Source organism: Pseudomonas sp. 30_B (assembly GCF_017491605.1).
In the GTDB taxonomy this organism is placed as follows: domain Bacteria; phylum Pseudomonadota; class Gammaproteobacteria; order Pseudomonadales; family Pseudomonadaceae; genus Pseudomonas.
In genome coordinates this window covers 1-57,671 of record NZ_JAFGYY010000027.1, presented here as the reverse complement: position 1 = coordinate 57,671, position 57,671 = coordinate 1, and the positions used below count along the sequence as shown (strand labels likewise).

Genomic DNA, 57,671 nt, shown 5'->3' with positions numbered 1-57,671 from the left:
GCTGCCCGAGCCGCTGCCCGAAGGCTCAGCGCTGGCGCCGTTGCTGGAATGGCTGGAGGACAACTATGCCGAGCCGTTCGACCTTGGCGCGCTGGCACAGCGGGTGCACTGCTCGACACGCACCTTGCTAAGGCGCTTCCGCGAACAGTTGGGGATGACGCCGAACGACTACGTGCAGCGCCTGCGCATCGCCTCGGCGCAGGAGGCGCTGGGTGACCCGGGGCGTTCGCTGGAGCGCATCGCCAGCGATATCGGCTACGCCGACCGCGCCAGCTTCGCAAGGCTGTTCAAGCAGTTGTGCGGGGAGACGCCGGGAGCTTTCCGGCAGAGGCTATTGGGCAGATAACCGCAACTGAAACGGTGCAGGCATCTTTCTGTAGGAGCTAGCTTGCCCGCGAGCAAGCTAGCCCCTACGAAAAGCGCTCTAGTGGAACCACTCCATCGCCGTGCGCCATACGCAGACGCCGACGAAGTAGGCCGAGGCGACGAACCACAAGCCCAGCAGCCAGGGCTGGTCGTGCGGTTGCTGGAGGATCAGCAGCGCGCTGCTGAGCATCCAGATGAAGGTCACAGCGATGTTCAGCGGCATGAACTGACGTACGCGGAACGGGTGCAGGAACTTCATCTTGGTCAGGGTCAGAGCGGCCAGCACCAGCACCGTGACGAAGCTCACCCAGGGATGCAGGGCGAGTACATAGAAGTACACCGCTACCACGTTCCAGGCGGCCGGGAAGCCGACGAAGTAGTTGTCCTTGCTCTTCATGTTGACGTTGCAGAAGCAGAACAGCGAGGACACCAGGATCACGCCCACCGCCAGCAGCTCGGTGTGCACCGGAAGCGGCACGTAGCGGTAGATGAAGATCGCCGGGATGAACACGTAGGTGAGGTAGTCGATCACCAGGTCCAGGGTGGAGCCATCGAAATGCGGCAGCACCGCCTTGACGTCGAACTTGCGCGCCAGCGTGCCGTCCAGGCCATCCACCAGCAGCGCGGCGCCCAGCCACAGCAGGCAAGCCTGGGGCCGGTTGTCGACCAGCGCCAACAGCGCCAGCAGCGCAAGGATGACACCGCTGGAGGTCACCGCATGGGCGCTCCAGGCTTTGGCTTTGCTCAGGTTCACTGGCGATAGGATCAGGTTCACGTCGGCTCTCTTCCTTCGAACGGCGATGCAGGCGAGCTAGTAGAAACGTTAGCCCATCCCTGACAAACCACTGCACATGGGAACACCGATCCGCCGGCCGAGTTCAGCCCGTTGCGCATCAATCCCGCCCTGGTTGCAGTGGAAAGTTCCAGCATACGCTGGCGCGGCACGAGGGTGCCATCGGGAGAGACGAGCGTGACGGGAAATGAGCCCTTGTAAGAGCGAGCTTGCTCGCGAACGGATTTCCCGGCAGCTCGGGTGCCGGCCTGTTCGCGAGCAAGCTCGCTCCTTTCAGTGCAGGATCTGACTGAGGAACAGCTTGGTGCGGTCCGACTTCGGGTTGTCGAAGAACTGGTCCGGCGGCGCCTGTTCGACGATCTCGCCCTTGTCCATGAAGATCACCCGGTTCGCTACGGTGCGGGCAAAACCCATCTCGTGGGTCACGCAGAGCATGGTCATTCCGCTCTGCGCCAGGCCGATCATGGTATCCAGAACTTCCTTCACCATCTCCGGGTCAAGCGCCGAGGTGGGTTCGTCGAAGAGCATGATCTTCGGCTTCATGCACAGCGCCCGGGCAATCGCCACGCGCTGCTGCTGGCCGCCGGAGAGCTGGCCCGGGTACTTGTTTGCCTGCTCCGGGATGCGCACGCGCTCCAGGTAATGCATGGCGACTTCCTCGGCCTGGCGCTTGGGCATCTTGCGCACCCACATGGGCGCCAGGATGCAGTTCTGCAGTACGGTCAAGTGCGGGAACAGGTTGAAGTGCTGGAACACCATGCCGACCTCGCTGCGGATCGCCTCGATCTGCTTGAGGTCGTTGGTCAGCTCAGTGCCGTCGACGACGATGCTGCCTTGCTGGTGCTCCTCCAGGCGGTTGATGCAGCGGATGGTAGTGGACTTGCCCGAGCCGGACGGCCCGCAGAGCACGATGCGCTCGCCCTGCTTCACCTCCAGGTTGATGTCCTTGAGCACATGGAACTGGCCGTACCACTTGTTCACGCCCTTCATGGTGATCATCGTGTGATCGCCGATGGCCGGCTGTGCGGTCTTGTTAGTGGCTTCAGACATGACGATTCACTCCTAACGCTTGTGGCCGGTGTCCAGCTTGCGCTCCAGGTGCTGGGAGTAGCGGGACATGCTGAAACAGAAGATCCAGTAGACCGCCGCGGCGAACACATAGCCTTCGATGGCCATGCCCAGCCAGGCCGGGTCCGCGGTGGCGCGCTTGATGCTGTTGAGGAAGTCGAACAGGCCGATGATGATCACCAGGCTGGTGTCCTTGAACAGCGCGATGAAAGTGTTGACGATGCCGGGGATCACCAGTTTCAGCGCCTGCGGCAGGATCACCAGGCCCATGCTCCGCCAGTAGCCCAGGCCCATGGCGGCGGCGGCCTCGTACTGTCCCTTGGGGATCGCCTGCATGCCGCCACGCACCACTTCAGCGATGTAGGCGGCCTCGAACAGCACCACCATCACCATGGCCCGCAGCAACTTGTCGAGGTTCATGCCCTCGGGCAGGAACAGCGGCAGCATCACCGAGGACATGAACAGCACGGTGATCAGCGGCACGCCGCGCCAGAACTCGATGGTGGTGACGCAGATGACCTTGATCGCCGGCATCTTCGAGCGCCGCCCCAGCGCCAGCAGAGTGCCCAGCGGCATCGCCCCGCAGATGCCGACCGCGGCGATCACCACGGTGAGCATCAGCCCGCCCCAGGAGCTGGTGGACACGGTTTCCAGGCCGAGGAAGCCACCGTGCAGCAGCCAGAAGGCCACCAGCGGCAAGGCCACGAGGAAGCAGGCGCCGTATTTCAGCTTGTAGTGGAAGCGTTTGAGGAACAGCGGCGCCGCCCCGAAGATCACGAAGAGCACGGTGAGGTCCACGCGCCAGCGCAGCTCCTCGGGGTAGAAGCCATACATGAACTGGCCGAAGCGCGAGGCGATGAACACCCAGCAGGCACCCTCGCGGGAGCAGTCGGCGCGGGTTTCGCCGACCCAGTTGGCCTTGATGAATGCCCACTCCAGCACTGGCGGGACGATCAGGTACACCAGGTACAGGCCCAGCAGCGTCAGCAGGGTGTTGAACCAGCCGGAGAACAGGTTGCCGCGCAGCCAGCCAACGACGCCCACGCTCATCGCCGGCGGCGGCAGGTCGGGTTTGAAGGTATGAGTTGCCATCTAAGCCTCTGCTCTCTATCCAGATCAGCGTTCGATCAGCGCGATGCGCTTGTTGTACCAGTTCATCAACAGCGAAATGCTGATGCTGATGGCCAGGTACACGCTCATGGTGATGGTCATGGTCTCGATGGCCTGGCCGGTCTGGTTGAGCACCGTGCCGGCGAACAGCGAGACCATGTCCGGATAGCCGATGGCGGCTGCCAGCGAGGAGTTCTTCGCCAGGTTCAGGTACTGGCTGGTCAGCGGCGGAATGATCACCCGCAGCGCCTGCGGGATGATCACCAGGCGCAGGGTCTGTCCCGGGCGCAGGCCGAGGGAACCGGCGGCCTCGGTCTGGCCGTGGCTGACCGCCTGGATGCCCGCGCGCACCGTCTCGCCGATGAAGGCGGCGGTGTACACCGACAGCGCCAGGATGATCGACACCAGTTCCGGGATCACCACCCAGCCGCCGCGGAAGTTGAAACCCTGCAGCACCGGCACATCCCAGTGGAACGGTGCGCCGGCGAACAGCGAGACCAGCGCCGGCAGCAGGATCAGCAACGACAGGCCGCTGAGGAACACCGGGAAGGTCTTGCCGGTGGCATGGCGGCGGGCCTTGGCCCACTTCCAGATCACCGCCCAGCCGACCAGGGCCAGGATGAACGCGACGATGAACGGCCCCAGGCCGTCGGCAGCAATCGGCGCGGGCACCTGCAGGCCGCGGTTGTTGATGAAGAACAAGCCGCCGAAACTGATGCTCTGCCGTGGATTTGGCAGCGGCCCCAGCACGGCGAAGTACCAGAAGAAGATCTGCAGCAGCGGCGGGATGTTGCGGAAGGTCTCGATGTACAGCGTCGCCAGCTTGCGGATCAGCCAGTTGCGCGACAGTCGCGCCACGCCGAGGATGAAGCCGATGACGGTGGCGAAGAAGATGCCCACCACCGTGACCAGCAGCGTGTTCAGCAGGCCGACCAGGAAAACCCGGCCATAGGTGTCGCTTTCGCTGTAGTCGATCAGGTGCTGGGAGATGCCGAATCCGGCACTGTTCTGCAGGAACCCGAAGCCGGACTGGATGCCCCGGTGCGCCAGGTTGGTCTGGGTGTTATCGAAGAGAAACCAGCCGACCGCCAGGACACAGATGACGGCGATGATCTGGAATGCCCAGCCGCGCACGACGGGATCGTTGAGCGATACCCCCCTCGGGCGCTGGGCCTTGATGGAATTCTGCATGTAAGCCCTCTCGGAATCCTCCGGAGGCGGACACGGGACTACGCCCGCGTCGCCAGCGGAGGCTTCACGTCATCAGAAACAGGGCCGGCACCCGCCATCAGGGCGCCGGGCACACGCGGGAAGGGTCAGCGCACCGGCGGTGCGTACTGCAGACCACCCTTGTTCCACTGGGCGTTGAGGCCACGCTTGATCTTCAGGTCGCTGCTGTCGCCGACGTTGCGGTCGAAGATCTCGCCGTAGTTACCCACTTGCTTGACGATCTGCACCACCCAGTCCTTGGACAGTTTCAGATCCTTGCCGTAGTCGCCTTCGGCGCCGAGCAGGCGGGCGACGTCCGGGTTCTTGGTGCTCTTCGCCATCTCCTCGACGTTCTTCGAGTTCACGCCCAGTTCTTCGGCATTGAGCATGGCGAAGAGCGTCCAGCGCGCGATATGGAACCACTCCTCGTCACCCTGGCGTACCGCCGGGGCCAGCGGCTCCTTGGAGATGACTTCCGGCAGCACCACGTAGTCGTCGGGCTTGGCCAGCTTGATGCGCTGGGCGTAGAGCTGCGACTGGTCGGAGGTCAGCACGTCGCAACGGCCCGATTCCAGCGACTTGGCGCTCTCGTCGGAGGTGTCGTAGGTGATGGGGGTGTACTTGAGGTTGTTGGAACGGAAGTAGTCGGACAGGTTCAGCTCGGTGGTGGTGCCAGCCTGAATGCACACGGTGGCGCCATCGAGCTCCTTGGCGCTGGAGACGCCAAGCTTCTTGTTCACCAGGAAGCCCTGGCCGTCGTAGTAGGTCACGCCGACGAAGCTCAGGCCCATGGCACTATCGCGCGAACTGGTCCAGGTGGAGTTGCGCGAGAGGATGTCGATCTCGCCGGACTGCAGCGCGGTGAAGCGCTCCTTGGCAGTCAGCGGGCTGAACTTGACCTTGCTGGCGTCGCCGAACACGGCGGCGGCCACGGCACGGCAGACATCGACATCGATGCCCTTGTACTGCCCTTTGGCGTCGGCGTAGGAGAAGCCCGGAAGACCGTCACTGATACCGCACTGCACGTAGCCTTTCTTCTTCACTGCATCCAGGGTGGCACCCGCGTGAGCGAGGCCGCTGATACCGAACACGGCGGCGGTAGTCAGCACAGCCAGGGTGGATTTCACCATCTTCATCGATCTTCTCCGTTGCTTTTTTAGTGTTCTGGAGTCCCGGTTTTCCACCGCCGTACCCTCGTGAGGCACAAGCAGAACCACTGACGGGATGGAAACCTAAGGGTGAGTCTAGTCGGCTCTCGGAATCCGCACCGAGGCGTTGCAGACGTCCCCCGAGCCCGCAGGTGATGCAGGCTGGAACGGGTGTAGGCAGATCATGTGCGTGAAGGCGAAGGCCCGTCGCGCCAACCGTTGACCGCGGCCGGACGTCGACGGGCCCTGAAGCGGCCCAAGGCCCTTGCCACCCCGCTTGCGGTACAGCTTTCCGGATGGGGTCGGTAAAGTGTTACCGCAAGCGGGGTGGCACAGCCTGGAGCCTGAGATAGCAAGGCCCGTACCAGCTCTGCGAAAGTTCCTACAATCCCGCAGCGTCAAGTCCTGCAAGTTATGGCAATGCGACATCTTCTTGCAGCGCGCTTTCGACCGTATTCGCACGCGATGCGCCTTCCTAGAGCGCACGCCCCACTCTGGAGCCTCCATGACCCAGCCCCTGATCCTCGAACCCTCCCGTCCGGCCGACGCTTGCGTCATTTGGTTGCACGGCCTGGGGGCCGACCGTTACGACTTCGAGCCGGTAGCACAGCTGCTGCAGCGCAGCTTCACCGGCACCCGCTTCATCCTCCCGCAGGCGCCGACCCGTCCGGTAACCGTGTTCAACGGCATGCCCGCGCCGAGCTGGTACGACATCCTCGCCATGGCGCCGGCCCGCGCCATCGACGAAGCGCAGCTGGAGGCCTCGGCCGACGGCGTGATCGCGCTGATCCAGGGACAGATCGACCAGGGTATCCCGGCCAGCCGCATCATCCTTGCCGGTTTCTCCCAGGGCGGCGCCGTGGTGCTGCACACCGGCTACCTGCGCTGGAACGGCGAACTGGGCGGCGTGATGGCCCTGTCCACCTACGGCCCGACCTTCGGGGAAGGCGCCAGCCTGTCCGCTGCCCAACGGCAGCTACCAGCGCTCTGCCTGCACGGCACGCTGGACGACGTGGTGACGCCGGATATGGGCCGCGCCGCGTACGACTTCCTGATCGCCAACGGAGCCCCGGCGCTGTGGCGCACCTACCCGATGAGTCATGAAGTGAGCAACGAGGAACTCGGCGACATCGCCGCGTGGCTGCGAGAGCGCCTCTGATCCCCGCGGGAATGGGCCGGCGAGCCCTGCCGGCCCAGCCAGGCGAGCGGCCTGAGCCGCTGGAGAGCCGATGAATCACCGGGCCGACCGCCGGTCGGCCCGGCATGACGCCAGATTGCCAGTATCCAAATCTGATTAATACTGATGGCTCAATGTGCGTATTGGACTACTAGGGAGAGTCGGTCGTGCACATCATCAGTCCCTTCCCTGCCTCCACCGTCGCGCCATGAAGCCCGCGCAATGGAAGGAGGACATCCAGCAACTGCAGCACCTACGCCTGTTCCAGAACGTGGCCGCGGCCAGCCTGCAACAGCTGCTGAAGGACTTCCGCGCCTGCGAGCTGGAAACCGGTGAAATCCTCCTCTCGCCGTTCAATCGCAACCACTTCCTTTATATGGTCCTGCACGGCCAACTGAAGGTGTACCTGGGCTCGCTCGACAACCAGCCGGTCACCACTCTCAAGCCTGGCGACTGCGCTGGCGAAATCAGCTTCATCGACAACGACCACCCCTCCGCCTACGTGGTAGCCGGTGAATCGACCACCGTGCTGCGCCTGCATCGCGAAGCGCTGATCAGCCTCTTCCAGCACTCCCCGCAAGTCATGCAGAACCTGCTCGGCGTGCTCTGCGAAAAGGTGCGCCAGGGCAACCGGATCATTCTCGACACCGAGCAGAACGCCAACATCGACACCCTCACCGGACTGTTCAACCGGCGCTGGCTGGAACACATCTACGAGCGGGAAAGCACCCGCTGCGCCTTCAACGAGCACCCGCTGTGCCTGCTCATGCTGGATGTCGACCACTTCAAGGACTACAACGACGAGCACGGCCACCTGGCCGGCGACTACGCCCTCTGCCTGGTCGCCCACACCCTGCGCAGCCAGTTGCGCCCAAAGGACAGCATGGCGCGCTACGGCGGCGAGGAGTTCGTCATCCTGCTCCCGGAGATCGGCGTGGATGAGGCCCGGCGCATCGGCAACCGGCTGCGCCAGAGCCTGGAACAGGTGAAGACCTTCTATTCGCCGATGGGCGTGCTGCCCGGCGTCACCGTATCCCTGGGCCTGGCCCAGATGGACTACCAGGAAAACCTGCCAAACCTGATCCTGCGGGCCGACAGCGCGCTCTACCAGGCCAAGCAGGAAGGCCGCAACCGCCTGGTGGGATGAGCCGCCACCGAATTCCCGCACCTGCCGTTGCCCCTTTGATACAGTCCGCGCACAAGAACAAGACAGCCGGGATGCTGAAATGCGCAAGACCTTGATCGCTTTGCTCGTACTGGTGGCCGTTGGCCTGGGAATCTTCTTCAACCTGCCGGGGTATTTCGACCGCAAGATGAACACGGTGGCCGCCCCGCCGCCCTACCCCGCCTCCGATGCCGCCACCGCCCTGCACAAGACCCTGTTCGTCGCCGACCTGCACGATGACGCCCTGCTCTGGGACCGCAACCTGCTGGAGCGCCACGACTACGGCCACAGCGACCTGCCGCGTCTGCTGCAAGGCCACGTCGGCCTGCAGGTATTCTCCACCGTCACCAAGACCCCGCGTGGCCTGAACTACGAGCGCAATGGCGCCGACAGCGACAACATCACCCCGCTGATCATCGCCCAGCGCTGGCCGCGCGCGACCTGGACCAGCCTGCTCGAACGTGCCCTCTACCAGGGCCGGATGCTCGAAGAAGCTGTCGCCGCCAGCCAGGGCAAGCTGACGCTGGTGCGCAGCCGAGCCGACTTTGCCCGCTACCTCGACGCCTGGGACAAGCAGCCGAACCAGGTCGCCGCCGTACTCGCCACCGAAGGCCTGCACCCGCTGGAGGGCCGGCTCGAGAACATCGACCGCATGTACGACGCGGGTTTCCGCATCATGGGTCTGACCCACTTCTTCGACAACGAAGTCGGCGGCTCCGCCCACGGTCTGAAGAAAGGCGGCCTGACGCCCTTCGGCCGCGAGGTGATCGCCCGCCTGGAAGAGAAGAAGATGCTGGTGGACCTGGCGCACGCCTCCCGCGCGCTGATCGACGACGTGCTGGCCATCGCCACCCGCCCGGTGCTGGTGTCGCACACCGGCGTCGAGGGTACCTGTCCGGGCATCCGCAACCTGACCGACGCCCATCTGCAACGCATCGCCGCCACCGGCGGGGTGATCGGCATCGGCTACTGGGACGGCGCGGTGTGCGATACCTCGGTCAAGGCCATCGTCAAGGCCATCCGCTACGCCGCCGACAAGGTCGGTGTGCAGCACATCGCCCTGGGCTCGGACTTCGACGGCGCCGTGCACACGCCCTTCGACACCAGCGGCCTGGCGCAGCTGACCCAGGGCCTTGCCGAAGCCGGCTTCAGCCAGCCGGACATTGCCGCCATCATGGGCGGCAACGTGCGCCGCCTGCTGCTGGAAACGCTGCCGTAAGGCCTATCGCCGTCACCGCAACACGGCATTTACCCGTCCCGTCAAGCCCGGGAAATCCTGTGGCACTTCGCCCTGCGGGCATCTTGCATTACACTGGCGGCCGTTCATTCCTTAACCAGTACGAGACCACCGTGCTCAAAGCACTCAAGAAAATCTTCAGCAAAGGCGAGGGCGAGCAGCCCGTCGCCACGCCGGCAGCCCCCGCCCCCGCTGCCTCCGAGCCCGCCCAGAGCGGCGAGAAGCGTCCGCGCAAACCGCGCAATCCGCGCCCCGAAGGCGAGGCCGCCGAGAAGCAGGCCCGCGCTCCCAAGGGCGACAAGCCCCGCGCCGAGCGATCCGAGAAAGCCGAGCGCGGCGAGAAGACCGAGCGCGCCGACAAGCCGCGCGAGCCCAAGGCCGACAAGCCGCGCCGCGAGCGCAAGCCGCGTCCGCCGGTGGTGGACAACTGGAAGCTGGAAGACTTCGTGGTCGAGCCGGCCGAAGGCAAGACCCGTTTCCACGACTTCAACCTCGACCCGCGTCTGATGCATGCCATCCATGACCTGGGCTTCCCGTACTGCACGCCGATCCAGGCGCAGGTACTGGGCTTCACCCTGCGCGGCCAGGACGCCATTGGCCGCGCCCAGACCGGCACCGGCAAGACCGCCGCGTTCCTCATCTCGATCATCACCCAGCTGCTGCAGACCCCGCCGCCGAAAGAGCGCTACATGGGCGAGCCGCGCGCGCTGATCATCGCGCCGACCCGCGAGCTGGTGGTGCAGATCGCCAACGACGCCATCGGCCTGGCCAAGTACACCGGCCTGAACGTCATGAGCTTCGTCGGCGGCATGGACTTCGACAAGCAGCTGCGCACCCTGGAATCGCGCTTCTGCGACATCCTGGTCGCCACCCCGGGCCGCCTGCTGGACTTCAACCAGCGCGGCGAAGTGCACCTGGACATGGTCGAGGTGATGGTGCTGGACGAAGCCGACCGCATGCTCGACATGGGCTTCATCCCGCAGGTCCGCCAGATCATCCGCCAGACCCCGTACAAGGGCGAGCGCCAGACCCTGCTGTTCTCCGCCACCTTCACCGACGACGTGATGAACCTGGCCAAGCAGTGGACCGTGGACCCGGCCATCGTCGAGATCGAACCGGAAAACGTCGCCAGCGACACCGTCGAGCAGCACGTCTACGCGGTTGCCGGCAGCGACAAGTACAAGCTGCTGTACAACCTGATCGCGCAGAACGACTGGACCCGCGTGATGGTCTTCGCCAACCGCAAGGACGAGGTGCGCCGCATCGAGGAACGCCTGACCAAGGATGGCATCAGCGCCGCCCAGATGTCCGGCGACGTGCCGCAGCACAAGCGCATCAAGGTTCTGGAAGGTTTCCGTGAAGGCAAGATCCGCGTGCTGGTCGCCACCGATGTCGCCGGTCGCGGCATTCACGTCGACGGCATCAGCCACGTGATCAACTTCACCCTGCCGGAAGATCCGGACGACTACGTGCACCGCATCGGCCGTACCGGCCGCGCCGGCACCACCGGCACCTCCATCAGCTTCGCCGGCGAGGACGATGCCTTCGCCCTGCCGCCGATCGAGGAACTGCTGGGCCGCAAGATCAACTGCGAGATGCCGCCGACCGAGCTGCTCAAGCCGGTACCGCGCAAGCACTGATCCGCTGCTGCACCAGCTTTCTGCTCCAAAACAAGGCGAAGCCATCCGGCTTCGCCTTTTTTGTTTCCACAGGCGTTACGTCCGGTGACGACCTCCCCTCCCTCCCCCACCAGGGAGCCGCCTGATTTTCCTGCCGGACCCGCCGGGAAGACCCGACGCCGTTCCCATGCAAACAATGGCAACACGCCATCTGCCTGCCTGAGCGCCCGTCACGCGACTTCTTCGATCAATTTTATTTACAGTCGTAAAATAATTCGCACGCTTCTTGCACGGCAGGCGGGAACCATTCCAAGAACCCTCGCCGGAATCCTCCCATGCCCCTGCGCGCCAAACTTGCCCTGAGTTTCCTGTCGATCGGCCTGATTCCCGTACTGGTGATGGCCGTCGTGGTCTATCTGCAGGCCAGCCGAGCCCTCGAAGAACAGAGCCTGAATGCCCTGGAAGCCGTCGCCAGCATCAAGCAGCGGCAACTGATGGACGCGTGGAAGGCGCGGCACGACCAGCTCAGCAGCCTCGCCAACAGCCTCGGCAGCAACTACGCGGGCCTGGACAGCGATGCCCTGGTAACCACCGCCAATTACGACCGCCCGGTGTTCGAGAACTTCATCAAGACCTTCGGCTACCGCGAGCTGCGCCTGGTGACCGGCGACGGCACCGTGGTCTTCAGCCTCGGGCGCGGCGCCGACTACCAGCAGAACATCGGCACGCCGACCTGGCGCGATACCCCGTTCGGGCGTTTCATCCGCTCGGCACTGGACAGCGGCAAGGCCAGCATCAGCGATCTGGAGCCGGCGCTGGACAACCAGCAGCCGGTGCAATGGCTGGCCGCGCCAATCAAGGACAACGACCAGCTGAAATTGCTGCTGGTGCTGGAGCTGCCGCTCTCGGCGATCAACGAAGTGATGCAGAACCGCCAGGGCCTGGGCGACGCCGGGGAGACCTATCTGGTGGGCAATGACGGCGGCCTGCGCTCGGACTCGGTGCGCTTCACCGATCATCACGTGCGCCGCGCCAAGGAAAGCCCCTCCGCCCTGCCCGGTCAGGCCATCGAGAAAGCCCTGGCCGGCGAACAGGGCCGCCTCGCCGAAGCCGGCCTGAACAACCAGCCGGCGCTGAAATCCTTCGTCCCGCTGAACCTGGACGGCCAGCACTGGGCACTGGTGGCGGAAATGGACCAGGACCAGGCCTTCGCTCCGGTGCGCAAGCTGATGTGGCAGATCCTCGTGCTCGGCCTGCTGACCCTGCTGGGTGTGGCCGTCGGGACCTGGCTGGTCAGCCGCAGCGTGATGCGACCGCTGGGCGGCGAGCCGGCGAACATGGCGGCGCTGGCCCAGCGACTGGCCGGTGGCGAACTGCGCCTGGGCGACGATGCCGACGCCAGTAGCGGACTGATGCAGGCCCTGCGCGAAATGACCGCGGCCTGGCGCCAGGTGGTCGAGCGTCTGCGCCAGGCCAGCGAGGCCGTGGGCGATGCCAGCGGCGACATCCTGGACGCCGCCGGGCGCACCAGCAGCCACCTCGACCAGCAGCAGGAAGCCCTGGAGATGGTGGTCAGCGCCGTCGACCAGATGGCCGCCACCGTGCAGGAAATCGCCAGCAGCGCCAGCCGCAGCGCCGATGGCAGCGCCGCCGCGCGTGAGGCCTTCACGGCGATGCAGGACACACTGCAGCACATGATCGGCCGCCAGGACCAGCTGCTCAGCGGGCTGCGCCAGGCCGACGGCGTGGTGCAGACCCTGGCCGGCGAAAGCCAGCAGATCGGTTCGGTGCTGGACGTCATCCGTTCCATCGCCGAGCAGACCAACCTGCTCGCCCTCAACGCCGCCATCGAAGCCGCCCGCGCCGGCGAAGCGGGCCGTGGCTTCGCCGTGGTGGCCGACGAAGTGCGCAACCTCGCCCAGCGCACCCGCAGCGCCACGGACGAAATCGTCGCCATCGTCGGCAGCCTCGGCGACTCTTCGGTCCAGGCCCAGGCAAGCATGAGCGGCGCCAGCGAGCAGGCCCATACCCTTGAGCAGGACACCCAGGCGGTGCTGCAGACCCTCGGTGCACTCGACGAGTCCCTGCAAGGCGTACACGCCATGGCCTTCCAGATCGCCGCCGCCGCCGAACAGCAAGCCGCCACGACCCAGGAAGTGAACCAGCACATGCACCGCCTGAGCGACATGACCGTGGAAAACCGCAAGACCGCCGCCCACACCCGCGATTGCGGCGAGCACCTGCGTCGCGTGGCCGGAAGCCAGGAAGAGCTGGTGGCGCAGTTCAAGCTGTAACTCGCGTGCTTCCTGTAGGAGCGGGCCATGCCCGCGATCACGCCCATGGGGCGCTCCTACAGGCCAGCTCCGCGCTTCGGCTTCCGTAGGAGCGGAGCTTCTCCGCGATCCGCGCCGGCAGGCCGGCATCCCTGTCCATGCACCGCTATCGCGGTGATCGCGGACAAGGTCCGCTCCTACGCAAGCAGTTGCCCATCTGTCCACCTGCCCTTGCTGATCAAGACAATAGAGTCCAGAATGGAAAAATTAATCCACATCTGGAGTTCTGCCATGTCCGCTGCCACGCCTCTCACCCTCAACCAGGCCGACGCCGAGCGCCTGCTCGAACAGGTCGACGTGCTCCAGGCCATGCGCGACATGTTCGTCGAGCTGGCCGGTGGCAACGCCGTTCAGCCGGCGCAGCAACTGGTGGAATTCCCCAACGGCGGCGGCGACTTCATCAACTACCTGGGCGTGCTGGCCTCGCAGAAGGTCTACGGCGTGAAGACTTCGCCCTACATCGTGCGCCAGCCCAAGTCGCTGGTCACCGCGTGGAGCCTGTTGATGTCCATGGAGACCGGCCAGCCGCTGCTGCTGTGCGACGCCGGCAGCCTGACCACCGCGCGCACCGCCGCCACCACCGCCCTGGCGGTGCAGGAGCTGGCCCGCCCGGACGCCAGGCGCCTGGTCATCGTCGGCAGCGGCCCGGTGGCCCGCGCGCACCTGCGTTACGTCGCCGGCCTGCGCGACTGGCAGAGCATCCGCATCTACTCGCCGAACCTGAGCGCCGGCGTGCTGGCCCAGTTCGGCGCCATTGACGCCCGCGCCGAACCGGCCGCCAGCATCGAAGCTGCCGTGGCCGATGCCGACGTGGTGCTGCTGTGCACCTCCTCCGGCACCCCAGTGCTCGACCCGGCCATTCTCAGCAAACCGGCGCTGATCACCTCCATCAGCACCAACGTCGCCCGCGCCCACGAAGTACCGCCGCAGTCGCTGGCACAGATGGACGTGTACTGCGATTACCGCGCCACCACCCCGGCCTCTGCCGGCGAGATGCGCCTGGCCCGCGACGAACATGGCTGGGACGGCAAAATCGTTGGCGACCTGCCGGAACTGGTCAGCGGCCAGGCGGCCAAGCCGGAGTACCAGCGCCACGCCTTCTTCCGCTCCATCGGCCTGGGCCTGGAAGACGTTGCCCTGTCCAATGCGCTCTACCATCTCCAGACCAAGAACGCCTGAGCCGGAGACGAACATGATCGAAGTCGACTTCCTCATCATCGGCGGCGGTATTGCCGGCGCCTCCACCGGCTACTTCCTCTCCCGCCACGGCAAGGTCGCCGTGCTGGAGCGCGAGTCCCACGCCGGCTACCACTCCACCGGCCGCTCGGCAGCGCTCTACACCGTCGCCTACGGCACGCCGCAGGTACGCGCCCTGACCGCCGCCAGCCGCGCCTTCTTCGACAACCCGCCCGAAGGCTTCGTCGAGCACCCGATCCTCACCCCGCGCGGCGAGATGACCGTGGACTTCGAAGGCAACCCGGAAGAGCTCCAGCGCCAGTACGAAAGCGCCCGCGCCAGCGTGCCGGAAATGCGCCTGCTGTCTGCCGACGAAGCCTGCGCCATCGTCCCGGTCCTGCGTCGCGAGAAGGTCCACGGCGCGATGATCGACCCCAGCGCCGCCGACATCGACACCGACGGTCTGCTGCAAGGCTACCTGCGCGGCATCCGTCGCAACGGCGGCAGCGTGCAGCTGGACAGCGAAGTCCTGGAAATCCGCCGTATCGACGGCAGCTGGGAAGTGCGCTGCGCACAGCAGAGCTACCGCGCGCCGGTACTGGTCAACGCGGCCGGCGGCTGGTGCGACAAGGTCGCCGAACTGGCCGGCGTCGCCCCGCTGGGCCTCACGCCCAAGCGTCGCGCGGCCTTCCTGTTCAGCCCGCCGGAGGGGGTCGACAGCCATGCCTGGCCGGTGCTGGTGAGCCTGGACGAATCCTTCTACTTCAAACCAGACGCCGGCATGCTGCTCGGCTCGCCGGCCAATGCCGACCCGGTGGAGCCCCACGATGTGCAGCCCGAAGAGCTGGACATCGCCCTGGGCATCTACCAGATCGAGGAGCACACCACCCTCAGCATTCGCCGCCCCAGCCACACCTGGGCGGGCCTGCGCTCGTTCTTCGCCGACGGCGACCTGGTGTCCGGCTACGATCCGGCCACGCCGGGGTTCTACTGGGTGGCCGGCCAGGGCGGCTACGGCATCCAGACCTCGGCGGCGATGGGCGAGGCCAGCGCCACGTTGATCCGCGGCGAGGCGCTGCCCGAGCATCTGGCCCGCCACGGCCTGACGGCCGGGATGCTGTCGCCGGCGCGCCTGCTGCCGAACTGACCGTGACAGCCCGCGGGCGCTTGCGGCACACTCGCCAGCGCCCGCCCCATCGCCTTCGAGAGCCTTGCCCATGACCGCCGCCGACCCACTGGACAACTACAAGGCCATCGCCGACGCCATCGCCACCCTGTTCTTCCCCCATGCCGAGGTGGTCATCCACGACCTGCGCAACCAGCGCGTGGCCTATCTGGCCAACAACATCTCCAAGCGCGAGATCGGCGACGACTCGGCGCTGGAGGACATGCTCGAAGGCAGCGGCGACGAGCGCAACATCGGCCCCTACGAGAAGCTCAACTGGGACGGGCAGAAGATTCGTTCGGTCAGCACCGTGCTGCGCGACGGCAAGGGCGAGCCGCTGGCGGTGCTGTGCATCAACCTCAACATCACCCTGTTCGAGACCGCCAAGGCGGCGCTGGACCTGTTCCTCTCCTCGAACAAGCTGATTCCCCAGCCGGACGCGCTGTTCCGCGACGACTGGCAGGAGCGGATCAACACCTTCCTTCACGCCTGGCTGCGCCAGCGCCAGCTGAGCCTCAATACCCTGAGCCGTGACCACAAGCGCGAACTGGTCCTGGCGCTGCACGCCGAGGGCGCATTCAAGGGCAAGAGCGCGGCGAACTATGTGGCCAACGTGCTGAACATGGGGCGGGCGACGGTTTACAAGCATCTGAAGGAGTTGAAGGAAGAGGCCTGAGGCTTTCCTTCCTCGCTTGCCGCCACCTGTAGGAGCGAGCTTGCTCGCGAACCGCACTCTGCCGCACTCACGGGCGAATGCTCGCAATCCCCTTGCGACCTGCACGCCAGGATCGATGGGTATCGCTGCGCTCCACGCCATCCTACGGCGAGGTTCTCCTGTTGCCGCCGTGCAGGTGGGTGGGTTCGCGGACAAGGTCCGCTCCTACGGGGGCGCCGAGTTGGGTGGGTTCGCGAGCAAGCTCGCTCCTACGAAATGCCAATATCCCGTTCCGGTTCTGGCTCTGGCTTTGGCTTTGGCTTTGGCTTTGGCTCTGGCTCTGGCTCTGGCTCTGGCTCCTAGAGACTTCCAGAGAAATCTCCGCACGCGCCGAATGCCCCGTTCAGGAGGCCTCGTTGAAGCGGAGTTTCAGGGGTTGAGCGACATGGATGTCGCGAGAGCGGCGATGGGCCAGGGATGGCCCTTCGACGCGTGCCCCTGAAACTTCGCTTCAACGAGGGTATTTTTCGCCCCAAGCGAAAAACCGGATGATTGGGGCAAGACCTTTGCCCACTTTGGGGCGTTTGCCAAAGTGGGTCGCCCGAGGGGGCGAAACAGGAAGTCCATGCGTACGCCAAAGCGGCGCAGAAATACCCAAGCCGAAGCAGTAAAAGCCAGCACCATAAGAGCCGAGACAAGCGTCGGCCCTGCCGACGGATCGCGAGCATGGCTCGCTCCTACAGGGAGACGCCGGCGCAACGAAAAAGGCCGCCCGAAGGCGGCCTTTTCCATGGCTCGGCGGAAGATCAATCGCCGTAGATATCGCTCTTGAAGTACTTGCCTTCGATTTCTTTGTACTTGCCATTGGCCCGCAGCGCATCGATAGCGGCATTGAGCTGGCCGACCAGCTCGGTATTACCCTTGCGCACCGCGATACCAGCGCCCTCGCCGAAGTATTTCGGGTCCTTGAACTCCGGCCCGACGAAGGCGAAGCCCTTGCCGCGCTCGGTATCCAGGAAGCCAATCTGCAGCGGGATGGAGTCGGCGAAGGTACCGTCCAGACGGCCCGCGACCAGGTCCAGGTAGATCTCGTCCTGGCTGGTGTAGCGCACCACGTTGGCGCCGGCCTTGCCCAGCACTTCGGTGGCGAAGCGGTCGGCGGTGGAGCCGCGCTGCACGCCAACGTTCTTGCCCTTGAGCTGGCTGAACTGGTCATCCAGTTGGGCGCCTTCCTTCATCACCAGGCGGCCCGGGGTGAAGTAGTACTTGTGGGTGAAGTCCACCGAGCGCTTGCGCTCGTCGGTGATGGTGATGGAGGACAGCGCGGCGTCGATCTTGCGTACCTTCAGCGAGGGGATCAGGCCGTCGTACTCCTGCTCGATCCACTGGCATTTGCGCTTCATCTGCTCGCACAGGGCGTTGCCGATGTCGTAGTCGAAACCGGCGATGCCGCCCTCGGGCGTCTTGTAGGCGAAGGGTGGATACGCCGCCTCGATACCAATGCGCAGCGGCTTGTCGTCAGCATGGGAGAAGGTGGCGAAGGTGGCCAGCAACAGGCCGCCCAGCAGGGCTTTACGATTCATCGATGAACTCCGTGGCGTAGTCTGGGAACCCGGCAGCCTTGCGGCCGGTACTTCGTTGGCAGTGCACAGGAAGAGCATGGCTCGTCCGGGGGCGCGGCGCGGAACACCGCGGCAGCATTGCCTTGCTCTCACCCAGGCGACCGTCTTGTTATTGTTCGTCCATGCGTGTCAGCACGCATAAACTTAAAATCCAATCTGGACTAAAAAGTACAGAACGTCAATCGTCCTGCGACCGTCCGGCACACTCTCCTTTGCTGCCCCGCCGCTACTCCTTCGGAGGAATGTCCGCCGTGGAGCGCCGGCCTTAGGCTGGAGGTGTTCCAGCCAATCCGAGGAGGAATAGAACAGCTCATTCGCATGATTTTCCGTAGCTTCCACGGTTCAACTTGGCAGATTGCCCAAGGCCCCGCGATACGCTCATGTCGTCGGGGCCTTTTTCTTTGACTGGCAAGCGAGGCGCGTGACTGATGGGTTTCGCTTCGCTCTACCCATCCTACGAAAGCGGCTTTGCCAGGCGGAGTCCAGGCAGGGCCGATAAGGAATGCAAGGCAGAAGGCGGGCGCAAGGCCCGCCGAGAGATCAGCCGCCGCTGAGGTTCATGAAGCGCAGCACCTGTACGTCGCCGACGCTGAATTCGTGGCGTGCCGGCTTGCGCTGCAGGGCACCGCGCAGGGCTTCGAGGATGGGCTCGTCATGCAACGGATGGCGGCGCAGCAAGCCGCGCAGGTCCAGGGAATTCTCGTGGCCCAGGCACAGCAGCAGGCGGCCTTCGGCGGTCAGGCGCAGGCGATTGCAGGTGGAGCAGAAGTTGTGCGAGTGCGGCGAGATGAAGCCGATGCGCGTGCCCGGATGCTGCGCCAGGCGCACGTAGCGTGCCGGGCCGCCGCTGTGTTCGGCGCTGTCCAGCAGTTCATGGTGTTCGGCGATCAGCGCGCGGACTTCGTCGCTGGAGCAGAAGCTTTCCTCGCGTTCACGACCAACCTGGCCCAGGGGCATTTCCTCGATGAAGCTGATGTCCAGCCCACGGGTGATGGCGTAGTCCACCAGCGCCGGCACCTCGTCGGCGTTACGCCCCTTCATTACGACGCAGTTCAGCTTGATGTGCTCGAAGCCAGCTTCCTGGGCGGCGTCGATACCACGCAGCACCTGCTCCAGGCGACCAGTGCGGGTGATGGCGGCGAAGCGTTGCGGGTCCAGGGTATCGAGGCTGATGTTCAGGCGGGCAAGGCCCGCAGCGCGCAGATCACCGGCTAGCCGGGTCAGCTGCGAGCCGTTGCTGGTCATGCACAACTCGCGCAGTCCCGGCAGTGCGGCGAGACGTTCACAGAGGTGGACGATGCCGGGGCGCACCAGCGGTTCGCCGCCGGTGAGACGCAGCTTCTTCACGCCACGCTCGACGAAGAGTCGTGCCACCCGCTCGATCTCTTCCAGGGTCAGCACCTGCTGGCGTGGCAGGAAGCGCATGTTCTCGGCCATGCAGTAGACGCAGCGGAAGTCGCAGCGGTCGGTTACGGACAGGCGCAGGTAGTCGACCTTGCGGCCCTGGCCGTCGATCCATTCGGACATGGTGATTCACTCCAGCCGGTTCTCTTGCCCAGGGCATGAGCACCGAGATTCGTATCCGTTTCCGAAGCCCCTCCCTCCTTGGGGAGGGAAGGTCGGGAGAGAGGGGCCCGGAACCGGTTCACTGCACCAGCGGACTCTCCGCGCCGTCGAAGACGAAGCCGTCGATCCGGGCATCGCCGGCCAGTACGCTGATGTACTGGCTGACCGCACGCTGCAGCACCTGAGCACGCAAGTAGGCGGCGATGCGCGGGCGCGCCTCGGCAAAGTCCAGCGGCTCACCGCCATCGCGCTCGATCAGCTCGACGACGTGCAGGCCGTAGCGGCTTTCCAGCGGGTGGCCGAGCAGGCCGGGTTGCTGTTGCAGCAGGCGTTTCTCGAACTCGGGGACGGTCTGTCCCGGCTCGATCCAGCCCAGGTCACCGCCGTCGTCCTTGGACGGACAGTCGGAGAAACGCATGGCCTTCTCCGCAAAACGCTCGGGGTGCTCGCGCAGTTCGGCGAGCAGTTCCTCGGCCTGTTCGCGAGCCTTGGCGCGGCCTTCCAGATCGTCCGGCGCGCAGCCGAGCAGCACATGGCGCAGGCGCATGCGCCAGGGCGCGGTCAGGCGGGTCGGGTTGGCTTCGTACCATTGGCGGCAGCTGGCTTCGTCAGCTTCGGGCACGCCGACTTCACGGTCGATCAGGGCGCGAATACGGGCTTCCTCAGGGGCTTCACCCTCCTCCGCTTCGGCCGTCAGGCCCAGCGCGTCGGCGCGCTGCACCAACAGTTGGCGGACGACCAGCGCACGGCAGGCGGAGTACAGGGCTTCGCCGTGACTGGAAGCCGGATGGTATTGCAGCTCGCGGGCCAGTTCGCCCTCGTCGATGGCGACACCGTTGACGGCAATTTTCGGCAGGTCGACGTGTTCGACCTTGGCTTCGTAGTGGGAGCAACTCATTTCGATCACCTCCGTTTCCCACTCCCCCACGGGGAGTGGGAAGGCTCAAGTTCAGGCTGCGCGACGCTTGGTACGGACCACCTGGTAACGGCGGCCGAAGTACCACACCGGGGCGCTGACGATGTGCACCAGGCGGGTGAAGGGGAACAGCACGAACAGGGTCAGGCCGAGGGTCACGTGCAGCTTGTAGACCAGCGATACCGGCGCGATAGCTTCGGCGGCGGCCAGCGGCTGGAAGGTGACGATGGACTGCGCCCAGTTGGCGAGCATGACCATCACCGAACCATCCAGGTGATGGGTGGAGGCGACGATGGTGGACAGGCCGAGGATCAGCTGGATGTAGAGCACCAGCAGGATCATCAGGTCCGAGGCGTTGCCGGTGGCGCGTACACGCTCGTTGGTCAGGCGGCGCAGGATCAGGCCGGTCAGGCCGATGAAGCAGAGAACGCCGAAGAAGCCGCCGGAGACCATCGCCAGCAGTTGCTTCTGCTCGGTGCTGATCAGGTGCTCGTAGACCGAGTGCGGGGTCAGCAGGCCGACGAAGTGACCGGCGAGGATGAACAGCACACCGACGTGGAACAGGTTGCTGTAGACCCGCATGCCCTTCTTGCTCAGCATCTGGCTGGAGCCGGCTTTCCAGGAATATTGCGAGAGGTCGAAGCGGGCCCAGCTGCCGATCAGGCAGATGGCGAGCGCGACGTAGGGATAGATCCCGAACGCTAGAAGATCGAGGGACATGTTCAGACTCCTTCTCTGGCCGCCCGGTACTGCATCTGCGGAACCGGCTGGGCGACCCACTGCATGGGTTGTTCGGCGGACGTGGAGACACGTCGCGCACTGGTGGACGGGCAGCCGGCGGCGGGTTCGGCGAAGCTCACCGGAGTTTCCTCCCAGGCCTTGTCGATGGCTTCCAGGCTGTCGTCGCGCACTTCCTGCTCGCGGTCGCGCTTGAGCGCGCCGAGGTCAGGCTGCTCGCCGGACAGTTCCAGCAGGCTATGGAAGACCGCGGCATAAGCACTGCCGCGCTCCTCCAGGCGCAGTGCGATCAGCGCGAGGATGTGCGCGACTTCGGCCAGGCCGACCCGTGCCGACTCGGCGTCCTGCAGGGCGAGGAACTCCAGGTACAGCGGCAGGTAGTCCGGCAGCTCGTTGACGTCGATGGCCAGGCCCGCCTGGGTGTAGCGGTCCAGCAGGTCGACCATGGCCTGGCCACGGTCGCGGCTTTCGCCGTGCACGTGTTCGAACAGCAGCAGCGAGACCGAGCGGCCGCGCTCGAACAGCCCATCGTAACGGGCCTGCACGTCGAGGATGTCGCCCTGGCAGAGCTCGTTGAGCAGCGCGGCGAGACCGTCGCGTTGCTTTTCCGGCAGGTCGCAGGTACGGATCAGGGCGTGCAGCGCCAGGCTTTCCTCGCGCAGTTCGACGCGCGGGTAGTCCAGCATCAGCGCGCTGAGCTTGAGCAGTTGGCTGTGACTTTCCATTGAGATGGCCATGGTCGTCACTCCTGTATCTGCACGGTCTGGATGACGTTGCGCTTGTCCACGGCCTTGCCGCCGAACAGGTTCACGCCGGAGTTGCTGGAGCAACCGTTGCCGAAGCTGAAGCCGCAACCCGAACGCTCGGCGAAGGCATCCGACAGCGCTTCCTCACGGTGCGCGGTGGGGATGACGAAGCGGTCTTCGTAGTTGGCGATCGCCAGGTAACGGTACATCTCTTCCACCTGGTTCACGGTCAGGCCGACCTTCTTCAGCACTTCCAGGTCCTGCTTGCCTTCCACATGCTCGGAGCGCTTGTAGGCGCGCATGGCCAGCAGACGCTTGAGGGCCAGCAGCACCGGGGCGGTATCGCCGGCGGTCAGCAGGTTGGCCAGGTACTGCACGGGGATGCGCAGGGACTCGACGTCCGGGATCACTCCGTCGCTGCCGATGTGTCCTTCGGCGGCGGCATTCTGGATCGGCGACAGCGGCGGCACGTACCAGACCATCGGCAGCGTGCGGTATTCCGGGTGCAGCGGCAGGGCCAGCTTCCAGTCCATGGCCAGCTTGTACACCGGCGATTTCTGCGCGGACTCGATGACGCTGTCCGGCACACCGTCCTTGCGGGCCTGCTCGATCACCTTCGGGTCGAACGGGTCGAGGAAGATTTCCAGCTGCTTCTGGTACAGCTCGCGCTCGTTCTCGCAGGTGGCCACTTCGTGGATGCGGTCGGCGTCATACAGCAGCACGCCGAGGTAGCGGATGCGGCCCACGCAGGTTTCCGAGCAGACAGTCGGCTGGCCGGCCTCGATGCGCGGATAGCAGAAGATGCACTTCTCGGATTTGCCGCTCTTCCAGTTGAAGTAGATCTTCTTGTACGGGCAGCCGCTGATGCACATGCGCCAGCCGCGGCACTTGTCCTGGTCGATCAGGACGATGCCGTCTTCCTCGCGCTTGTAGATCGCGCCGCTCGGGCAGGATGCCACGCACGCCGGGTTCAGGCAGTGCTCGCACAGGCGCGGCAGATACATCATGAAGGTGTTTTCGTACTCGCCGTAGATGTCTGCCTGGACCTTGTCGAAGTTCTTGTCCTTGCGGCGCTTGGCAAACTCGGTACCGAGGATTTCCTCCCAGTTGGGGCCCCACTCGATCTTCTGCATGCGCTGGCCGGAGACCAGCGAGCGAGGACGGGCGACCGGCTGGTGCTGGGCCTTGGGCGCGGTGTGCAGGTGCTGGTAGTCGAAGTCGAAGGGCTCGTAGTAGTCATCGATCTCCGGAAGGTCCGGGTTGGCGAAGATGTTCGCCAACACACGGAACTTGCCGCCGATGCGCGGAACGATGGAGCCGTCGGCGTTACGCTTCCAGCCGCCCTTCCACTTCTCCTGGTTTTCCCACTCTTTCGGGTAACCGATGCCGGGCTTGGTTTCGACGTTGTTGAACCAGGCGTACTCGACGCCCTCGCGGCTGGTCCAGACGTTCTTGCAGGTGATGGAGCAGGTGTGGCAACCGATGCATTTGTCGAGGTTCAGCACCATGCCGACTTGCGAACGAATTTTCATGGCAGTAATCCTCAAATGTCCTGGGGCAGCGGTTGCGGCAGGGCGTCACCACCCAGTCCGCCCTGCTCCGGCTCGTCGAGCCAGTCGACCTTGTTCATCTTGCGCACCACGACGAACTCGTCGCGGTTGCAGCCGACGGTGCCGTAGTAGTTGAAGCCCCACGCCTGCTGGGCGTAGCCGCCGATCATGTGGGTGGGTTTGAGGACCACGCGGGTCACCGAGTTGTGGTGGCCGCCGCGCGTGCCGGTGGTCTCGCTGCCCGGCAGGTTCACGATGCGCTCCTGGGCGTGGTACATCATCACCATGCCGTCCTTCACGCGCTGGCTGACTACAGCGCGGCAGGTCGCGGCGCCGTTGGCGTTGAAAACTTCACACCAGTCGTTGTCCTCGATGCCGGCGCGCTTGGCGTCGTTCTCGCTCATCCAGATGATCGGGCCACCGCGCGACAGGGTGAGCATCAGCAGGTTGTCGCTGTAGGTGGAGTGGATGCCCCACTTCTGGTGCGGGGTGATCCAGTTCAGGGTGATCTCGGTGTGACCGTTGGGCTTCTTGTTGAACAGCTTGTCGGTGCTGCGGGTGTTGACCGGCGGCCGGTAGCTGACGAAGCCTTCGCCGAAGGCCTGCATCCAGGGGTGATCCTGGTAGAACTGCTGGCGACCGGTGATGGTGCGCCACGGGATCATCTCGTGGACGTTGGTGTAGCCGGCGTTGTAGCTCACGTGCTCGTCTTCCAGGCCCGACCAGGTCGGGCTGGAGATGATCTTGCGCGGCTGCGCCTGGACGTCGCGGAAGCGGATCTTCTCTTCTTCCTTGGGCAGCGCCAGGTGGTTGTGCTCGCGACCGGTGATCTTCGCCAGTGCGTCCCAGGCCTTCACGGCCACCTGGCCGTTGGTTTCCGGCGCCAGGGCGAGGATCACCTCGGCGGCGTCGATGGCGCTCTCGATGCGTGGACGACCTTCGCTGATCCCCGGTTCGGTCACGCGATGGTTCAGCTCGCCGAGCAGCTTCACTTCCTTCTCGGTGTTCCAACCGATGCCCTTGCCGCCGTTGCCCAGCTTGTCCAGCAGCGGGCCGAGGGAGGTGAACTTCTTGTAGGTGTTCGGGTAGTCACGCTCGACCACATGCAGGGTCGGCATGGTCTTGCCCGGCAAGGGATCGCACTCGCCCTTCTTCCAGTCGCTGCCGCCGAAGGGCTGCGCGAGCTCGTTGGCGGTATCGTGCAGCAGCGGCACGGTCACCAGGTCCTTCTCCACGCCCAGGTGGCCGACGGAAACCTCGGAGAATTTCTTCGCGATGGCCTTGTAGATCTCCCAGTCGCTCTTGGCTTCCCAGGCCGGGTCGGTGGCAGCCGACAGCGGGTGGATGAAGGGGTGCATGTCGGAGGTGTTGAGGTCGTCCTTCTCGTACCAGGTCGCGGTCGGCAGGACGATGTCCGAGTACATGCAGGTGGAAGACATGCGGAAGTCCAGGGTGGTGACCAGGTCCAGCTTGCCTTCGGCGCCCTCATCGACCCAGTCGACTTCGCCCGGGCAGGGACCACCGGCCTTGCCGAGGTCGTCGTTCATCACGCCGTTCTTCGCGCCCAGCAGGTACTTGAGCATGTACTCGTGACCCTTGCCGGAGGAGCCGAGCAGGTTGGAGCGCCAGATGAACATGTTGCGCGGGAAGTTCTGCGGATCGTCCGGCTGCTCGCTGGCGATACGCAGGTTGCCGGCCTTGAGCTCGCGCACCACGTAGTCCTGCACCGGCAGGCCGGCCTTCTCGGCGTCGGCGGCGATGCGCAGCGGGTTGCGGTTGAGCTGCGGGGCGGATGGCAGCCAGCCCATGCGTTCGGCGCGGATGTTGTAGTCCAGCGCGTGCTCGGGGAATTGCTTGGTATCGGCCAGCGGCGAGAGGACTTCGTGCATCGAGATCTTCTCGTGGCGCCACTGCGAGCTGTGCAGGTAGAAGAAGCTGGTGCCGTTCATCTGCCGCGGCGGGCGGCTCCAGTCGGTGCCGAAGGCCAGCGGGACCCAGCCGGTCTGCGGGCGGAGTTTTTCCTGGCCGACGTAGTGCGCCCAGCCGCCACCGCTCTGGCCGATGCAGCCGCACATCATCAGCATGTTGATGACCGCGCGGTAGTTCATGTCCATGTGGTACCAGTGGTTCATCGCGGCGCCGATGATGACCATGGCCTTGCCGTGGGTCTTGTCGGCGCTGTCGGCGAACTCGCGGGCCACCTGGATGGCGCGGGCGGCCGGTACGCCGGTGATGCGCGCCTGCCAGGCCGGGGTGTAGGGCACGTCGGCGTCGGTGTAGGACGCGGCCACGTTGGCGCCACCCAGGCCACGGTCGACGCTGTAGTTGGCCATCTGCAGGTCATACACGGTGGCGACGCGCAGGGTCTGGCCGTCGGCGCCGGTAACTTCGCGGAAGGGTACGCGGCGCACCAGTACCTCGTCGTTGTCCACGCCCTTGAAGTGCGGGTGCTCCTGGCCGGCGAAGTACGGGAAGCCGACGTCGCAGGCCTTTTCCGGGCCGTCGATCAGGGTCAGCGCCAGGCGGGTTTCACGCTTCTCGCCGCCTTCGGTTTCCTCGATGTTCCACTTGCCCGACTCGCCCCAGCGATAGCCGATGGCGCCGGTGGGCGAAACCAGCTCGCCGGAGATTTCGTCCAGGCCGATGGTCTTCCACTCGGGGTTGTTGTCCTGGCCGAGGTTGTTCGCCAGGTCCGCCGCGCGCAGGTAGCGGGTCGGCTTGAGCACGCCATCGGTGTGCGGCTCCAGCAGCACCAGCATCGGCATGTCGGTGTACTGGCGGCAGTAGTCGACGAAGTAGGCGCTGGGTTTCTCGAGGTGGAATTCCTTGAGGATGACGTGACCGAAGGCCATGCCCAGCGCGGCGTCGGTGCCCTGCTTGGGGTTGAGCCAGAGGTCGGTGAGCTTGGCCACTTCGGAGTAGTCCGGAGTGACGGCCACGGTCTTGGTGCCCTTGTAGCGGACTTCGGTGAAGAAGTGCGCGTCGGGGGTACGGGTCTGCGGGACGTTGGAGCCCCAGGCGATGATGTAGCTGGAGTTGTACCAGTCGGCCGATTCCGGCACGTCGGTCTGCTCGCCCCAGATTTGTGGCGATGCGGGAGGAAGGTCGCAGTACCAGTCGTAGAAGCTCAGGCACACGCCGCCGATCAGCGACAGGTAACGGGCGCCAGCGGCGTAGCTGACCATGGACATGGCCGGGATCGGCGAGAAGCCGATGACGCGGTCCGGGCCATAAGTCTTGGCGGTGTAGACGTTGGCGGCGGCGATGATCTCGGTGACTTCGTTCCAGCTCGAACGGATGAAGCCGCCCAGGCCGCGCTCGCTCTTGTAGCTCTTCGCCTTGGCGGAGTCCTCGACGATGCTGGCCCAGGCGTTCACCGGGTCTTTGTGGGTGGCGCGGGCTTCACGCCAGAGCTTGAGCAGTGGCTTGCGTACCTTGGGGTATTTCAGGCGGTTGGCGCTGTACATGTACCAGGAGTAGCTGGCGCCACGGGGGCAGCCGCGCGGCTCGTGGTTGGGCAGGTCCGGGCGGGTGCGCGGGTAGTCGGTCTGCTGGGTTTCCCAGGTGATCAGGCCGTTCTTCACGTAGATCTTCCAGGAGCACGAGCCGGTGCAGTTCACCCCGTGGGTAGAGCGCACGATCTTGTCATGCTGCCAGCGCTGCCGGTAGCTGTTTTCCCAGGCACGGCTCTCGTTGGAGACTTCGCCGTGACCATCGGCGAATTCACCCTGCTTCTTCTTGAAGAATTGCAGGCGGTCGAGCAGGTAACTCATCTGTATCTCCTCACCCGGTCTACGCCGGGCGTTCAAACGCTAATCAAGCTCGCGAAACGGGTCTTGCGGCGGGCGCACTGGGCGCACGCCACGGCAATCAGCAGGGGCTCTCCGCTCCCTTGCGCGCGTACCACCACCAGGTGACGACGATGCAGCTCAGGTAGTAGGCGACGAACACGTAGAGGGCGCCCTCGGCACTGCCGGTCATGGCCAGCGAGGTGCCGAACGCCTTGGGAATGAAGAAGCCACCGTAGGCACCGATGGCGGCGGAGAAACCGATCACCGCGGCCGACTCCATGCTGGCGCTCTTGGTCGCCTGCGCCTCGCTGAAGCCGCCCTGCTTCAGGCGTGCGGCCCACTCGTTACGGAAGATCACCGGGATCATGCGGAAGGTGCTGCCGTTGCCGATGCCGGCGAAGAAGAACAGCGCGATGAAGGAGCCAAGGAAGCCGAAGAAGCTACCGGCACCCGAGGCGCCGGGCAGGAAGCTGATCACCGCGAACACGCCGGCGATCATCGCCACGTAGTTCCACAGGGTGATGCGTGCGCCGCCGAACTTGTCCGCCAGCCAGCCGCCCAGCGGCCGGCTCAGGGCGCCCACCAGCGGGCCGAGGAAGGCGTACTGCAGCGGGTTGATGTCCGGGAACTGGGTCTTGCTGAGCATGGCGAAGCCGGCGGAGAAGCCGATGAACGAACCGAAGGTGGCCACGTACAGCCAGCACATCAGCCAGTTGTGCTTGCGTTTGAAGATCACCGACTGCTCGCGGAACGAGGCCTTGGCATCGGCGATGTCGTTCATGCCGAACCAGGCGGCCACCGACACCACGGCGATGAAGGGCACCCAGATCCAGCCGGCGTTCTGCAGGAACAGGCGACCGCCGTCCGACAGCTGCTGCGGCTCGCCACCGAAGGCGCCGAACAGGCCACCGGCCACCGCCAGCGGTACGGCGAACTGCATCACCGAGACGCCCAGGTTACCCAGGCCGGCGTTCAGTCCCAGGGCGGTGCCCTGCTGGTTCTTCGGGTAGAAGAAGCTGATGTTGGACATGCTGGAGGCGAAGTTGCCGCCACCGAAGCCGCACAGCAGCGCGATGGTGGCGAACACCCAGTAAGGCGTTTCTGGGTTCTGCACAGCGAAGCCGAGCCAGATGCAGGGGATCAGCAGGGAGGCGGTGGACAGCGCGGTCCAGCGGCGGCCGCCGAACACCGGCACCATGAAGGAGTAGAACACCCGCAGGGTGGCGCCGGAGATCGACGGCAGCGCGGCGAGCAGGAACAACTGGTCGTTGCTGAAGCTGAAACCGGCGGCGTTCAGGCGCACGGTGACCGTGCTCCAGATCATCCACACGGAGAAGGCGAGCAGCAGTGCGGGGATCGAGATCCACAGGTTGCGCGCGGCGATACGCTTGCCGCTCTGCGCCCAGAACTCGGAGTCTTCGGGGCGCCAGTCGATCAGCAGCGGACCGCTGGCGGCTTTGAGTTGGGTGTTGATCATGCCCATGACGGCACTACCTCAGGATTGACTGGAAGGAATGGGGGTAGCGTCGACGTCGGCCGCCCGGGCCTGGCCGTCGAGGCGTTGCTGCTGTTTGATCGCGTAGTGCATCCAGACCATGCAGACCACGGTCAGGCCGAACAGCAACATGAAGCAGGAGGAGCGCACGCCGATGTGATCGGCGGCGTAGCCGAACAGGATGGGCAGGCAGAAGCCGCCGAGGCCGCCGATGACCCCGACCATGCCGCCGACGGTGCCCATGTTCTGCGGGTAGTAGTCGTGGATGATCCGGTACACGCTGGCCTTGCCGAAGCCCTGGGCGATGCCGACGACGAACACCAGGAAGGTGAACAGCCAGACGTTCAGGCCGATGCCGAGGCTGACGTCACCCTTGATGCCGTGGATGGTCATGGTGGTCGGCGGATACGACAGGAAGAACAGGCACACCAGGCAGATCCAGAACACGCCCCAGTTCACCGCGCGGGCACCGTAGTGGTCGCTGAACCAGCCGCCCAGGGCGCGGATCAGGCCCGACGGCAGGGTGAACAGCATGGTGATGAAGGACGCGGTGCGCAGGTCCAGGCCGAACTCGGCGATGTAGTACTTGGGCAGCCACAGGGCCAGGGCGACGAAGCCGCCGAAGACGAAGAAGTAGTACAGGCCGAAGCGCCACACGCGCAGTTCGCCCAGCGGGGCCAGCTGCTTGGCCAGGGTCGGGCGCGGACGGCTCGGGTCGGCGTCGCCGCCCTTGGCGTGGGCCGGGTCGGTCCAGGTGCAGAGCCAGAACAGCAGCGCGGTCACCAGCATGGCCACCGAGTAGATCTGCGGGACCATGCGCCAGCCGAAGGCGACCACGATCATCGGCGCCACCAGGTTGGTGATCGCCGCGCCTGCGTTGCCGGCGCCGAAGATGCCCATGGCGGTGCCCTGGCGATCCTTCTCGAACCACGAGGAGGTATAGGCGATGCCCACCGCGAAAGAACCACCGGCCAGGCCGACGAACAGCCCCAGCACCAGGTAGTGCCAGTACAGGGTGGCGAAGGCCAGGCCGTAGATCGGGATGGCCACCAGCAGCATGTGGATGAAGAACACGATGCGGCCGCCGAAGCGGTCGGTGATCAGCCCCAGGGGCAGGCGCGCCAGGGCACCGGTAAGGATCGGCAGCGCCACCATCAGACCGAACTGCGCCTCGGACAGGCCCAGCTCCTCCTTGATGCGGATACCGATAATGGAAAACATCGTCCAGACCGCGAAGTTCACGGCGAACGCCAGTGTGCTCATGCCGAGCACGGAGTACTGCTTCTGACGGTGGGACAACATGGCTTAGCTCACTTACTGACGGCCTTTGCCCGCACGTTAGGTAAGGCCTAAGCCCCTTCTCTTGACCGCCATCAATGAGCCAAAGGGCATTTCATGAGCAGATGAGCGTTGCTACCTCCAAGTAGGTATCTCTTCGATTAACCATTAATTAATTGTTTTTAAAGGCTTTTTTAATGAACCCGGTGCACCCTGCGGAGCCTTCCGGCAACGACCGATTCTTTGTGGGTAGTACACCCGCCAGCCGCCCTGCCCTGCGCAAATCCATCGTCGTGCGCTTCGGCTGCTACCTCACCCTGCTGGTGTCGCTGGCGCTGGCCGGCATGTTCAGCGCCCTGCTGTTCGCCGACTATTCCCATCAGGATGCGGCGGTGATCAACCAGGCCGGCTCGTTGCGCATGCTCACCTACCGCCTGGCGCTGGACCCTTCGCCGATCAACCGCCAGGCACTGCAAGCCACGCTGCGCGCACGCCTGGACAGCGAGGAGATCACTCGTCTGCTGCGCCGCGCCGACGCCGATGCGCCGATCCGCCTGCAACAGGAGCAATTGCGCCAGGAACTGAACAAGCTCGACCTGGCCCAGGCTCCGGCACTGGAAACCCTGGACACCTTCGTCAGCCACATCGATGCCTTCGTCGGCACGCTGCAGAGCAACGCCGAGCAGCGCTCGCAGATGCTCAGCACGGTGCAGGGCCTGTGCCTGTTCCTCAGCCTGCTGGTGGTGTTCATCAGCCTCTACGACCTGAGCTACCACGTGGTCGGTCCGCTGCGCGAACTCACCACCACGGCCCGCCGCCTGGGCGAAGGCGACCTCGACGCACGGGTCAGCAGCAGCGGCGAGGACGAACTGAGCCAACTGGGCGAGCGCTTCAACCAGATGGCCGGGGAGCTTCAGGCCAGCCACCGCGAGCTGGAGGCACGGGTGGAGGAGAAGACCCGCGCCCTCTCCAACAGTCACCAGCGCCTGGAACTGCTCTACGACAGCGCCCGCCGCCTGGGCCAGGACCCGTACGACGAGCGCACCCTGCAACCGCTGCTGAACCAGCTGGAGCGCGTGCTGCAGGCCGGCAAGGTGACCCTGTGCCTGAACAAGGACGGCGTCGAGCGCGCCTACACCTCGCTCACCACCGATGGCATCACCGGCGGCTTCTGCCTGCTGGGCAACTGCGGCGAATGCCGCGCCCAGGCCGACCACTGCAGCGAGCCGGTCAAGGGACTCAACCCGCTACTGATGCAGCCGCTGTCCATCGGCGAGCACCGCTTCGGCGAACTGTTCATCGAGACCGCCAGCGGCCGCCTGGAAGATTGGCAACGCCAGTTCGTCGAAGGCTTCTGCGACAACATCGCGCGCACCTTCGCCCTCTCCCTGCAACAGGAGCAGGAGAACCGCCTGGCGCTGTTCGCCGAGCGCGGCACCATCGCCCGCGAGCTGCACGACTCGCTGGCCCAATCGCTGTCCTACCTGAAGATCCAGGTCAGCCGCCTGGCCACCCTGCTCAAGCGCGACGTGCCGCCCCAGAAGATCGATGAAACCCTGGGCGAACTGCGCGAAGGCCTGAACAGCGCCTACCGCCAGCTTCGCGAATTGCTCACCACTTTCCGCCTGAGCCTGGAACAGTCCAGCCTGGAAGCGGCGCTGGTGAAGACCGTGGAAGAGTTCGGCGAGCGCGGCGACCTGACCATCGAGCTGGACAACCGCCTGGCGCATATCCCGCTCAACCCCAACGAGGAAATCCACATCCTGCAGATCGTCCGCGAGGCACTGTCCAACGTGGTGCGCCATGCCCGGGCGAGCCACGCAACGGTGGCCCTTTTCGAGGATGCGCAGGACCAGGTGTGCATCACCGTCGACGATGACGGCGTCGGCTTTGACCCAGCGCAGAGCCGCAACGGGCACTATGGGCTTAGCATCATGCGGGAGCGCAGCCAGACCCTGGACGCCGCCTTCAGCATCGCCCCGCGTGAACCGCAGGGCACCCGCGTCAGCGTGCGCTTCACCCACAAACCCCTGTCGCAGTACCCGGAGACTCACCCATGACGGCCACCCCCACCGACGACCGCGCGCGCATCCTGCTCGTCGACGACCACCCGATGATGCGCAAGGGCGTGGTCCAGTTGCTGGAGTTCGAGGACGACCTGGAAGTGGTGGGCGAAGCCGGCAGCGGCGAGGAAGCGCTGCGCCTGGCCGCGGAGCTGGAGCCGGACATGATCCTGCTCGACCTCAACATGAAGGGCATGACCGGCCTCGATACCCTGCGCGCCATGCGCGAGAACGGCGAGGACGCGCGCATCGTGGTGTTCACCGTCTCCGATGACCGCAACGACGTGATCAACGTGCTGCGCGCCGGCGCCGACGGCTACCTGCTCAAGGACATGGAGCCCGAGCGCCTGCTGGAACACATCCGCCAGGCTGCCACCGGCCAGCTCACCATCAGCCCGCAGTTGACCCAGGTACTGGCCCAGGCCTTGCGCGGCGACGACCGCCCGAAGGGCATCGAGGAACTCACCGACCGCGAGCGGCAGATCCTCCGCCAGCTCTCCCACGGCTACAGCAACAAGATGATCGCGCGCAAACTCGACATCACCGAAGGCACCGTGAAGGTCCACGTCAAGCGCGTGCTGCACAAGCTGGGCATGCGTTCGCGCGTCGAGGCGGCGGTGTGGGCGGTGGAGAACCATTTGGTCTGAAGCCCAGTCGTAGGGCGTATAACGTTCGACGTTATACGCCGTCTAGCCGTGGCTCCAGAGCACTCCGAACTCAACCATGGGGTCGCCGATACGCCTGGTGTATCGGCGTACAACCGCGAACGGTTGTACGCCCTACCTCACAGGCGGTAGTCCTCCGCGCGGCTTGATTCAGCACGTAGGGCGCATAACGCCACAGGCGTTATCCGCCAATCTCCTGCGACGATGGAGGCGAGGCGTCGCGATCGCAGGCATGGCCCACTCCTACAAGAGCACACAGGGCAGCCGGAAGGGTGTCAGGCGCCGAGTTCGCTGAACGACAGAAAGGGCAGCGGCTCGCCCACACGCAGGGTGCGCCCGGCCTCCACCACCGCCAGGCCGTCGGCCCAGCTCGCCGCGCGCAGCATGGCCGAGCCCTGCTGCGGGTGCAGGCAGATGCGGGCCACGCCGGTCTCATCCAGCTCCAGGCGCGCGCGCAGGTACTGGCGCCGCGAGTTGGCCGTGGGCCAGTCGAAGCCCGCCGGCAATGTCACCGGCAGCGTCTCCACATCGCCGTGCCCCTGGGCACGCCAGAGGAACGGCCGCGCCACCACCAGTGCGGTGACCAGCGCGGCGGCCGGATTGCCCGGCAGGCCGATCCACGGCTTGCCGGCGATGCTGCCGAAGACCAGCGGCTTGCCCGGCTGCATCTTCAGCTTCCACAGGTGCAACTCACCCAGCTCCTGGATCGCCTGCTTGAGGTAGTCGCGGTCCCCCACCGACACGCCGCCGCTGGTGATCAGGACGTCCCATTCCGACGCGGCCAAACTCAGCGCATCGCGGCTGGCCACCAGGGTGTCGGCGAGCACGCCGTAGTCGTGGACTTCCATGCCCCAGCCGCGCAGCAACGCGCCGATGCTGAAGCGGTTGGCGTTGTAGATCTGCCCCGGCGCCAGTGGCTCACCGGGCTCGCGAAGTTCGTCGCCGCTGCTCAGCAGGCAGACGCGCAGCGGGCGGTAGACGTTTACGCGGTCCAGTCCGACGCTGGCGAGCAGGCCGAGATCCTGCGCGCGCAGTTTCTTTCCGGCACTGAGCAAGGCATCGCCTTCGCACAGTTCCTCACCGCGACGGCGCACATGGCTGCCATGGGTGACCACGGGCACCTGCAGCCAGTCGCCATCGACCTGGCAGTCTTCCTGGGCGATCACGCTGTCCGCCCCCGGCGGCAACGGCGCGCCGGTGAAGATGCGCATGGCCTGGCCGGATTGCAGTTCGACCTGGGCTGCATCGCCGGCAGCGATGCAGCCGGCGATATTCAGCCGCGCGCCAGCCGGGCCCATGTCGGTGCTGTGCAGGGCGTAGCCGTCCATCGCACTGTTGTCCCACAGTGGCAGGTCGATGGGGGAGCGCACGTCCTCGGCCAGCACGCGGCCCAGCGCATGCTCCAGATCGACGCGCACGGTCGGCGGCGCCAGGGGGACGAAATCCATCAGCGCGGCAATGGCCTCGTCCACCGGACGCAGGCCGGCGCCGGAACAACCGCAGGTGCTCATGCGCGTGTACCGCAGGCCAGCACCGGGCGCTCGGGCAGGCGCTTGAGATGGGGGACGAAATTGCAGGGCCTGGTGCGGCTGTCGAGCTGCTGCAGGAGGATCTTTTCCCAGGCGGTCAGGCAGGCGCCGGTGGAGCCGGGCAGGCAGCAGATCAGCGTGCCGTTGCTGATGCCGGCGATGGCACGGGACTGGAGGGTGGAGGTGCCGATTTCCTCGCGGGAAATCTGCCGGAACAGTTCGCCGAAGCCATCCACGGTGCGCTCCAGCAAGGGCGCGACGGCCTGTGGGGTGTTGTCGCGGACGGTGAAGCCGGTGCCGCCGGTGATCAGGCCGACCTGGACCTTGGGATCGGCGATCCAGGCCGAGACCACGGCGCGGATCTGGTAGATGTCGTCGATCACCAGCCGGCGCTGAGCGAGGGCATGGCCGGCGCGTTGCAGCGAGGTCACCAGGGCCTGGCCGGAGGTGTCGTTGTGCAGGCTGCGGGTATCGCTGACGGTGAGGACCGCGATCTCCAGCGGCTGGAATTCCGGGGTGCTGAGATGGCTCATGAAGGGCTCTCCGGTAGGGAGCAAAAAGGGCTGGCGCCAGCCTGCGCCCCTTCCCCTCTACCGCCCATTCCTCCTAGGAGGTACTACCCCGGCGCGTGCGGGGCAGTAGGAGCAGATACCCTTGCGATTAACCTGCAACGCGCCAGAAGCCATCGCGGACAAAGTCCGCTCCTACGCGAATGGAGACGCTGGGAGCCAACCTGCAGGAGCGCGCCATGCGCGCGATCGCGGGCATGGCCCGCTCCTACAATGGCGCTTCGGGGCTGAGCATGGGTGTAGGAGCGGACTCCGTCCGCGATTGGCCCGCAGCGCGTCAAAAACCGCAGTCAGATGGCTCAGCTCTTCCAACGCTCCGCGGCTTCCTTGTCGCTGCAGCGGCCTTCGACCCAGCGCGGACCGTCTGTGGTGTCTTCCTTCTTCCAGAACGGCGCGCGGGTCTTGAGGTAGTCCATGACGAAGTTGCAGGCGTCGAACGCCGCCTGGCGGTGCGCACTGGCGGTGCCGACGAAGACGATGGGCTCGCCCGGCTCCAGGCGGCCGATGCGATGCAGGATGTCCAGGCGCAGCAGCGGCCAGCGCTCGCGGGCCTCGACGGCGATCTTCTCCAGGGCCTTCTCGGTCATGCCGGGGTAGTGTTCGAGGAACATGCCGCCCACCTCGCGGCCCTCATTGAAGTCGCGTACATAGCCGACGAAGCCGACCACCGCGCCGACCCCGACGTTGGCGTCGTGCAGCGCATTGAGTTCGGCGCCCGGATCGAAGGCCGCCGACTGGACGCGGATCGTCATGGCCTCAGCCTCCGGTCACGGTGGGGAAGAAGGCCACCTCGTCGCCATCGGCGAGGGGCTCGTCGAGGGAGCACAGCTCCTGGTTGCGCGCGCACATCAGGTTCTGCTCGCCCAGCACCGCCCAGGCGCCGCCCCGCTCCAGCAACAGACCGCGCAGGTCGTCCAGGCTGGCCAGGGACTCGCTCCAGTTCAGTTGCTCGCCGTCCAGGCCGAGGGCTTCGCGGTAGCGGGCGAAGTACTGCACGCGGATCATGGGGTGTCTCCTGCTACGCCTTCTGTAGCAACGTAATGACCGCTCTTGCCGCCGAGCTTCTCCAGCACGCGCACGCTGTCGATGATCATGCCACGGTCCACGGCCTTGCACATGTCGTAGATGGTCAGCGCGGCGACGCTGGCGGCGGTCAGCGCTTCCATCTCCACACCGGTCTGCCCGGCCAGCTTGCAGCGGGCGACGATGTGCACGGTGTCTTCACCCTCGGCGGTCAGCTCGACCTTGACGCTGGTGAGCAGCAGCGGGTGGCACAGCGGGATCAGCTCATGGGTCTTCTTCGCCGCCTGGATGCCGGCGATGCGCGCCACGGCGAACACGTCGCCCTTGGGGTGGCCGCCATCCTGGATCAGCCTGAGGGTGTCCGGGAGCATGCGCACCCGGGCTTCGGCCACCGCCTCGCGGGACGTCACGGCTTTTTCGGTGACGTCGACCATGTTGGCGCGGCCTTGGGAATCGAGATGGGTCAGCACGGGCAGGAACTCTCCGGAGATTGCGGACGATCAAGGGGACAGTGTAACCCCGGGGCGCTCGGCTGGCAGTACGGCGAGCGGCGCGATGGGGAGAGGATTGTATACAAAAAGAGGTATGCGCGCGTGCTCGGGCGATGCAGCGACAGCGGCTCGCGACGAACCGCTGCGCCGGAAGAAAAGGCCCGCCGATTGGCGGGCCGGGGTGGTTACAGATGGGCTTCGGCAAACTCCGCCAGCACCGAGCGCGGCACCCCTTGCAGGGTCACGTGCACGCCGTGGGGGAAGTCCTTGAAGCGCTCGGTCAGGTAGGTCAGGCCCGAGCTGGTCGCCGACAGGTACGGTGTGTCGATCTGCGCCAGGTTGCCCAGACAGACCACCTTCGAGCCGTTGCCGGCACGGGTGATGATGGTCTTCATCTGGTGCGGGGTGAGGTTCTGGCACTCGTCGATGAGGATCAGGCTCTGCTGGAAGCTGCGGCCGCGGATGTAGTTCAGCGATTTGAACTGCAGCGGCACCTTGCTGAGGATGTAGTCGACGCTGCCGTGGGTGCACTCGTCATCCGAATGCAGCGCCTCCAGGTTGTCGGTGATGGCGCCGAGCCAGGGCTCCATCTTCTCCGCCTCGGTGCCCGGCAGGAAGCCGATGTCCTCGTCCAGCCCCTGCACGCTGCGGGTGGCGATGATCCGACGGTAGCGCTTGCTGACCATGGTCTGCTCGATGGCGGCGGCCAGGGCCAGGATGGTCTTGCCCGAGCCCGCGGCGCCGGACAGGTTGACCAGGTGGATGTCCGGGTCGAGCAGCGCATAGAGCGCCAGCGCCTGGTAGATGTCGCGCGGCCTGAGGCCCCAGGCTTCCTGGTGCAGCAGCGGCTCCTGGTGCAGGTCGAGGATCAGCAGCTCATCCTGCTGGATGCCCTTGATCCAGCCGACGAAGCCCTGCTCGTCGACGATGAACTCGTTGATGTGCACGGCCGGCAGGTTGTCGGTGAGCTGCACGCGATGCCAGGTACGCCCATGGTCCTGACGGGTCTCGACCTTGCTCACGCGGTCCCAGAACGAGCCGGACAGCGAGTGATAGCCACGCGACAGCAGGTTGACGTCATCCACCAGCTGGTCAGTGTGGTAGTCCTCGGCGAACACCCCGCAGGCACGCGCCTTCAGGCGCATGTTGATGTCTTTGGTGACCAGCACCACGCGCTTGCTGCTGTGGCGACTCTTCAGCTCCACCAGCTGGTTGATGATCTTGTTGTCGTTCAGGTGCTCGGGCAGCCAGGTGATCGGCTCGGCCCGCTTGCTCATGAGGATCGACAGACTGCCGCAGGGGCCGCTCTTGCCACGCTGGATGGGAACCCCATCCTCCACCTGCTCGGGGGTTGCTTCTCCCAGCACCGAATCGATGAGGCGGATCGCCTGGCGGCATTCCGCAGCCACGGTGTGCTTGCCGGTCTTGAGCTTGTCCAGTTCCTCCAGCACCGTCATCGGGATCGCGACGTGGTGCTCCTGGAAATTCAGCAAGGCGTTTGGATCGTGGATCAGAACGTTGGTATCGAGGACGTACAGGGTGGGCTGGGTCGGGCTGGAGCGTCCATGGTCATCCATACGCGGTTCACCTCTTAGTGGGGCGTTACGACGGAATGCCATTACAGCGCTCCGCCGCGCGGTGAGCCGCCAGCTCTCGCTACCGGGGCACGAGAGCACTGCATATGAGGGGACGGGCCGGGGCCGCCACCTGTCTGCAGGGTTCGGCGGTCTACGTCTCCAGAAATACAGGAAAAAACATGACGATAAAAAGTCTTTTTCCTTCTCAAGCAGCTTTTTTTCTTCCTGCGTCGAAATAGCTTGGCGAGGCCTTCGCGGAGCGCTAGTTTTAAAAGTCCTATCCCTGGCAAAACCTCCCTCCCCCCTCTCCCGATCCCTCCGGGGCCGTCCGGCAACGCTCTCGCCATCAGAGCCATGAGCCCTGCCGATACTAATCGTCCCCATAGCTGGAGCCGTTACGCGGGAATCCCTACAATCGCGCCTCGCTTGTAGGAGACCGCACGATGCTGATGGTGATTTCCCCCGCCAAGACCCTGGACTACGACACCGCGCCGGTGACGCAGCGCTTCACCCTGCCCGAGCACCTGGACGATGCCCAGGAACTGATCGGCATCCTGCGGGAACTGTCGCCGGCGCAGATCGCCGAGCTGATGCACCTGTCGGACAAGCTCGCCGGCCTGAACGCCGCGCGCTTCGGCAGCTGGCACCCGGACTTCACCCCGGCCAACGCCAAGCAGGCGCTGCTGGCCTTCAAGGGTGACGTCTATACCGGCATGCAGGCCGAGGACTTCGGCGAGAACGACTTCGACTTCGCCCAGCGCCACCTGCGCATGCTCTCCGGCCTGTATGGCGTGCTGCGCCCGCTGGACCTGATGCAGCCGTACCGCCTGGAAATGGGCACCCGGCTGGCCAACGCCCGTGGCAAGGACCTCTATGCATTCTGGGGCGAGCGCATCAGCGGCTGGCTGAACCAGGCCCTGGCCGAGCAGGGCGACGAGGTGCTGCTGAACCTCGCCTCCAACGAGTACTTCGGCGCCGTCAAGCGCAAGGCCCTGAACGCGCGGGTGATCGATACCGAGTTCAAGGACCTGAAGAACGGCCAGTACAAGATCATCAGCTTCTACGCCAAGAAGGCCCGCGGAATGATGGCGCGCTACGTGATCAAGGAGCGCCTGCAGAACCCCGAAGGCCTGAAGGACTTCAACTACGCCGGCTACGTCTATAGCGCCGAGCACTCCAAGGCGGACCAGCTGGTGTTCCTGCGCGATCATCCCGAAGACTGACCCGCCCTGCGGGAGCCCCGCCGGGCTCCCGTCCCGCCTTTCCTGCCCTTCCTCCCCGCCTGATACCAAATCGCCTGTAAGCCATTGACCACTGAATGAGTCAGTCAAAAGGGCATGGGTTGTCTATTTCTTGCGCAAAAAATGCCCGATTGACCTTACTACCTGAAGGGTCTAGATAACCGTTCGTCTGCTTCGGGGGAAATCGTGAGATTTTTTTTCGGCCCCCGATCAGCCGCTACTGGCAAGAAAACCTTCCGAAATCGACATCTTCCCGCTGCTCACTGGCCACTAGCAGCCGATTGCCATGACGTGCATTTCACGATTGCAACTTGCAATGGAGAAAGCTGAACGGCAGCTGAACGAAAGTATTGAACGCGATGTGCGGTCGTTTTTAATCAAAAATTCAATTGAACTTTTCCCGACCTTGCATATTGCACTGTAACGACAGCCCCACGAACAACTCCCGATTTGCCATTATCGCGGCATCAAATGATGTCATTTGGATATTTCAAAAGATTTCAGAAGCGGGATGAGTGGAAGGAACTAACCCCACTTTGGAAAAATCCTATTTCCGCAACGATCATTGATGCAGATCACGAAACTGCATTGATGTGATGAGCGCTTTGTTCTAACGGTAATTACCTAAAGGCATTACCAATCGACACCAGAACGATCACAAGCTCATGAAAAAAATGAATTTTTAGGTGACGAAGACAGTCATCTACACAACTCGGAGCACAGCGGAGCGGATAAACAACCCAGGGTGAAATCCGCCTGCAACAAAACAGGGCAAGTATTTGAAACTTGCCCAAAGACAGTGCTCTGAAGTTTAGCACTACTTTCCCTGCCTTACCGGAGGAAGTACGGAGGACACCTGAGCGTGCCTTCCGCGGGTTCTTTCACCCTGAATAAAGGTCCTTCGGGGCCAGATATATAACCGCCCTTCCGGGCAACTTTGAAAGCTCGACAATTGAACGAGGTGAATGCGATGCGAATCAGCATCTTTGGTCTTGGGTATGTTGGCGCAGTATGTGCCGGCTGCCTGTCCGCACGAGGCCACGAAGTCGTCGGGGTGGATGTTTCCACCACCAAGATCGATCTGATCAACAAAGGGAAGTCGCCCATCGTCGAACCCGGTCTGGAATCGCTGCTGGAACAGGGCATCCGTTCCGCTCGCCTGTCGGGCACCACCGACTTCAAGAAGGCCGTCCTGGATACCGATGTGTCGTTCATCTGCGTCGGCACGCCGAGCAAGAAGAATGGCGACCTCGACCTGGGCTACATCGAGTCGGTCTGCCGCGAGATCGGTTATGCGATCCGCGAAAAGAAAGAGCGCCACACCGTGGTGGTGCGCAGCACCGTCCTGCCGGGCACCGTGAACAACGTGGTGATCCCGATCATCGAGGACTGCTCGGGCAAGAAGGCCGGCACCGACTTCGGCGTGGGCACCAACCCGGAGTTCCTGCGCGAATCCACCGCGATCAAGGACTACGACTTCCCGCCCATGACCGTCATCGGTGAACTGGACGCCAAGACCGGCGACCTGCTGGAAGAGATCTACCGCGAACTCGACGCGCCGATCATCCGCAAGTCGATCGAAGTCGCCGAGATGATCAAGTACACCTGCAACGTCTGGCACGCCGCCAAGGTCACCTTCGCCAACGAGATCGGCAACATCGCCAAGGCGGTGGGCGTCGATGGTCGCGAGGTGATGGACGTCATCTGCCAGGACAACAAGCTCAACCTGTCGCGCTACTACATGAAGCCCGGCTTCGCCTTCGGCGGCTCCTGCCTGCCCAAGGACGTGCGTGCCCTCACCTACCGCGCCAGCCAGCTGGACGTCGAGCACCCGATGCTCGGCTCGATCATGCGCAGCAACCAGCACCAGGTGCAGAAAGCCTTTGACCTGATCACCGCGCACGGCACCCGCAAGGTTGGCCTGCTCGGCCTGTCGTTCAAGTCCGGCACCGACGACCTGCGCGAAAGCCCGCTGGTGGAACTGGCCGAGATGCTCATCGGCAAGGGCTACGAGCTGCAGATCTTCGACCGCAACGTCGAGTACGCCCGCGTCCATGGCGCGAACAAGGAGTACATCGAGTCGAAGATCCCCCACGTCTCCTCGCTGCTGGTTTCCGACCTGGACCAGGTGGTGAAGACCTCCGACGTGCTGGTGCTGGGCAACGGTGACGAGCTGTTCGTCGACGTGGTGAACCAGGCGCCGCAGGGCAAGAAGGTGGTCGATCTGATCGGCTTCATGTCGCACGGCACCAACGAGCGCGCCGAAGGCATCTGCTGGTGATCCGAATCGATCGGCTGCGCGTCGGCCCGGCGTCGTTGGAGAGGAACTCGGAAATGCTCATTCACTTGAGTGAACTCCGCTTCCTCGTCCCTCTCCGCCTAGCCGGACTCTAGCTCGCTCGATCGAGACCTTACCCGCAGAGCGAAAAAGCGCCGGTTACCAGCACGCCACGCGTGCTGGTAACCGGACCTCACCAGACGGATGCATGACCATGGAAACCTACAAACGAGTAATCGGTGAAGCCCTGGGCTGGCTGGCCTTCCTCAGCCTGCTGATGGTATTGGCGCTGGCAGTGCCCAAGACCGTGTTCGACGCCGATTCCAAGGACTTCCTGCTGCTGATCGGTGCGGTCGGCATCTGGCGCTATTCGATGGGCGGCCTGCACTTCCTGCGCGGCATGCTGTTCCTCTACGGGGTCTACCCCTACTACCGCCGCAAGCTGCGCAAGATGGGCGACGCGGCCGATCCATCCCATGTCTTCCTGATGGTCACCAGCTTCCGCATCGACGCGCTGACCACCTCCATGGTCTATCGCTCGGTCATCCAGGAGGCCATCGCCTGCGGCTATCCCACCACCGTGGTGTGCTCCATCGTCGAGATGTCCGACGAGGTGCTGATCAAGCAGCAGTGGCAGAAACTCAATCCGCCGGAACACGTTTCGCTCGACTTCGTGCGCATCCCCGGCACCGGCAAGCGCGACGGCCTGGCCCACGGCTTCCGCGCCATCTCCCGTGACCTGCCGGACGAACACGCCGTGGTCGCAGTGATCGACGGCGACACCGTGCTGGAGCCCGGCGTGGTGCGCAAGACCGTGCCCTGGTTCAAGCTCTTCTCCAATGTCGGCGGCCTGACCACTAACGAATTCTGCGAGGTGCAGGGCGGCTACATCATGAGCGAGTGGCACAAGCTGCGCTTCGCCCAGCGCCACATCAACATGTGCTCGATGGCACTGTCCAAGCGCGTGCTGACCATGACCGGGCGCATGTCGGTGTTCCGCGCCCAGGTCGTCACCGACCCGGACTTCATCGCCGACGTGGAAAGCGACCACCTCGACCACTGGCGCCTGGGCCGCTTCCAGTTCCTCACCGGCGACGACAAGTCCAGCTGGTACAGCCTGATGCGCCTGGGCTACGACACCTTCTACGTGCCGGACGCGGCGATCAATACCGTCGAGCACCCGCCGGAGAAGAGCTTCGTCAAGGCCAGCCGCAAGCTGATGTTCCGCTGGTACGGCAACAACCTGCGGCAGAACTCCCGGGCCCTGGCCCTGGGCCCCCAGCGCCTGGGCTGGTTCACCAGCGTGGTGCTGTTCGACCAGCGCCTGTCGATGTGGACCTGCCTGCTCGGCCTGGTCGCCGCGATCATCGCCAGCATCAAGTACAGCATCGTCTTCCTGCTGGTCTACCTGCTGTGGATCGGGATCACCCGCTTCGTGCTGACCCTGCTGCTGTCGCTGTCGGGGCACCACATCGGGCCGGCCTACCCGCTGATTCTTTATTACAACCAGATCGTCGGCGCCATGGTGAAGATCTACGTGTTCTTCCGCCTCGACCAGCAGTCCTGGACCCGCCAGAACACCAAGCTCGACCGTGGCCTGGCCAGCTTCCAGCAATGGTTCAACACCTGGTCCTCACGCGCCATGACCTTCTCCGCGGCCAGCGTCTTCGTTGCCGTACTGCTGACCATCGTCTGACCGCCCCTATTAGCTACAACAGGACTCGCCCACATGAATACCGCCGTCAACGTCAATGTCGTGCACGAATCCGAAGCCCAGCGCCAGCATGCCCGGGTCAAACTGCCCGCGCGCATCCGCTATATCGGTGCCAACCGTGAAGGTGTCGATGCCCGCCTGCTGGACATCTCCGCCGGCGGCTTCGCCTTCACCGCCAGCGGCGCGCCGATCCAGGCCGGCGACCTGCACAAGGGCAAGCTGCTGTTCCAGATCGACAGCATCAGCTTTTCCCTGGAAGTGGACTTCCAGGTGCGCTCCTACGACCCGGACAGCCGCCGCGTCGGTTGCGAATTCCAGCACCTGAAGCCGCGCGAAGTCGCCGCCCTGCGCTACCTGATCACCTCCTTCCTGGCCGGTGAAGTGATCAGCGTCGGCGACATGCTCAACACCCTGCAGCGCGAGAACTTCACCAAGGCCCGCAAGCACGGCGCAGGCTCCGGCGGCATGGGCTTCTTCAGCCGCATGCGCGCCGTGACCCTGAGCACCGCCATCTTCGTGGTCGGCGTGGGCGCCTTCGCGGTCATCCTCAACCAGGTCTACAACCTGTACTTCGTCACCCACGCCGACTCGGGCGTGGTCAACGTCGCCAACCAGCAGATCACCATGCCCCGCGAAGGCACCGTGGAGAGCCTGGTGGAAGCCGGCGCGGACGTGGCCAAGGGCGCGCCGATCGCCACCTTCTCCGCCAACCTGCTGGACCTGCTCAAGGGCAACCTGAGCGAAGAACAGCTCAGCCCGAGCAATATCGAGAAGCTGTTCGGCCACCAGATGAAAGGCACCCTGACCAGCCCGTGCGACTGCCGCGTGGTCGAGCAGCGCGTGGCCAACGGCCAGTTCGCCAACAAGGGCGACATCATCTTCACCCTGACCCCGCGCGACAGCACCGCCACCGTCGAGGCGCGCTTCCCCTACCGCAACGCCGCCGAACTCTCGCCGGGCACCGCCGTGCACTTCCAGATCGCCGGTGACAGCGAAGTCCGTGGCGGCCGTATCGTCCGCACCGCTCCGGTGGACGGCGACCTGGCCTCGGAAATCCGCGTGCAGATCCAGCCCGACCAGCCGCTGGACACCCTGCTCGCCGGTCGCCCGACCGAAGTCAGCATCGGCGGCCTGCCGGGCCGCACCCTGCTGAACAAGGCGATGGCCCTGGCCACCGCACGCTAAGAGGGAACATGCCATGAACCGTCCCGTCGAAGCCCTTGCCCTGAAGATGGCCCCGAAGCTGGCCCTGGCACTGGCCATCGCCGTGGCCGCTGGCTGCGCCGGCCTGCCTGACGAGCGCCTGGCCCAGGAGGCCCTGGAGCGTGGCGACATCGCCACCGCCCAGGCCAACTTCCAGGCCCTGGCGACCATGGGGTACGCCGACGCACAGGTCGGTCTGGCCGACATGCAGACCGCCACCGGCGACCCGGCCGAACAGGCCCGCGCCGAGAAGCTCTACCGCGAAGCGGCCGAGACCTCGCCGCGCGCCCGTGCCCGCCTGGGCAAATGGCTGGCGGCCAAGCCCGGCGGCACCGACGCCGAGCACCGCGAAGCCGAGCAACTGCTGACCCGCGCCTTCAACGAAGGCGAGGACAGCGCATTGGTGCCGCTGATCGTCCTCTACCTGCAATACCCGCAGGCCTGGCCGAACGTGAACCCGCAGCAGCGCATCGACCAGTGGCGCGAACAGGGCCTGCCGCAGGCGGACCTGGCGCAGATCATCCTCTACCGCACCCAGGGCACCTACAACCAGCACCTGGGCGAGGTCGAGCAGGTCTGCCAGCGCTGGCTGAACCGCATGGACGTGTGCTGGATGGAGCTGGCCACCGTGTACCAGATCCAGGGCAACGCGGATAAGCAGAAGGCCCACATCGAAGCACTCAAGGCCGCCTGGAAAGCCGGCCGCGTGCCCTCCGAGCGCGTCGACTCGGTGGCCGGCGTGCTGGCCGATCCGAACCTCGGCACGCCCGATCCGCAAGCCGCGCAGGCGCTGCTCACCGAGATCGCGCCGACCTACCCGGCGGGCTGGGTGAGCCTGGCCAAGCTGCAGTACGACAACCCCGACCTGGGCGACCTGAACCAGATGCTCGACTACCTGAAGAAGGCCCAGGACGCCGCCCAACCGCGCGCCGAGCTGTTGCTGGGCCGCCTCTACTACGACGGCAAGTGGGCCCCGCAGGAACCGCAGAAGGCCGAGCAGCACCTGCTCAAGGCCGCCGCCACCGAGCCTCAGGCGCATTACTACCTGGGCCAGATCTACCGCCGCGGCTACCTCGGCAAGGTCTACCCGCAGAAAGCGGTGGACCACCTGCTGATCGCCGCCCGCGCAGGACAAGCCAGCGCCGACATGGCTCTGGCGCAACTGTATTCGCAGGGACGTGGCGTCCGGCCAAACCTGGTCAACGCCTACGTGTTCGGCGAGCTCGCAAAACGCCAGCAGGTCCCCACCGCCACCGACCTGATGACGCAGATCGAGCCGCAGATACAACCGGCTGACCGCACTGCTGCCCAGCAGTTGCTCAAGCGCGAAGAACAAACGCGCGGCGCCAACTGGCAAGCCACCGTCAGCCTTCTGCAGAACAACCAGGAACAAGAAAACCTATGAAGCGCAACGATACGATGACCACCCCGCCGTTTGCTCTTGTCGAAGGGATTCAGCCGCGTGCTCTGGCTTCCGCCGTTCGCCGCGCACGCCTGTTCCCAGCCATGCTCGGCGCCGGCATCAGCCTCGCCGGCACCCTGTTCGGCAGTCTCGCCTACGCGGCCGAGGAGCCGCCAAAGAACTACGGCCTCGACGTAAAGATCACCGCCGAATCCGAGGACGACCGCGACCTGGGCACCGCCCCGGGCGGCGACCTCAACGGTATCGGTATCGACCTGCGTCCCTGGGCCTTCGGCCAGTGGGGCGACTGGAGCGCCTACGTGATGGGTCAGGCGGTCGCCGCCACCGACACCATCCAGACCGACACCCTGCAGTCCGACGACGTCACCAACGACAGAAGCGGCAATGACAACAAGCGCGAGCCGGACGACGCCTACCTGGCCCTGCGCGAATTCTGGGTGGACTACGCCGGCCTTACCCAGTACCCCGGTGAGCACCTGCGCTTCGGCCGCCAGCGCCTGCGAGAAGAAAGCGGCACCTGGCAGGACACCAATATCGAGGCCCTGAACTGGACCTTCGACACCACCCTGCTGCGTGCCCACGTCGGCGCCGCCCAGCGCTTCTCCGACTACCGCACTGACATCACCGACCTGGCACCGGCGGACAAGGACCGCACCCACGTCTTCGGCGACATCTCCACGCAGTGGATGCCCAACCACTGGGTCGGCCTGCGCCTGCACCACGCCGACGACAGCGGCAGCCTGCCGGACCCGGGCGAAACCGTCGACTCGCTGGACAAGAAATCCACCGGCGACCTCACCTGGGTGGGCCTGGAAGCCAACGGCGACGGCTACAACTGGCGCTCGCAGATGCCCATCAACTACTGGGCCGGCGCCACCTGGCTGACCGGTAACCGCGATCGCCTGACCACCGTCCCGGTGAACGGCGAGAGCATCGCCACCGGCAAGCAGAGCGGCGACGTGGACGCCTACGGCGTCGACCTCGGCCTGCGCTGGAACATCGACGAGCAGTGGCGCGTCGGCGGCGCCTACGCCCGCGGCAGTGGCGGCGGCAAGAACGGCGAGGACCAGTTCGAGCAGACCGGCCTGGAAAGCAACCGCTCCAACTTCACTGGCACCCGCGCCCGCGTGGCCCGCTTCGGTGAAGCCTTCCGCGGTGAGCTCTCGAACGTCGAGGCCGCCACCCTGTTCGGTTCCTGGCAGATGCACGAGGACTACGACGCCAGCGTCGTGTACCACAAGTTCCGTCGCGTCGACGGCGGCTCGGACATCGGCAACAGCGGCATCAACGCTCCGTTGGTGAACGACTCCAAGGACCTCGGCCAGGAGGCCGACCTGGTCGTCACCAAGTACTTCAAACAGGGTCTGCTGCCGGCGTCGATGAGCCAGAGCATCGACGAGCCCTCGGCACTGGTGCGCCTGCGTGGCGGCGTGTTCAAGCCGGGCGACGCCTACGGCAGCCACGTGGACTCGACCATGCACCACGCCTTCATCGACGTCATCTGGCGCTTCTGAGGACTGCAGTGATGGCTGGTTTGTCGTGGGTTCCCCGCCTGAGCGGGAATGACGGAAAAGCACCGGCGGACAGCGGCCTTCGGGCCGCCCCGCTGCCCCGTCGCGCACCCAAGCCCGGGAACCCGACAAGCCATGCCAGCGCTCGCAAGGAGACAACGGCCATGAACCGCCATCCGTTACACCCCCTGCCGCTTACCGCGCTGCTGCTCGGCGGCCTGCTGAGCGCCGCCGCGCCGGTGTGGGCCGCACCGTCCGCGGAAAAAGCCGCCGCCAGCGCCAAGGCGGCCACCGCCGCCCATGGCAAGAAGGACAGTGCGAAAAGCACCAGCACCGAAAAGGCTCCCGAGGAACCGGCGGACAACGAGCCGGGCCATACCAAGACACTCAAGCAGTCCGGCAACTACACCGTGACCACCGCGCCCAGCGAGCCGCTGAAGCTGGACCCGCCCAAGCTGCCCGACCTCACCGGCTATACCGCCGAGGCCGTACAGAAGAAGATCGACCGCAGCAAACATGGCAAGGCCCTGGTGCAGCGCATGGTCCAGCAGCAACCGCTGAAGGAATTCACCGGCGGCAAGAACCGCCTCGCCGAATGGGTGAAGCGCCAACGCCAGATGCCCCAGGCGGTCTTCATCGAAGGCGGCTACGTCAACCTGTCCGATCTCATCGGCAAGCTGCCGAAGACCGCGCTGGAAGAGGTCGAGCCCGGTATCTACGTGGCCCGCCTGCCCATCGTGGTGAGCCAGGGCGCAACCCTGGAGATCGACGGCAAGGTCAAGGAGCTGCGCCTGTCCCAGGACCGCGGCGCGTTCCTGGTTAACGACGGCAAGCTGTTCGTCCGCGACACCAAGGTCACCGCCTGGAACGAGGCGAAGAAGGAACCGGCCTGGTTCAAGTCCCCGAATGAATTCCGTCCCTTCCTGATCTCCTGGGGCGGCGCCGAGGCCTATCTGGTGAACAGCACCTTCACCAGCTTCGGCTACAACGCCTCCAAGGCCTACGGCATCTCCATCTCCCAGTACAGCCCGGGCATGGACAAGACCATGAAACGTCCGCGTCCCAAGGGCTGGGTGATCGGCTCGACCTTCGTCGACGCTTGGTACGGCTTCTACTGCTACGAGGCCGACGACCTCGTGGTGCGCGGCAATACCTACCGCGACAACATCATCTACGGCATCGACCCGCACGACCGCTCGCACCGCCTGATCATCGCCGAGAACGAGGTCCACGGGACCAAGAAGAAGCACGGCATCATCGTTTCCCGTGAGGTGAACGACAGCTGGATCTTCAAGAACAAGACCTACGACAACCACCTTTCCGGGATCGTCCTGGACCGTAACTCCGAACGCAACCTGGTCGCCTACAACGAGGTTTACCGCAACCACTCCGACGGCATCACCCTCTACGAGTCGGGCGACAACCTCATCTATGGCAACCAGGTGCTGGCCAACCTGCGCCACGGCATCCGTATCCGTAACAGCGTGAACATCCGCCTGTACGAGAACCTCGCCGCCGGCAACCAATTGATGGGCGTCTACGGCCACATCAAGGACCTGTCCGACACCGACCGCAACATCGACCTCGACCCCTTCGACACCAAGGTCTCGCTGATCGTGGTCGGCGGCAAGCTGGCCGGCAACGGCTCCGGCCCGCTGTCGGTGGACTCGCCGCTGTCGCTGGAGCTCTACAAGGTCAGCATGCTCGGCCCAACCAAGTCTTCCGGCATCTCCTTCAACGGCGTGCTGGGCGAGAAACAGGAACAGATCTTCGACCTGCTGGTACGCCAGCAACGCGCCGTGCTGCTCGACCCCGTGGAAAGCCAGGCCGAACTGCAGAACTGAGGACCGACCGACCATGAAACGTATGACTTCCAACCTGCTGCGCCTGTCGGGCCTCACCGCCAGCCTGCTGCTCGCCCAGCAGGCCCTGGCCGCCGACGCTTCGGCGCCGACCTACACTGCCCAGCCGACCCCGGCCCTGTGCCCGAACGCGGCCAACGACGCGGCCTACAACACCAAGTACCTGGGCTTCTTCACCCACCTGGTGCCGGCCCAGGAAGACTGGCTGTTCCGTACCACCTACGACCTGCGCACCGACTTCGGCACCAGCGCCGAGGGCTGGCGCGAGCTCAAGCAGCTGCGCGACGAACTCAAGCGCAAGGGCATCGACCTGGTCGTCGTCTACCAGCCCACCCGTGGCCTGGTGAACCGCGAGAAGCTCAACCCGCAGGAAAAGGCCAGCTTCAACTATGAACTGGCCAAGCGGAACTACCTGGCGACCATCGAGCAGTTCCGCAAGGCCGGCATCTACACCCCGGACTTCTCCCCGCTGTTCGACGAGAAGGAAGAGCACCCCTACTACTTCAAGGGCGACCACCACTGGACCCCGTACGGCGCGATGCGCAGCGCGAAGATCGTGGCCGAGACCCTGAAGGAAATCCCGTCGTACAAGGACGTGCCGAAGAAGGACTTCGAAAGCAAGCGCGTGGGCCTGCTGTCCAAGCTCGGCACCTTCCACAAGGCCGCCGCCCAGCTGTGCGGCAGCGGCTATGCACCGCAGTACGTCGACCGCTTCGAGACCGAGCCGGTGGGCGATTCGGGCGGCGGCGACCTGTTCGGCGAAGGCGGCAACGCCCAGGTCGCGCTGGTCGGCACCTCCAACAGCGGCCCGGCCTACAACTTCGCCGGCTTCCTGGAGGAGTACGCCAAGGTCGACATCCTCAACAACGCCGTCTCCGGTGGCGGCTTCGACAGCTCGTTGCTGGCCTACATGACCAGCAAGGAATTCCACGACAAGCCGCCGAAGATCCTCATCTGGGAATTCGCCACCCACTACGACATGGCGCAGAAGAGTTTCTACCGCCAGGCCATGCCGCTGGTGGACAACGGCTGCGCCGACGGCAAGCCGGCGCTGACCCGCAAGGTCAAGTTGCATCCGGGCAGCAACGAGGTACTGGTCAACAGTGGCGCAGCGCCGATCCGCTCGGGCAGCTACACCGCCGACGTCACCTACTCCGACCCCGGCGTGCACGAACTCAAGAACACCATCTGGTACATGAACGGTCGTCGCGAACAGCTCAAGATCGAACAGTCCAAGGCCGTGGATACCGGCGGCCGCTACGTCTTCGAGCTGCGCAACGACGAAGACTGGTCGAACCAGCAGTTCCTCTCCCTGGAAATCGAGGCGCCGGAAGACATGCCGGCGGGCCTGGAGGTCGAGGCCAAGCTCTGTCAGACCCCCAAAGCCAAGTCGGCCGATATGGCCGCCAACTAGAGAGCGGGGACGAAAGCCATGCCCAGCCTACGCAAGATCAAGACCCCCGTGGTTGCCCGAATCGGCCTGACCATCGCCGTGGTCGGCGCGCTGTTCGGCGGCCAGGCCACTCGCGCCGCCGACCTGGTGCCGCCACCGGGTTACTTCTCCGCCGTCGGTGAAAAAGGCAGCAAGAAGGACTCGGACAGCTGTCCGGCGATCCCCACGCCCTACACCGGCAGCCTGCAGTTCACCAGCAAGTACAAGGGCTCGGACTCGTCGCGCTCGACGCTCAATGCCGACGCGGAAAAAGAGTTCCGCTCGCAGATCAAGGACATCACCGAGATGGAGCGCGGCACCGCCAAGCTGATCACCCAGTACATGCGCAGCGGCAACAAGGGTGACCTGGACTGCGCGATGAACTGGCTGGAAGCCTGGGCCCAGGCCGGCGCGCTGGAGAGCACCGACTTCAACCACACCGGCAAGTCCATGCGCAAATGGGCCCTTGGCAGCCTGTCGTCGTCCTACATGCGCCTGAAGTTCTCCAGCAGCCGTCCGCTGTCGGCCTATGCCGAGCAGTCGAAGACCATCGAGAGCTGGTTCAGCACCCTGGGCAGCCAGGTGGTACGCGACTGGAGCGACCTGCCGCTGAAGAAGATCAACAACCACTCCTACTGGGCCGCCTGGTCGGTGATGTCCACCGCCGTGGTGACTAACCGCCGCGACCTGTTCGACTGGTCCGTGCAGGAGTTCAAGGTCGCCGCCAACCAGGTGGACAACGACGGCTACCTGCCCAACGAACTCAAGCGCAACCAGCGCGCGCTGTCCTACCACAACTACTCGCTGCCGCCGCTGACCATGATCGCCGCCTTCGCCCAGGTGAACGGCGTCGACCTGCGCCAGGAAAACAACGGCGCCCTGCAGCGCCTGGCCAACCGCGTGATGCAAGGCGTGGACGACCAGAACGACTTCGACGAGAAGACCGGCAAGGACCAGGACATGGACGATCTCAAGGAGAACAGCAAGTTCGCCTGGCTGGAACCCTACTGCGCGCTCTACAGCTGCGCGCCCAAGACCCAGGACTGGAAGAAGAAGATGGAACCCTTCAACAGCTTCCGCCTGGGTGGCGAGGTGACCAAGGTTTTCAACCGACAGGGGGCGGGGAGCTGAAGCAGCGACCCACCCCGGCCTCTCCGTGACGACGAGAGGTTCGACCTGGCAAGCGAGAAGGCCTGAGAGCCCCTCACCCTAACCCTCTCCCAAAGGGAGAGGGGACTGAGCGGCATCAAGCGAAACACCGGGCCAACCGGCAACTCCGGACGGCCCCCTCTCCCTCCGGGAGACGACTGCATGGATGCAGGAGGTAGGGCGACGCAGGATGCCAAAGCCGAGGGCTGGGGTTAGGGCAAGCCCCTGCTCCGAAGCAACAACAGCACCACCCGACCCACGCGACAAAGACGCGGGCGGGCGCAACAGATTAAGCAATACCAGGGGAGGAATGGCGGGTTGTCCCGGCCTTTCCTCTGGGCATCGAAAGATGCCGGAAAGGCTGGAGCGACCTTAGGTTTGAAGCTCCAGAGAGAGACGCGGAATGGTCTTTTCTTCCAACGTGTTCCTGTTCCTGTTCCTGCCGATGTTCCTCGGCCTGTACTACCTGAGCGGGAACCGCTACCGCAACCTCCTGTTGCTGGTAGCCAGCTACGTCTTCTACGCATGGTGGCGTGTCGACTTCCTGGCCCTGTTCGCCGGCGTGACGCTGTTCAACTACTGGATCGGCCTGCGCATCGGTGCGGCCGGCGTACGCACCAAGGCCGCGCAGCGCTGGCTGATCCTCGGCGTGGTGGTCGACCTCTGCGTGCTCGGCTACTTCAAGTACGCCAACTTCGGCGTCGACAGCCTCAACCAGATCATCACCTCGATGGGCATGCAGCCCTTCGTCCTGACCCACATCCTGCTGCCCATCGGCATCAGCTTCTACACCTTCGAATCGATCAGCTACATCATCGACGTGTACCGCGGCGACACCCCGGCGACGCACAACCTGATCGACTTCGCGGCCTTCGTGGCGATCTTCCCGCACCTGATCGCCGGCCCCGTGCTGCGCTTCAAGGACCTGGTCGACCAGTTCAACCACCGCACCCACACCGTCGACAAGTTCGCCGAAGGCTGCACCCGCTTCATGCAGGGCTTCGTCAAGAAGGTGTTCATCGCCGACACCCTGGCGGCCGTGGCCGACCACTGCTTCGCCCTGCAGGCCCCAACCACGGGCGACGCCTGGCTCGGCGCCATGGCCTACACCGCGCAGCTGTACTTCGACTTCTCCGGCTATAGCGACATGGCCATCGGCCTGGGCCTGATGATGGGCTTCCGCTTCATGGAGAACTTCAACCAGCCCTACATCAGCCAGTCCATCACCGAGTTCTGGCGTCGCTGGCACATCAGCCTGTCCACCTGGCTGCGCGACTACCTGTACATCAGCCTGGGCGGTAACCGCGGCACCACCTTCCAGACCTACCGCAACCTGATCCTCACCATGCTGCTGGGCGGCCTGTGGCACGGCGCCAACGTCACCTACATCATCTGGGGCGCCTGGCACGGCGTGTGGCTGGCCATCGAGCGTGCCCTGGGCGTGAACGCCGCGCCCCACGTGCTCAACCCGGTGAAGTGGGTGTTCACCTTCCTGCTGGTGATCGTCGGCTGGGTCATCTTCCGCGCCGAGAACCTGCACGTGGCCTGGCGCATGTACGAAGCCATGTTCAGCTTCGGCAACTGGCAGCTCTCCGAACTCAACCGCGCCAGCCTCACCGGCCTGCAGGTCGGCACCCTGGTGATCGCCTACATCGTCCTGGCCTTCTTCGGCATCCGCCAGTTCCACCAGCAGCCCATGCAGGACAAAGCGCCCAAGGCCGCGGCGAAGACCGAACAGATCGGCACCGGTGGCCCGGCCATCACCTACTCGTCCAGCGCTGCGGCGGCCTACCCGGCGAGCGTGATGACCCAGCTGCCGGTGTTGGCGACCCGCGTCGCCCTGCTCCTGCTGTTCGCCGCCTCGGTGCTCAAGCTCTCGGCGCAGAGCTACTCGCCGTTCCTCTACTTCCAGTTCTGAGCGAGGCCGGATCATGCAACCGACTACACACACGCACATCAGCAAGCCCCTGCAGTACACCTACATCGCCGTGTTCGGCGGGATGCTGCTGGGCCTGGCCGGCCTGTCGCTGAAGGCCTTCCCCAGCTTCTCCGCCGCCGAGGGCACTACCGTGCTCAACGGCAAGCTGGCCCACGCCTTCGAAGGCCACTATGACGAACAATTCCCGATCAAGCGTCTGGGCACCAACCTCTGGGCCGCGCTGGACTACACCGTCTTCGAGGAAGGCCGCCCGGGCGTCGTGCTCGGCAAGGACGGCTGGCTGTTCACCGACGAGGAGTTCAAGCCCGCCCCCTCCCAGCAGCAACTGGACGACAACTGGGCGCTCATTCGCGGCGTGCAGCAGGAGCTGGAGCGCCGTGGCGTGAAGCTGGTGCTGGCGATCATCCCGGCCAAGACCCGCCTCTATCCCGAGTACCTGGGCAAGGAACAGCCGGCAGCGCTGCACGCCTCGCTCTACCAGGACTTCCTGCAACGCGCCCGCCAGGCCGGCATGGCCGCGCCGGAGCTGTTGGAATCCATGGAAAAAGCCAAGGACAACGGCCAGGTCTTCCTGCGCACCGACACCCACTGGACCCCGCTGGGCGCCGAAGCCGTGGCCCAGCGCCTGGGCGAAAGCATCCGTGCCGGCCAGGGCGCCGATCTGCCAACCCAGACCTTCATCACCGAAGCCGGCAAGAGCGGCCCGCACAAGGGCGACCTGCTCACCTTCCTGCCGCTGGACCCGCTGTTCACCAAACTGCTGCCCCCCGAAGACCAGCTCCAGCAGCGCCAGACCCACCCGGCCGCGGAGGCCGCGACCGGCGCGGACAACAGCGGCGGCGATGACCTGTTCGGCGACAGCGCCCAACCGCAGGTCGCCCTGGTCGGCACCAGCTACAGCGCCAACCCGCGCTGGAACTTCGCCGGCGCCCTGAAGCAGGCGCTGTCGGCGGATGTCATCAACTACGCCAAAGAAGGCAAAGGCCCCCTGGAGCCGATGCTCGAACTCCTGCAGGACGAAGGCTTCAAGCAGAAGCCGGCGCAACTGCTGGTCTGGGAATTCCCCGAACGCTACCTGCCGATGCACAGCGACCTCAGCCAGTTCAACCCGGACTGGGTGGCGCAGCTGCGCGCGGAAGGCAACCGAGACGAACGCCTGGCCGCCACCAACCAGGCAGGCAACCCAACGGCGCACTGAGCAGTGGATCAAGGGCTAGCCGAGCGCCGCTCAGGCAAGGCGGCTGCAGGCGAGAAAGCGCAGTTTGCATCTGCAAATGAGCATTTCGAGCCTGCAGCCAACGCAGCATGAGCAAGCGCAGGCAGCCATTGATTCATTGCGTAGCGCCGCGACAGGGCATCACCCATGCCCACAAGAGAGAAAGACGGAGGTACACCCCATGAACCGACTGACCATTCGCATCCTGAAGTCGTCCGCACTGGCACTCGCCCTGGGCACCGCATCCTTCGGCGCCTTCGCCGGCGGTGAAGGCGCGCTCTACGGGCCACAGGCGCCCAAGGGCTCGGCCTTCGTGCGGGCCTACAACGCCGGCAGCTCCGAGCTGAACGTCGCGGTCGGCAACGCCACCCTGAACGACGTCTCGCCGCTGGGCTCCAGCGACTTCAAATTCCTCCCGGCGGGCAGCTACACCGCCAAGGTCGGTAGCCAGAACCTGCCGGTGAAACTCGATCCGGACGCCTACTACACCCTCGTCAGCCAGCCCGGCGGCCAGCCGCGCCTGGTGCCCGAGCCGCCGTTCAAGAACAAGCAGAAAGCCCTGGTCCGCGTGCAGAACCTGAGCGGCCAGGCCCTGACCCTGAAAACCGCCGACGGCAAGACCGACGTGGTCGCCAACGTCGCCCCGCAAAGCCACGGCGACCGCGAGATCAACCCGGTGAAAGTGAACCTGGCGCTGTACGACGGTGCGAAGAAGGTCAGCGACCTCAAGCCCGTCACCCTCGAGCGCGGCGAAGTGGTCTGCCTCTACGTCACCGGCGAGGGCGGCAAGCTCAACCCGGTATGGGTCAAGCGCCCCGTGAAAGTGGACTGATCCCATGAGCCGGCGGCCGTTCCCCAACCGCTCCCACCCGGAGTGCGGACGAGACTGCGCGTCTCCCGCCGGCACGAACTGCCTGCTCGCCCTCCGGGGCGAGCCTCGGGGTGAGGGCGCTCCCATGGCGCCCCTGCCCTTCCAGAACAACAAGACCGGCATCGCACCGGCAGAAGAATCAGTGCGCCGCAACGACGGCATGCACAGGAGAGGTCACCCACAAGGCACGTCGGGTCACATGGTGTGGCGCGGCAAACAGTACGCACGAACGCTTTAGGAGAAACCCCATGATTCCAGTAATCCTTTCCGGTGGCAGCGGCTCGCGACTCTGGCCTCTTTCCCGCAAGCAGTACCCCAAGCAGTTCCTCGCCCTCACCGGCGAGCACACCCTTTTCCAGCAGACGCTGGAGCGCCTGATCTTCGACGGCATGGAAGCGCCGGTGGTGGTCAGCAACCAGGAGCACCGTTTCATCGTCCAGGAGCAGCTCGACGCGCTGCAGCTGAACACCCAGGCCATCCTGCTCGAACCCTTCGGCCGCAATACCGCGCCGGCCGTGGCGATTGCCGCCATGAAGCTGATCGCCGAAGGCCGTGACGAGCTGCTGCTGATCCTCCCGGCCGACCACGTGATCGAGGACCAGCGCGCCTTCCAGCGAGCCCTTGCCCTGGCCACCAACGCCGCCGAGAAAGGCGAAATGGTGCTCTTCGGCGTTCCTGCCAATCGCCCGGAAACCGGCTACGGCTACATCAAGTCCGGCGACGAGCGCGGCCTGCCGGACGGCGTGATCCGGGTCGAGCGCTTCATCGAGAAGCCCGACGAAGCCCGCGCCAAACAATTCGTCGAGGAAGGCGGCTACTACTGGAACAGCGGCATGTTCCTGTTCCGCGCCAGCCGCTTCCTGGAAGAACTGAAGAAGCACGACACCGACATCTACGACACCTGCCTGCTCGCCCTGGAGCGCAGCCAGCACGACGGCAACGTGGTGAGCATCGACGCCGCCACCTTCGAGTGCTGCCCGGACAACTCCATCGACTACGCCGTAATGGAAAAGACCCGCCGCGCCTGCGTAGTGCCGCTGGCCGCCGGCTGGAACGACGTCGGCAGCTGGTCGTCGATCTGGGAAGTCCACGAGAAGGACGCCGATGGCAACGTCACCATGGGCGACGTGGTGGTCCACGACAGCCACAACTGCCTGGTGCACGGCAACGGCAAGCTGGTTTCGGTGGTGGGTCTTGAGGACATCGTGGTCGTCGAGACCAAGGACGCCATGATGATTGCCCACAAGGACCGCGTGCAGGACGTCAAGAAGGTGGTCAACCAGCTCGACGCCGCCGGCCGCAGCGAAACCCAGAACCACTGCCAGGTCTACCGCCCGTGGGGCTCCTACGACTCGGTGGACATGGGCGGCCGCTTCCAGGTCAAGCACATCACCGTGAAGCCGGGCGCACGCCTGTCGCTGCAGATGCACCACCACCGCGCCGAGCACTGGATCGTGGTATCCGGCACGGCCCAGGTGACCTGTGACGACAACACCTTCCTGCTCACCGAGAACCAGTCCACCTACATCCCGATCGCCTCGGTCCACCGCCTGGCCAACCCGGGCAAGATCCCGCTGGAGATCATCGAGGTACAGTCGGGCAGCTACCTGGGCGAAGACGACATCGAGCGTCTGGAAGACGTCTACGGGCGCACCACCGAGAACGTCGAGCCGCTGCGCGCAGTAGCTCGCTGAGTCTGGCGCTTCCCTCATCGGCGCCAATGCCCCCGTACCGACTGGTGCGGGGGCTTTTTTATGGCTGCGCCGTCAATTCCCACGGCGGAATTGACGGCCAGGGCCCCTCGTAGGAGCGGACCTTGTCCGCGAAATCCATCGCGGATGACTCCATTCCCACCGGCGGAACCCCGGATATTCCCGCCCACGTAGGAGCGGACTCCGTCCGCGATGCTCTTGCTCTTCGTAGGACGAATAACGCCTCAGGCGTTATCCGCCGTGTTGAGGTTAGGTGTTTCTGCGCCGCTTCGGCGTGTGC

Annotated in this window: 44 protein-coding genes (1 of these 44 running past the window's edge); 24 read left to right on the top strand and 20 right to left on the bottom strand. The window is 65.0% G+C overall.

Annotated features, from left to right (window positions below; all coding sequences use genetic code 11):
* Window positions 1–346: the end of a GlxA family transcriptional regulator gene (locus tag J5M67_RS23325; RefSeq protein WP_207887746.1), read on the top strand. The gene continues 605 nt to the left of window position 1, outside the view; 346 of the gene's 951 nt are visible here — the last part of the coding sequence; its start codon lies off the left edge, out of view; the stop codon is at window positions 344–346.
* 78 nt (window positions 347–424) lie between these two features.
* Here the strand turns inward: J5M67_RS23325 and pcsA are convergent, their stop codons facing one another.
* The 5 genes from pcsA to J5M67_RS23300 all read right to left on the bottom strand — a co-directional run bounded on the left by pcsA (window position 425) and on the right by J5M67_RS23300 (window position 5,682).
* Window positions 425–1,141, bottom strand: a complete 717-nt coding sequence (pcsA, locus tag J5M67_RS23320; RefSeq protein WP_207887745.1) for a phosphatidylcholine synthase — start codon at window positions 1,139–1,141, stop codon at window positions 425–427.
* Window positions 1,142–1,432: 291 nt separating this feature from the next.
* Entirely contained in the window at window positions 1,433–2,209 is a 777-nt protein-coding gene (locus J5M67_RS23315; protein WP_207887742.1) for an amino acid ABC transporter ATP-binding protein, read from the bottom strand.
* A 12-nt stretch (window positions 2,210–2,221) separates the two neighbouring features.
* A complete protein-coding gene (locus J5M67_RS23310) occupies window positions 2,222–3,319 on the bottom strand; it encodes an amino acid ABC transporter permease (protein WP_207887740.1) in 1,098 nt (365 codons plus the stop codon).
* A 24-nt stretch (window positions 3,320–3,343) separates the two neighbouring features.
* Entirely contained in the window at window positions 3,344–4,528 is a 1,185-nt protein-coding gene (locus J5M67_RS23305) for an amino acid ABC transporter permease (protein WP_207887738.1), read from the bottom strand.
* 125 nt (window positions 4,529–4,653) lie between these two features.
* The gene (locus tag J5M67_RS23300) at window positions 4,654–5,682 is read right to left on the bottom strand and encodes an amino acid ABC transporter substrate-binding protein (RefSeq protein ID WP_207887737.1); all 1,029 of its coding nucleotides are present in this window, start codon (window positions 5,680–5,682) and stop codon (window positions 4,654–4,656) included.
* Between the two features lie 517 nt (window positions 5,683–6,199).
* Here J5M67_RS23300 and J5M67_RS23295 point away from each other — a divergent pair.
* The 8 genes from J5M67_RS23295 to J5M67_RS23260 all read left to right on the top strand — a co-directional run bounded on the left by J5M67_RS23295 (window position 6,200) and on the right by J5M67_RS23260 (window position 16,242).
* The gene (locus J5M67_RS23295) at window positions 6,200–6,853 is read left to right on the top strand and encodes an alpha/beta hydrolase (RefSeq protein WP_207887735.1); all 654 of its coding nucleotides are present in this window, start codon (window positions 6,200–6,202) and stop codon (window positions 6,851–6,853) included.
* A 226-nt stretch (window positions 6,854–7,079) separates the two neighbouring features.
* Window positions 7,080–8,018, top strand: a complete 939-nt coding sequence (locus J5M67_RS23290) for a GGDEF domain-containing protein (RefSeq protein ID WP_207887733.1) — start codon at window positions 7,080–7,082, stop codon at window positions 8,016–8,018.
* 79 nt (window positions 8,019–8,097) lie between these two features.
* Window positions 8,098–9,255 (top strand): dipeptidase, encoded by a 1,158-nt coding sequence (locus J5M67_RS23285; protein ID WP_207887731.1) that lies wholly within the window; start codon window positions 8,098–8,100, stop codon window positions 9,253–9,255.
* Window positions 9,256–9,386: 131 nt separating this feature from the next.
* The gene (gene rhlB, locus J5M67_RS23280) at window positions 9,387–10,913 is read left to right on the top strand and encodes an ATP-dependent RNA helicase RhlB (protein WP_207887729.1); all 1,527 of its coding nucleotides are present in this window, start codon (window positions 9,387–9,389) and stop codon (window positions 10,911–10,913) included.
* Window positions 10,914–11,227: 314 nt separating this feature from the next.
* On the top strand, window positions 11,228–13,186 hold the full coding sequence (locus tag J5M67_RS23275; RefSeq protein ID WP_207887726.1) for a methyl-accepting chemotaxis protein: 1,959 nt from the start codon (window positions 11,228–11,230) through the stop codon (window positions 13,184–13,186).
* A 270-nt stretch (window positions 13,187–13,456) separates the two neighbouring features.
* A complete protein-coding gene (locus J5M67_RS23270; protein WP_207887724.1) occupies window positions 13,457–14,404 on the top strand; it encodes an ornithine cyclodeaminase family protein in 948 nt (315 codons plus the stop codon).
* A gap of 13 nt (window positions 14,405–14,417) precedes the next feature.
* Window positions 14,418–15,548 (top strand): FAD-binding oxidoreductase, encoded by a 1,131-nt coding sequence (locus J5M67_RS23265; RefSeq protein WP_207887722.1) that lies wholly within the window; start codon window positions 14,418–14,420, stop codon window positions 15,546–15,548.
* A 70-nt stretch (window positions 15,549–15,618) separates the two neighbouring features.
* On the top strand, window positions 15,619–16,242 hold the full coding sequence (locus J5M67_RS23260; RefSeq protein ID WP_207887720.1) for a transcriptional regulator: 624 nt from the start codon (window positions 15,619–15,621) through the stop codon (window positions 16,240–16,242).
* Window positions 16,243–17,027: 785 nt separating this feature from the next.
* Here the strand turns inward: J5M67_RS23260 and J5M67_RS23255 are convergent.
* The 9 genes from J5M67_RS23255 to J5M67_RS23215 all read right to left on the bottom strand — a co-directional run bounded on the left by J5M67_RS23255 (window position 17,028) and on the right by J5M67_RS23215 (window position 29,947).
* Window positions 17,028–17,804, bottom strand: a complete 777-nt coding sequence (locus tag J5M67_RS23255) for an ABC transporter substrate-binding protein (protein ID WP_207887717.1) — start codon at window positions 17,802–17,804, stop codon at window positions 17,028–17,030.
* 579 nt (window positions 17,805–18,383) lie between these two features.
* A complete protein-coding gene (gene moaA, locus J5M67_RS23250; RefSeq protein ID WP_207887715.1) occupies window positions 18,384–19,370 on the bottom strand; it encodes a GTP 3',8-cyclase MoaA in 987 nt (328 codons plus the stop codon).
* A 118-nt stretch (window positions 19,371–19,488) separates the two neighbouring features.
* Window positions 19,489–20,307, bottom strand: a complete 819-nt coding sequence (locus J5M67_RS23245; RefSeq protein ID WP_207887714.1) for a peptidylprolyl isomerase — start codon at window positions 20,305–20,307, stop codon at window positions 19,489–19,491.
* Between the two features lie 51 nt (window positions 20,308–20,358).
* A complete protein-coding gene (gene narI / locus J5M67_RS23240; protein WP_207887712.1) occupies window positions 20,359–21,045 on the bottom strand; it encodes a respiratory nitrate reductase subunit gamma in 687 nt (228 codons plus the stop codon).
* Window positions 21,046–21,047: 2 nt separating this feature from the next.
* Window positions 21,048–21,788: a nitrate reductase molybdenum cofactor assembly chaperone gene (narJ, locus tag J5M67_RS23235; protein ID WP_207887776.1), complete on the bottom strand. Its 741-nt coding sequence runs from the start codon at window positions 21,786–21,788 to the stop codon at window positions 21,048–21,050.
* Between the two features lie 17 nt (window positions 21,789–21,805).
* On the bottom strand, window positions 21,806–23,341 hold the full coding sequence (gene narH / locus J5M67_RS23230) for a nitrate reductase subunit beta (RefSeq protein WP_207887710.1): 1,536 nt from the start codon (window positions 23,339–23,341) through the stop codon (window positions 21,806–21,808).
* An 11-nt stretch (window positions 23,342–23,352) separates the two neighbouring features.
* Entirely contained in the window at window positions 23,353–27,132 is a 3,780-nt protein-coding gene (locus J5M67_RS23225) for a nitrate reductase subunit alpha (protein WP_207887708.1), read from the bottom strand.
* 97 nt (window positions 27,133–27,229) lie between these two features.
* A complete protein-coding gene (locus J5M67_RS23220) occupies window positions 27,230–28,633 on the bottom strand; it encodes a NarK family nitrate/nitrite MFS transporter (RefSeq protein ID WP_207887706.1) in 1,404 nt (467 codons plus the stop codon).
* Between the two features lie 12 nt (window positions 28,634–28,645).
* Window positions 28,646–29,947, bottom strand: a complete 1,302-nt coding sequence (locus J5M67_RS23215; RefSeq protein ID WP_207887704.1) for a NarK/NasA family nitrate transporter — start codon at window positions 29,945–29,947, stop codon at window positions 28,646–28,648.
* A 173-nt stretch (window positions 29,948–30,120) separates the two neighbouring features.
* Between J5M67_RS23215 and J5M67_RS23210 the strand changes: the two genes are divergently transcribed.
* The gene (locus J5M67_RS23210; protein ID WP_207887702.1) at window positions 30,121–31,983 is read left to right on the top strand and encodes a histidine kinase; all 1,863 of its coding nucleotides are present in this window, start codon (window positions 30,121–30,123) and stop codon (window positions 31,981–31,983) included.
* Window positions 31,980–32,633 carry a two-component system response regulator NarL gene (gene narL, locus J5M67_RS23205; protein WP_207887700.1) on the top strand — a complete coding sequence of 218 codons (654 nt, stop codon included), beginning with the start codon at window positions 31,980–31,982 and terminating at the stop codon, window positions 32,631–32,633. Before J5M67_RS23210 ends, narL begins: the two co-directional genes overlap by 4 nt.
* Before the next feature lie 293 nt (window positions 32,634–32,926).
* On the opposite strand, the gene glp is transcribed toward narL, so the two are convergent.
* The 6 genes from glp to J5M67_RS23175 all read right to left on the bottom strand — a co-directional run bounded on the left by glp (window position 32,927) and on the right by J5M67_RS23175 (window position 37,840).
* On the bottom strand, window positions 32,927–34,162 hold the full coding sequence (glp, locus tag J5M67_RS23200) for a gephyrin-like molybdotransferase Glp (protein WP_207887698.1): 1,236 nt from the start codon (window positions 34,160–34,162) through the stop codon (window positions 32,927–32,929).
* Window positions 34,159–34,713, bottom strand: coding sequence for a molybdenum cofactor biosynthesis protein B (moaB, locus tag J5M67_RS23195; RefSeq protein WP_207887696.1), 555 nt, complete (start codon window positions 34,711–34,713; stop codon window positions 34,159–34,161). The genes glp and moaB overlap by 4 nt, the downstream gene beginning before the upstream one ends.
* Before the next feature lie 335 nt (window positions 34,714–35,048).
* The gene (gene moaE / locus J5M67_RS23190; protein WP_207887694.1) at window positions 35,049–35,501 is read right to left on the bottom strand and encodes a molybdopterin synthase catalytic subunit MoaE; all 453 of its coding nucleotides are present in this window, start codon (window positions 35,499–35,501) and stop codon (window positions 35,049–35,051) included.
* Window positions 35,502–35,505: 4 nt separating this feature from the next.
* Window positions 35,506–35,754: a MoaD/ThiS family protein gene (locus tag J5M67_RS23185; protein ID WP_207887692.1), complete on the bottom strand. Its 249-nt coding sequence runs from the start codon at window positions 35,752–35,754 to the stop codon at window positions 35,506–35,508.
* Complete coding sequence (moaC, locus tag J5M67_RS23180) at window positions 35,751–36,242, bottom strand: cyclic pyranopterin monophosphate synthase MoaC (RefSeq protein ID WP_207887690.1); 492 nt, start codon at window positions 36,240–36,242, stop codon at window positions 35,751–35,753. The genes J5M67_RS23185 and moaC overlap by 4 nt, the downstream gene beginning before the upstream one ends.
* 206 nt (window positions 36,243–36,448) lie before the next feature.
* Complete coding sequence (locus J5M67_RS23175; protein WP_207887689.1) at window positions 36,449–37,840, bottom strand: PhoH family protein; 1,392 nt, start codon at window positions 37,838–37,840, stop codon at window positions 36,449–36,451.
* A 443-nt stretch (window positions 37,841–38,283) separates the two neighbouring features.
* Here J5M67_RS23175 and yaaA point away from each other — a divergent pair, with 443 nt between their 5' ends.
* The 13 genes from yaaA (at window position 38,284) to J5M67_RS23110 (ending at window position 57,373) form a co-directional block, all read left to right on the top strand.
* Window positions 38,284–39,063 (top strand): peroxide stress protein YaaA, encoded by a 780-nt coding sequence (gene yaaA, locus J5M67_RS23170; protein WP_207887687.1) that lies wholly within the window; start codon window positions 38,284–38,286, stop codon window positions 39,061–39,063.
* 988 nt (window positions 39,064–40,051) lie between these two features.
* Complete coding sequence (algD, locus tag J5M67_RS23165) at window positions 40,052–41,362, top strand: GDP-mannose 6-dehydrogenase (protein WP_207887685.1); 1,311 nt, start codon at window positions 40,052–40,054, stop codon at window positions 41,360–41,362.
* Window positions 41,363–41,573: 211 nt separating this feature from the next.
* Complete coding sequence (gene alg8 / locus J5M67_RS23160) at window positions 41,574–43,055, top strand: mannuronan synthase (RefSeq protein ID WP_207887683.1); 1,482 nt, start codon at window positions 41,574–41,576, stop codon at window positions 43,053–43,055.
* Window positions 43,056–43,088: 33 nt separating this feature from the next.
* Complete coding sequence (locus tag J5M67_RS23155) at window positions 43,089–44,258, top strand: PilZ domain-containing protein (protein WP_207887681.1); 1,170 nt, start codon at window positions 43,089–43,091, stop codon at window positions 44,256–44,258.
* Window positions 44,259–44,271: 13 nt separating this feature from the next.
* Window positions 44,272–45,681 carry an alginate biosynthesis TPR repeat lipoprotein AlgK gene (gene algK / locus J5M67_RS23150; RefSeq protein WP_207887679.1) on the top strand — a complete coding sequence of 470 codons (1,410 nt, stop codon included), beginning with the start codon at window positions 44,272–44,274 and terminating at the stop codon, window positions 45,679–45,681.
* 101 nt (window positions 45,682–45,782) lie between these two features.
* Entirely contained in the window at window positions 45,783–47,213 is a 1,431-nt protein-coding gene (locus J5M67_RS23145; protein ID WP_207887774.1) for an alginate export family protein, read from the top strand.
* Between the two features lie 161 nt (window positions 47,214–47,374).
* Window positions 47,375–49,054, top strand: coding sequence for a mannuronan 5-epimerase AlgG (gene algG / locus J5M67_RS23140; protein WP_207887677.1), 1,680 nt, complete (start codon window positions 47,375–47,377; stop codon window positions 49,052–49,054).
* A 13-nt stretch (window positions 49,055–49,067) separates the two neighbouring features.
* Complete coding sequence (locus J5M67_RS23135; protein ID WP_207887675.1) at window positions 49,068–50,486, top strand: alginate O-acetyltransferase; 1,419 nt, start codon at window positions 49,068–49,070, stop codon at window positions 50,484–50,486.
* Window positions 50,487–50,522: 36 nt separating this feature from the next.
* Entirely contained in the window at window positions 50,523–51,635 is a 1,113-nt protein-coding gene (locus tag J5M67_RS23130; protein WP_207887772.1) for a mannuronate-specific alginate lyase, read from the top strand.
* A 421-nt stretch (window positions 51,636–52,056) separates the two neighbouring features.
* The gene (locus tag J5M67_RS23125) at window positions 52,057–53,571 is read left to right on the top strand and encodes an MBOAT family protein (RefSeq protein WP_207887673.1); all 1,515 of its coding nucleotides are present in this window, start codon (window positions 52,057–52,059) and stop codon (window positions 53,569–53,571) included.
* Between the two features lie 13 nt (window positions 53,572–53,584).
* Complete coding sequence (locus J5M67_RS23120; RefSeq protein ID WP_207887671.1) at window positions 53,585–54,790, top strand: alginate O-acetyltransferase; 1,206 nt, start codon at window positions 53,585–53,587, stop codon at window positions 54,788–54,790.
* A gap of 199 nt (window positions 54,791–54,989) precedes the next feature.
* Complete coding sequence (algF, locus tag J5M67_RS23115) at window positions 54,990–55,640, top strand: alginate O-acetyltransferase AlgF (protein WP_207887669.1); 651 nt, start codon at window positions 54,990–54,992, stop codon at window positions 55,638–55,640.
* A gap of 287 nt (window positions 55,641–55,927) precedes the next feature.
* Entirely contained in the window at window positions 55,928–57,373 is a 1,446-nt protein-coding gene (locus J5M67_RS23110; RefSeq protein WP_207887667.1) for a mannose-1-phosphate guanylyltransferase/mannose-6-phosphate isomerase, read from the top strand.
* Window positions 57,374–57,671 lie beyond the last annotated feature (298 nt).

Excerpts from the sequence above, each read along its gene's own strand:
- J5M67_RS23315 (WP_207887742.1), bottom strand. The coding sequence starts at position 2,209 with ATGTCTGAAGCCACTAACAAGACCGCACAGCCGGCCATCGGCGATCAC.
- J5M67_RS23310 (WP_207887740.1), bottom strand. The coding sequence starts at position 3,319 with ATGGCAACTCATACCTTCAAACCCGACCTGCCGCCGCCGGCGATGAGC.
- J5M67_RS23305 (WP_207887738.1), bottom strand. The coding sequence starts at position 4,528 with ATGCAGAATTCCATCAAGGCCCAGCGCCCGAGGGGGGTATCGCTCAAC.
- J5M67_RS23300 (WP_207887737.1), bottom strand. The coding sequence starts at position 5,682 with ATGAAGATGGTGAAATCCACCCTGGCTGTGCTGACTACCGCCGCCGTG.
- J5M67_RS23295 (WP_207887735.1), top strand. The coding sequence starts at position 6,200 with ATGACCCAGCCCCTGATCCTCGAACCCTCCCGTCCGGCCGACGCTTGC.
- J5M67_RS23290 (WP_207887733.1), top strand. The coding sequence starts at position 7,080 with ATGAAGCCCGCGCAATGGAAGGAGGACATCCAGCAACTGCAGCACCTA.
- J5M67_RS23285 (WP_207887731.1), top strand. The coding sequence starts at position 8,098 with ATGCGCAAGACCTTGATCGCTTTGCTCGTACTGGTGGCCGTTGGCCTG.
- J5M67_RS23275 (WP_207887726.1), top strand. The coding sequence starts at position 11,228 with ATGCCCCTGCGCGCCAAACTTGCCCTGAGTTTCCTGTCGATCGGCCTG.
- J5M67_RS23270 (WP_207887724.1), top strand. The coding sequence starts at position 13,457 with ATGTCCGCTGCCACGCCTCTCACCCTCAACCAGGCCGACGCCGAGCGC.
- J5M67_RS23265 (WP_207887722.1), top strand. The coding sequence starts at position 14,418 with ATGATCGAAGTCGACTTCCTCATCATCGGCGGCGGTATTGCCGGCGCC.
- J5M67_RS23260 (WP_207887720.1), top strand. The coding sequence starts at position 15,619 with ATGACCGCCGCCGACCCACTGGACAACTACAAGGCCATCGCCGACGCC.
- J5M67_RS23255 (WP_207887717.1), bottom strand. The coding sequence starts at position 17,804 with ATGAATCGTAAAGCCCTGCTGGGCGGCCTGTTGCTGGCCACCTTCGCC.
- moaA (WP_207887715.1), bottom strand. The coding sequence starts at position 19,370 with ATGTCCGAATGGATCGACGGCCAGGGCCGCAAGGTCGACTACCTGCGC.
- J5M67_RS23245 (WP_207887714.1), bottom strand. The coding sequence starts at position 20,307 with ATGAGTTGCTCCCACTACGAAGCCAAGGTCGAACACGTCGACCTGCCG.
- narI (WP_207887712.1), bottom strand. The coding sequence starts at position 21,045 with ATGTCCCTCGATCTTCTAGCGTTCGGGATCTATCCCTACGTCGCGCTC.
- narJ (WP_207887776.1), bottom strand. The coding sequence starts at position 21,788 with ATGGAAAGTCACAGCCAACTGCTCAAGCTCAGCGCGCTGATGCTGGAC.
- narH (WP_207887710.1), bottom strand. The coding sequence starts at position 23,341 with ATGAAAATTCGTTCGCAAGTCGGCATGGTGCTGAACCTCGACAAATGC.
- J5M67_RS23225 (WP_207887708.1), bottom strand. The coding sequence starts at position 27,132 with ATGAGTTACCTGCTCGACCGCCTGCAATTCTTCAAGAAGAAGCAGGGT.
- J5M67_RS23220 (WP_207887706.1), bottom strand. The coding sequence starts at position 28,633 with ATGGGCATGATCAACACCCAACTCAAAGCCGCCAGCGGTCCGCTGCTG.
- J5M67_RS23215 (WP_207887704.1), bottom strand. The coding sequence starts at position 29,947 with ATGTTGTCCCACCGTCAGAAGCAGTACTCCGTGCTCGGCATGAGCACA.
- J5M67_RS23210 (WP_207887702.1), top strand. The coding sequence starts at position 30,121 with ATGAACCCGGTGCACCCTGCGGAGCCTTCCGGCAACGACCGATTCTTT.
- narL (WP_207887700.1), top strand. The coding sequence starts at position 31,980 with ATGACGGCCACCCCCACCGACGACCGCGCGCGCATCCTGCTCGTCGAC.
- glp (WP_207887698.1), bottom strand. The coding sequence starts at position 34,162 with ATGAGCACCTGCGGTTGTTCCGGCGCCGGCCTGCGTCCGGTGGACGAG.
- moaB (WP_207887696.1), bottom strand. The coding sequence starts at position 34,713 with ATGAGCCATCTCAGCACCCCGGAATTCCAGCCGCTGGAGATCGCGGTC.
- moaE (WP_207887694.1), bottom strand. The coding sequence starts at position 35,501 with ATGACGATCCGCGTCCAGTCGGCGGCCTTCGATCCGGGCGCCGAACTC.
- J5M67_RS23185 (WP_207887692.1), bottom strand. The coding sequence starts at position 35,754 with ATGATCCGCGTGCAGTACTTCGCCCGCTACCGCGAAGCCCTCGGCCTG.
- J5M67_RS23175 (WP_207887689.1), bottom strand. The coding sequence starts at position 37,840 with ATGGATGACCATGGACGCTCCAGCCCGACCCAGCCCACCCTGTACGTC.
- yaaA (WP_207887687.1), top strand. The coding sequence starts at position 38,284 with ATGCTGATGGTGATTTCCCCCGCCAAGACCCTGGACTACGACACCGCG.
- algD (WP_207887685.1), top strand. The coding sequence starts at position 40,052 with ATGCGAATCAGCATCTTTGGTCTTGGGTATGTTGGCGCAGTATGTGCC.
- alg8 (WP_207887683.1), top strand. The coding sequence starts at position 41,574 with ATGGAAACCTACAAACGAGTAATCGGTGAAGCCCTGGGCTGGCTGGCC.
- J5M67_RS23155 (WP_207887681.1), top strand. The coding sequence starts at position 43,089 with ATGAATACCGCCGTCAACGTCAATGTCGTGCACGAATCCGAAGCCCAG.
- algK (WP_207887679.1), top strand. The coding sequence starts at position 44,272 with ATGAACCGTCCCGTCGAAGCCCTTGCCCTGAAGATGGCCCCGAAGCTG.
- J5M67_RS23145 (WP_207887774.1), top strand. The coding sequence starts at position 45,783 with ATGCTCGGCGCCGGCATCAGCCTCGCCGGCACCCTGTTCGGCAGTCTC.
- algG (WP_207887677.1), top strand. The coding sequence starts at position 47,375 with ATGAACCGCCATCCGTTACACCCCCTGCCGCTTACCGCGCTGCTGCTC.
- J5M67_RS23135 (WP_207887675.1), top strand. The coding sequence starts at position 49,068 with ATGAAACGTATGACTTCCAACCTGCTGCGCCTGTCGGGCCTCACCGCC.
- J5M67_RS23125 (WP_207887673.1), top strand. The coding sequence starts at position 52,057 with ATGGTCTTTTCTTCCAACGTGTTCCTGTTCCTGTTCCTGCCGATGTTC.
- J5M67_RS23120 (WP_207887671.1), top strand. The coding sequence starts at position 53,585 with ATGCAACCGACTACACACACGCACATCAGCAAGCCCCTGCAGTACACC.
- algF (WP_207887669.1), top strand. The coding sequence starts at position 54,990 with ATGAACCGACTGACCATTCGCATCCTGAAGTCGTCCGCACTGGCACTC.
- J5M67_RS23110 (WP_207887667.1), top strand. The coding sequence starts at position 55,928 with ATGATTCCAGTAATCCTTTCCGGTGGCAGCGGCTCGCGACTCTGGCCT.